The sequence below is a fragment of the Gilliamella sp. B2969 genome (assembly GCF_026536195.1).
GTDB lineage: Bacteria > Pseudomonadota > Gammaproteobacteria > Enterobacterales > Orbaceae > Gilliamella.
In genome coordinates, this window is the sequence record NZ_JAFNOP010000006.1 from 115,343 (window position 1) to 173,013 (window position 57,671).

Genomic DNA, 57,671 nt, shown 5'->3' on the forward strand with positions numbered 1-57,671 from the left:
CACCATAAGCACCAAAGCGCATGACTTTACCAATGCCTTCGTTCAAATTACAGTATGCTCGGTTACCATGAGTAACATTCTCAACAACAACCATTGGCATATTAGCAGAGGTAATTCCGCCCATTGGACCAACGGCATTGACTGAATGACAAGGAATAAATTCTACTTTACCTGACTGTAATAACTGTAAAGCTTCATTTTCGTCTTTCGCCCAACCTTCAAATAAACAGGCACCAATACAAGCACCTTGCATTGGTCCTGTCATATCAGTCCAAACAATAGGTGGGCCAGCATGCAATAATTTTTGTCCTTGTGCTAACGTTGGTACCGCTTCTTTTGCTGCAACTACGCCAATCCAATGAGGCCTAGCCGCTTTAATTCGTTCAATAATAGCTTGATTTGCTTCATTTATTGATGTATTCATATTGTCAAAACCTCTTAATTTAATTTCTTCAAAATAGCCGCTAATTTTTGATTACCACCCGCTACTGGTGCCCATTGATAATGCACAACAGGCACATTCGATGCTTGAAGATCGTCAGCAAAGCCTCTAAGACCTGCATTAATCACACTAATATGATCAAGTAATGGGTACTGTTTTAACGAACGTATTTGCTTTAATGGTGAAATGAGTTTTTTTGCCAATAAAATTGCTTCCGGTAAATTGTCCATTACCACAATATTGGCAGCTTTTAAGGCATCAATCTGCTTGCTACGGCATTGTGGATCTTGCTCAGAACCGGTTACAGTAACAATGGCAATTAAAGGATTATCAGCAGCACGTTTAGCACACGCTTTTTGATAACCAGTAATAATGGATTCGGCAGGGTTAGTATTAGCGCCATAGCCAATAACCAAATCCAATAATAGAACACCAACACTTGTGTTATCACCTAACTGACAAATTTCTTGTTCACGAATTGAAGGATCAATCATTGGATGTGGGCGACCTACAGTATAAAAATCATCACCAAGATCAATTATCTTATGACCATTTTGCGCTAACATGATGCCTTTATCATGATTTTTGCTAACCGCTAAGCCAAGCTCGTGAGCAAGTAACATCGCCGCTTCTGAAGCTAATGTGCCGCCAGTATATAAACCTAAAATAGAACGATGTTCCGCATGACTTAATTGAGTTGCACTTGCTTCTACTTTAGCTAATAAACATGATAATCGCGCCGCTTCATCCAATGTTCTGGCAAAATAAATGTTTTCATCTTGTGGTTTATCTATGTTAGAACCTAAAAATATTGCAACAATTGGCTTGTTAATCAACTTCATGGCAGAAATCACTTTTTTACGCACACTTTCTGCTGGTGGCTTAGAAATAAACGTGATCACCTGTGTTGCCTGATCCGCAGCTAGCATATCTAACGCAGTTAACGCACTAATGCCACCGACTTCTTGAGATAAATCCCGCCCACCCAAACCAATAGCTTGAGTAATCCCTTGATTTAATAAGGCAATTTGTGAAATAACTTCTTGAATACCTGTTCCAGATGCACCAATTACACCAATATTTCCCTTTGGAATGACATTGGCAAAAGCTAAAGGTGCACCAGCAATAATGGCAGTACCGCAGTCGGGTCCCATTACAATCAAATCTTTTTCTGACGCTTTGGTTTTCAAGCGAATTTCATCATCAAGTGAGACATTATCCGAAAATATCATCACATTTTTATTATCATCCAAAGCTTGTTCAGCCAACCCAGCAGCATACTCACCGGCTATAGAAATAAGCACCAAATTAGCATCAGGCAATTTTTGATTAGCGCTAGCAAAACGTCTTGCTTTGAGTAATTTACGCCCGCCTTGCTGTTGCTGCGCAATATTTTTTAACGCATCTTCCAATTGTTCACTAATCAACGCCACCACATTACAAGAATTATCATGGGTTTTAATGGCCACACAAATATCATTGGGTGTTGCTTCATTAAACATATCATCCCAAAAACCGGTTGCAGTAAGCAGCGATTTATTGGCTGGGGTACCCATCATGACGGAAACTTCATCAACTTCGTCAAGATTACTGAGTTTTTTTGAAATTAGCATTAAACTAACTGAATCTTGAAAGCTGCCTTTTTTTATAAAAGATTGAATCATGAGATTTGGCCTTTCAGTTATGAAAAAATTAAGTTCTGTTTAGATATAGACAATACTCACTTATTACTTATTGAGATACTTTCATAGACGGGAATGATTGATTTTACAGGTGGCATCCTGTTACCCGTTTTTGATAATTCTGATTGATAACAATAAATAGTATGACACTATCACATCTAATTTACAGATTGTATTTATATATTACGTAAAAAATAGTGAATAAATAGGTTGGATGTCACAAATTGACGATTAATCATAAAAAATAAAACATATTAAAATCAGTAACATAAATGATTATTAAAAAATTTTTTATAATACCAATTCATTAATTTAATTAAATTTTAAAAAAATAAAAAAGCTAGTTTGATCACATTATTATTTGCTATTAATAGTATGGTAGATGACAAATTCACTTTTAATGTGTTTCATTATATATAAAGACACTTAATGACAGTAACAAGTTGAACAACAGGTAAATACACATGAATATCTTATATGATGATGTTGCTAACGCAGTAGACTGGATATCTAGCTTTGGCGGATTAAAACAAGGTGGTACAACGCGCCTACTCTATAGCGCCGAATGGCTCGCTGCCCAAAATGCACTGAAACAAAGAATGACCGAAATTGGCATGCATAGCTATTTTGACGACATTGGAAATTTATATGGACGATTTGAAGGCAGTAAATACAAAAATGAAGTTATCATGTCAGGTTCGCATGTTGATACTGTTGTAAACGGTGGAAAACTTGATGGACAGTTAGGCATTATAGCGGCTTTACTTGCAATGCAATACCTGAAAGAAAACTATGGTCAACCACTACGCACATTAGAGTTAATCTCGATGGCAGAAGAAGAAGGTAGCCGTTTTCCTTACGTTTTTTGGGGCAGTAAAAATGTATTTGCTATTGCTAATCATCACGATGTCGAAACAATACAAGACAGCGAAGGCATAAAATTTGTTGATGCCATGCAAACATGTGGATTTAAATTCAATACTCAACCTGCACGCGACAATATTAAAGCGTTTTTAGAAATTCATATTGAACAAGGTGGCGTTCTAGAAAAAGAACAAAAAAGTATTGGTGTTGTAACCAGTATTGTAGGTCAACGACGTTATAACATTCGATTAGTTGGTGAAGCCAATCACGCCGGTACAACGCCTATGGGATATCGTAAAGATGCGGTGTATGCATTTAGTCGAATCTGTAATGAATCAATCAACAAAGCAATCAAAGTTGGTGATCCACTTGTGCTTACTTTTGGTCACGTAGAACCCAAACCAAATGTCGTCAATGTTGTACCTGGTGAAGTATTATTCAGTATGGATTGTCGTCATACGAATAAAGCCCAATTAGTTCAATTCACCGAAGAAATCGAAGCTGATATGCTGCGTATCGCCAACGAACTTGGTCTTGAAATCGACATAAATCGCTGGATGGATGAAGATCCGATCCCGATGGATAACAAGCTAATCAAAATGTTAGAAGCGATATGTAAAGAAGAAAAACTCAGTTATCGGGTAATGCACAGTGGTGCGGGTCATGATTCACAAATATTTGCGCCACGTGTGCCTACAGCAATGTTATTTGTGCCAAGCATTAAAGGTATTAGTCACAATCCTGCTGAAGATACAGACACAAAAGATTTAGTAGAAGGCATTAAAGCACTCACACACGCCCTATATAAATTAGCTTATCAAGAATAATAAGGAATTAACATGACCATAATAGAAAAAACGGGTGGAATTAAATACTGGCATAAAATCGTTGTATTATTATGCCTAGGTTGGACAGTTATGTGGATTTATCGCCCAGTATTAACCGCGATTTTTCCAGAAGTTCAACAAACTATAGGACCACAATCCAATACTGCTCTTGGACTCATTGCCAGTTGTTACTTCTTTGCCTACACCGCAATGCAAATACCCGCAGGTATGTTAGTTGATAAGTTTGGTAAAAAAGCGGTAGTTATCCCCGGCTTTTTACTCTTCACTATTGCTGCGTTAATGATCGGTAATGCTCATTCAATCACAATGATCTATATTGGTAGTTTGCTTGCTGGTTTAGGCTGTGGTTCTTATTATGGTTCGGCATGGTCACTTTCAGCTGAAAATATTCCGTCAGAGCACCGTGGCTTTGCATCAGCAATTATCAATACCGGCTCGGCTTTAGGTATGGGGATTAGTTTGTTAGCAACAAGCTTTTTAGTCAAATCATTAGGCATGCCATGGCAATACATGTTATACATAATTGCTGCATTGCTACTTTGTTTAGTTGCAGGTTTTGCAATTATTATTAAAGAACAACCGAAAATTAAACAAGCAAAACAACATGAAAATACCGCTAACACACGCTCTGCTGATCAAGTAGAATCACAAACACATAGCTTTTTTAGTAGTCAGATGGTTGCATCATATATCATGTATTTTGCCACATGCTATGGTTATTATATGATTGTCAGTTGGTTACCTAACTTTCTTGAAACAGAACGTGGTTTTACTGGTGGTAGCATTGGCTCTGCGTCTTCTTTAGTTGCATTTGCAGCTATTCCTGGGGCATTAATCATCAGTAAAATTTCTGATAAATACAGAAATAAACGCCTATTATTTATCATTGCACTTGAACTAATCGCCGCAGCAACATTACTAACTACAGTGCAATCAGCAACGATTACTTTCTTACTCGCTGGATTAGTTTTTTACGGTTTATTTGGTAAATTAACTGTAGAACCAATTCTGATTTCACATGTTGCCGAAACTGCCCCTAAAACCAATTATGGCACTTCGTTTGGCGTATTTAACTTTTTTGGTATGAGCTCGTCTGTTATCGCGCCACCATTAACTGGTTATTTAGCAGATTTTACCGGCACCAAAATTACCGGATTCTATGTGGCAATTGCTATTTTAATTGTTGCAACCGTGCTGTTCTTCCTTCTTAACATGCATAAAAGCGCAAATAACAATTAATAATCTGTGCCGATCATTATATTTATGATCGGCAACACACATTTTTCTAAACTAAGCTGTTTTTAATGGCGCGCTATTGTATTACCTAAAAAATAGTCAGCCGAAGTAAAAAATCAATATGTTCCAAGGAGATAATTATGGGATATATCAACAACAACACAGGTTACCCAAAAGACTTATTAGCATCAAGAGCAATTATTAAACGACAAAATTACGCGCTCATTCCGCCTGATGGATTGGTAAAAAATATCATTCCTGGTTTTGATAATTGTGACATCACCATTTTATCAACCCCTAAATTGGGCGCGTCATTTGTTGATTATTTAGTCACCATGCATAAAGATGGCAAAAACCTACAAGGATTTGGTGGTAAAGATCTTGAAGTTTTTGTCTATGTTATTCAAGGCGAAATAACCGCTAAAGCTGATCAACAACCGTTTCATTTACAAACAGGCGGCTATCTTTACTGTCCTTGCGGAGTAAAACTTTATTTACAAAATATGACCAGCTCATCTCGCCTATTCTTGTACAAAAGACGTTATACCCCGCTTGATGGATACCAAGCTCGGGTTGTTTCGAACCATGTTATCAATCTGGAAAATATTCATTATGAGAATATGGATAATGTATTTGTGCAAGACTTATTACCAAAAGAACTTGGCTTTGATATGAACTTTCATATTTTAACTTTCCAACCAGGCGCAAGTCATGGCTATATTGAAACTCATGTTCAGGAACATGGCGCGTATTTACTCAGTGGTGAAGGTATGTACTTGCTTGACAATGAGTGGATACCGGTCAAAAAAGATGACTATATTTTTATGGGCGCTTATGCATTGCAAGCTTGTTATGCCGTGGGTAAAGAGCCATTAAGTTATATTTATTCAAAAGATTGCCATCGTGATGTCGAAATTTAAAGCAGCGTACTATTTTGTTTCTGAAGCCAAATCGGTGAGCTGAGTTAAGCAACTACAGTTACCAAAACAATATCGATAGACGAATAAAGCGAATCTATGAATGACTAAGTAGGTAAATACATCATTAAAAACCAGGTCACTTTCTTATTCGGACAGTGACAAAAAAAGCGGTATTACCGCATTTAATTAGCTAAATATTAACAAGAAAACACAGTGAATGGCGAGTAAATGTGTTAATACTTTAAAACAATAAGCAATTTTAATAAATGATCAAGGATATCATATGGAACTGATTGTTATTGCATTAGGCGGCAATGCAATTTCTAAACGAAATGAACCACTATCAATAGAGAATCAATATCGAAACATTGATGCTACAACCCAGCTTATCGCAAAACTAGCGGGAAAATATAATTTAGTGATTGTGCATGGCAACGGCCCACAAGTAGGTTTATTAGCACTACAAAATGCGGCTTATACACAGGTTGCTGCCTACCCACTCGATATTCTGGTTTCCCAAACGCAAGGTATGCTCGGGTATATGATAGGTCGCAGTTTACAGCAACACGAACATGTTAAACATGTTGTCACCGTGCTGACCCAAGTTGAAGTTGATCCCAACGACCCTGCTTTTAAAGATCCTACCAAGTATATAGGACCAGTATATCAACCAGCGCAACAGAAACAGTTACAAACACAATATGGATGGCAATTTAAACAAGATGGACAGTATTTACGTCGAGTAGTGCCGTCCCCCAAACCGCAAAAAATCCTCGAAATCGATGCTATCAAACAATTACTTAACCAAGACACTATTGTCATTTGTAATGGCGGTGGCGGTATACCTGTCATTAAAAATCAACTTGGTTATCAAGGTATAGAAGCGGTTATCGACAAAGATCACAGTGCAGCGCAATTAGCCATACAACTTAAAGCTGATCATCTGATGATTTTAACTGATGCTGATGCGGTTTACGAAAATTGGGGCACACCACAACAAACCGCGCTACGCCATGTCAATGCTGAACGGTTAAAACCACTGGCAATTGAAGATGGCGCTATTGGTCCTAAAGTCAAATCTGTCATTGAATTTGTCGAACAAACCAGCAATACAGCCTATATCGGTACGCTAACGGATATAGAGTCCTTATTAGCGGGTACCAAAGGTACAATCATTACAAAATAAGATAACCAAACAGGTAAAACATATATTTAAGGGAGTTTACTATGCGAGTTGACAGAAAAACATTACACGATCTAATCGCGAATAAAATGCATAAAGCCGGTTTAAGTCAGGAACATGCAAGCATTGCTGCCGATGCGTTAGCTTTTGCTGATGCCCGAGGCATTCATTCACATGGTGCAGTAAGAGTAGAATATTATGCAGAACGTATTGCGAAAGGTGGCATGACCGTTAATCCTAACATCACTTATAAAGAAACAGGTCCAGCGAGCGCCATTCTCGATTTTGATAATGGCTGTGGTTTGGTTGCTGCCAAAGTTGGCATGGATAAAGCCATTGAAATGGCGAAGAAGAATGGTGTCGCGGTCGTCGGTATACGCCGTATGTCACACAGTGGATCACTGTGTTACTTTACCGAAATGGCAGCTGCACAAAATTTAGTTGCCATTTCAATGTGTCAATCAGATCCAATGGCTGTACCCTATGGTGGAGCCGAAGAATTTTTTGGTACCAATCCAATTGCATTTGCAGCCCCAACGGCCGATGAGCGAGTTGTATCATTTGATATGGCAACTACGGTGCAAGCTTGGGGTAAAGTACTTTATGCACGATCCAAAGGCGCTCCTATTCCGCCAACATGGGCCGTTGATGAGCACGGTGAACCAACCACCGATCCTCATAAAGTCAATGCTTTATTACCGATTGCTGACGCAAAAGGTTATGGTTTGATGATGATGGTTGATATCTTATCGGGGATATTACTAGGCTTGCCTTTTGGTAAAAATGTCTCGTCAATGTATGCAGACCTATCCAAAGGACGCGATCTTGGGCATTTACATATTGTCATTAACCCAGAATATTTTATCGGCCTTGAAATATTCAAACAAACTATGTCTTCGATGCTCGATCAATTAAAAAATGTCAAACCCGCTAAAGGCAATAGCCAAGTATTCTTTCCTGGTGAACGAGGTAAAAAACGTGAAGCAGACTACCTAAAAAATGGTATCGAAATTGTCGATGATATTTATAACTATTTAATTAGTGATGACATCCACTACAACCGGTATGATCATAAAAATAAATTTGCCGAGTAAACACGATTTTTTGACATAGGTAAGTAAAATCCTGTTCGCATACAAACATCATTGCTTATTTATGGTTGATACCGGCTTTACAGGTGTCAACCAAAACAAATATTAAAAGCTTAGTTCTATCGCTTTATAAACAAATTAAAGCCAACTATCAGCAGTAATGATTAACAGAAAACCTACTGGTATTAATTTACTAATCAATAGCAATATATCACGAATAAAATATAGATTGGCAAAATATCACAATTTCAAGACCAAACATGAATTCTGCCTATACGGCAGTGAACCGCTTGAGTTAATTAACTCGATTAAAGAAAAATTTCTAAACTACCTATACGGCAGTGAACCCGATTAGATCAATTGATTTATTCACAATACGTTTCTAAACTGCCTATACGGCAGTGAACGCCCCCCTTCCCACTGGTAACGCTCCCCGCTTTTTCTAAACTGCCTATACGGCAGTGAACGGCAATTCAACACCAGCAGCATCCGCGGGCAGTTTCTAAACTGCCTATACGGCAGTGAACGGTATCCGAAATTAGCAAAAGCATACCCGTCATTTCTAAACTGCCTATACGGCAGTGAACTAGAAGCTAAACCACTATAACTGTTGTTGGCAGAAAGGTAAATGATGTTTTGCTACTAAAAAACCCTTTTTTTTATGTGATTTGTAATGTATTGATTTTATTATTTTTTATATTTGGTAAAAAAAAAGGGTCCGTAAAAGGGGTTAGTCGTATACGCGTTAGCATTCAATTGTGAGTTTATAAACAGCTTTGTCGAAGTTTTTAGGCAAAAGATCCAGCTTGATTCAGTCATGAGAATTGCTATTTAGCAATGCTGACAGGTTTAATTAGCTTGTAATCTACGATATAAAAAATGACTGATGGTATATAAAATAAGTTATACACGCCGAGCATTGGTATTTAGCATTATCCAAGAAACAATTGTGCAATTGTCATCAGTTGATTATATAAAAAATAACAGGTATCAATCCCTTTGGAGGGATGATTTCAACGTTTATTATCCTGATAATATCATTAAATAATAATTAATTTGAAATAAAATATCCGTTTTTACAGATAGTTACCTTAAACTGATCAACATCCTAGTTTCATCGATTTGGTTGCTGACTTAAAAATGCAACCCACTAAATTGTTCAATTTTTGTCTTAATGTTCTTTTTAATCAGCAATTAACACAAAATAGATAACAATTATAATAATCAATAAAGTTGAGAGACAAACTCATCGCTATTTGTATCTATTTTTACCGTATTGAAACTTGCATATTTCTATTTTCTAGTTTAATTTACATACACAAATTGACAATAATTAGAGAGTAAACATGACGATATCATTCAAAGAACAACAACAACGAATAAGCTTTGTGAAACATTTTTTTGCTGATAAGTTAGCCGAAAATTTATCCCTGATTGAAGTGCAAGCACCATTATTAAGTCAAGTTGGTGATGGAATTCAAGATAATTTATCTGGTACCGAAAAAGCAGTTCAGGTTAAAGTTAAAACGATTGCTAATGCACAATTTGAAGTCGTTCACTCTTTAGCTAAATGGAAGCGTAAAGTATTAACTGATCACCATTTTGCTGAGGGTGAAGGTTTATATACTAATATGAAAGCGTTACGACCGGATGAAGATCAGCTTTCACCAATTCATTCCGTATTTGTCGATCAATGGGATTGGGAAAAAGTAATAAGTCCAAAAGATCGTACTCTTACTTACCTAAAGCAAACTGTTGAAAAGATCTATTCAGCGATTAAAGCAACAGAAAAAGCCGTATCAGAAAAATATCACCTTTCACGCTTTTTGCCGGAATCCATTACATTTATGGATAGTGAACAACTGTTAAAACGTTACCCTAACTTATCGCCAAAAGAGCGTGAAAATGCAATTACTAAAGAACTGGGGGCTGTATTTTTAATTGGTATAGGCGGCTATTTATCTAATAACGAAAAACACGATGCCCGTGCACCCGATTATGATGATTGGAGTAGTGATAATGAAATGGGTTCTAAAGGCTTGAATGGTGATATTTTAGTTTGGAATCCAGCATTAAATAGTGCATTTGAAATTTCATCAATGGGCATTCGTGTTGATCCTGAAGCATTGAAACGTCAACTTAAGATCACTCATGATGAATCTCGATTACAATTAGCTTGGCATCAAGCATTAGTCAATGGTGAGTTATTACAAACTATTGGTGGTGGTATTGGACAATCTCGATTAGTCATGTTGTTGTTACAACTAAAACATATTGGGCAAGTACAAGCAAGTGTTTGGGATGAAAAAACCAAACAAAGTTACTCGAATTTGCTATAACCTTATTACATCATACTTTGCCATCATTGGTGAAGTATGATAATTATTAACAGCTTTTTTCTAATCCCATCTGCCAAAAACCAGCTTCAAGCTGGGTTGCCGTTTTAAAAATGGTTTTTAACTGTTCAAAACGTTCTGACTTGATGTTAGATAAATTATCATTAATCCAATTGATTTCATTTTGCACTGCTTTTTGAAATTCATCACCACAATACATGTCGATCCAACTTGTATAAGGATTATTTTCTGCATTATACCAAGACTGGGCTGTTATCCAATTTGCAATCATGCCATAACCAATCAAGCATGGCGCTAAAACAATATGTAAGTCAAGAATATCACCTTTTAAGCCTACATCTAAAACATAATCGGTGTAAGCTATGTTAGCTTTGGCTCCAACTAAACGGGTTAATTCTGATTCAGTGATATGCCATTGTTTACAATAACCAATATGTAAATCCAGTTCTACTTCAACAATAGCTTTAAGGCTATGTAATGCTTGCTTGATTTCTAAAAGATTACGGCTTTTATAAACGGCAAGTCCCCAAACCCGCGAAAAGTTAACCAAAAATAGATAATCTTGCTTTAAATAGTGTTGAAAACAAGACTTATCTAAGGTTCCTTTACCAAGTTGTTCGATAAACTCATGCTGGATATAACTATTCCAATCTGTCTGGCATGAATCAATAAGGGAATAAAATGAAAACATAAAATACTATCACTTAAATAATCAATTTATAAAGGCATAAAACTGATTTTACCTAATAAACACGTGTTTTACGCCTTTTGTCGACATTAAGCAAATCAGATTCAATGGGTATAATTTGAGCCCAAAGCATATTGGATTAATGAGCAGCGTCGAAAAATAAATTAAACAACTTAATTAACAAAAACTCGCTTTGGATATTGAATGTTTAATTCTAATCGACGCTTTATTATCAACATTACTAGTTAGTGGTTGATTCTGATGTTTGGTTAGGACTTGTTTGGTTTTCCGTTTTTTGTTGTTCGCTAGAATCAACTGGCGCTGTCGTAGTTGGAGCTACTGTTTCTGCTTTTGGTTGCTCAGGTTGAGACTTTGTATCAACTGCTTTTTTATCTGTGCTTTTTGCAGCTTTGCTAGCAGAATCATAACGTACATAGACAATATTTTGTTGTCCACGATCACAAGACCCCACAATTTGCCCTTCAATTTGTTGTTGAGATTCATTTGATGAAACGAGTTTCAATTGAAATTGAGAGGCTTCAACACCATTATTTTTAATTTTTTCTGCGATATTAGCGCTGATCTCATCACAGTTGGATGCACTAGCTATCATTGGTAGACTAACGAATAAAACAAAGGCTAACTTTTTCATATTATTTCCTTTTTTATAAATGATATTTTATCGAATGCATTATAAAACTATTGGTTAATCTGTCTATAGTGTTTTTGATAAAGATAAAAAAATATTTTTATTAAAATAAAAGGAACGTTAGCCCGCCTAAAACGCAGTAAACTCACGCAATTTTAATGGTGTTTATCTTCTAATGATTTTAATTTATTGATGATCCATGATCGAATATTAGCTAGTTCTGTTTCGCTCAAGCTATTAACAAAATCTCGTTTTTCATGTAACGTTTTTCGATCATCTTCAGTTAAAACCACCCCATCTAAATTTAACAATACTTCTTTTCGATAAACTGAATAAATGAAGTCTTTTATTAACTCATCTGAAAGATTAATTTTTGTCATAATATTTCCTTCCTTTATCACGATTTTTACCCAGCAAAACGATCATCTTGCCAGATTTGTGGTACGACTTTGCTAATACAACGTTTCTAATTAAACCACTAACATTTATCAAAAATTTTTTGAAGTTGAAATCCAGATAAAAAATCGAATTAATCGCTTTTACTATAATAGTATATAAACGACATGACAATGAACAAATTTTGCACAGTGATAAAACCATTAAAAGGGGATAACTAGCAAATTATTCACTGTACTATTTGATAAGTATTTAACAAACCTGTTGATAACTCCGTATTGTATTGATTTATTTAATCTTATTACTAAGGTTAAATATTAACCTGCTGCTGTATTAATTTCAAACTTTATTAAAATATGCATTCAACATAATCAACGACAGCACAATTAAGAGAAAAAAGGAGAGAAAACTACAGGAATTGAGATCGATTTCACTGTAGTTTAATCAATAATGCGATTTATAAAGCGGTGAAAAAAGCCATTAAGCCAAAAATGACACCCGGTGAATTGGCAATAGCAATTGGCCAATCTTTCTTTTCACGCAATAAACCATAGCAAACCCATAACGAACAGTTTATTGCTGCAGCCAATGGTTGAGTGGGATTAGATTTGTAACCATGAAGATTATCAATGATTTGTGGAATATAAGAAACATACATACCAAGTGAAGCGATAGTAGCAATTACGCCCAAATAATGAAATGCTTTAGGTGAAAGATTCAAGACCTACCTCCCTACTGAGTCGAAAAATAAGGGATTCAACTCTAGCATAGATCCCTTAAAAATTGTACTCATAAACTTGATCCCGAATGTTAATTATTGATAAAGGATTTAACAAGATTTTGCATTCATGACGCCCAGCATCACAAGTTAATACCTTCTAATAAAAAGAGTAATGTGTGCTGTCGAGGTTGATTGTTTAATGTAGGCCAAATAACATATTAAAATTATCAATTTATAAAACAAGCGAAAGACTAAACTCAAAAATACTTTATTTAATCATGCAGATAAAAAATATACCGCAATGGGTAAAGGGAGGATTCAGAACCTAAAAATGATAACAGGCGCAACTCATCTAACCCAGATAAATCTGGCATAACCATTAATCGCATTTTTTAAATGGAATTTTAAAAACTATAACCGCCTACACGTCGTTAAACGTCAGCATACATATGAGCTGCTAAAAAAACAGTTTCTAAACCACCTACACGGCGTTAAACTAGAAACCGATACACTATAACGCTTGTTAGGCAAAAGATAAATGTTTTGTTTTAGGCTTAAAAACCCTTTTTTTACATTAAAATTTAACCTATTGATTATAAACAAGTTTAAATTATAGTAAAAAAAGGGTTTTGTTATGATGTTTATTGAACGTGTAAAGTTACCCTATTTTTATGAGCAAGCCCTTGCTTTAGGTAATAACAAAAAGCCTTTGATTATCATCAAAGACTTTTCAGTTAATTACAAATAAAAAAACATCTAAATTTGCAAAATATAAACTTGATTATTAAGAATATTTTTACGATCAAACTGCTGTTTAATTGCTTGCATTAATTGGCGATTATCTTCTGGTATGGCCTGCTTAAAATAGTTAACTTTAGCAGTACCAATTCCATGTTCAGCAGAAGGAAGCCCGCCTAATTGATGACATTTTAGATACAAAGCACAATGGACTTGTTCTAGTAAGCGTTGCCATTGCGCTTGCTCTCTACCATCGCGTAATAGACATAAATGGATATTGCCATCACCAGCATGTCCAAAAGCTAACATTCTTACACTGGTTTTCGCTTCTAATTGTTTGGTGTAATGAATAAAATCAGCAATTTTATTAATGGGTACAACAATATCAATAGGATCTTGCTCTGTCACCGCTTCAACAGCGCGAACTAGCGACCCGCGCACTGCCCAAATTTGACTAGCTTGTTCTACTGTTTCTGCAATAAAATGTTCACAATCAGTCAAATTAGCCAATAGTTGCTGACGCTGTTGTAATATAGTTTGATGATCAGCACCATCTAACATAACAATAAGATAGGCTTGTGCATTGGGTAATGGAAATTGAAAACCTGAATATCTTTCACCCCACTGCGCAACCTGACGTTCTACAAACTCCAGTGCTGTGGGTGTTAACGTTTGTAATATAGTTGTGATATTTGCTATAGCTAAATCAATACTTTTAAAACCAATAATTAAGGTTTCGAAAGCTTTTGGTTTAGCAATTAACTTTAAAGTGCATTGCGTAATAATACCCAGTGTCCCTTCACTGCCAATAAAGAGATGTTTTAACGAAAGCCCAGTATTATCTTTAACATTTTTACTGCCAAAATTTAAAACGCTGCCATCAGCCATAACCACTTCTATTGCTTGCACATAATCACGGGTCACGCCATATTTAACCGCACGCATGCCACCAGCATTAGTACTTATATTACCGCCAATAGTGGCATTTTTTGCACCAGGATCGGGCGGATAAAACAGGTCTTGCTTTTCAACCCATTGTTGTAAATCCTGTAATAAAATGCCTGGCTGGACAGTAATTGTGAATGTCTCTTTATCCAGTTCAACAATATTGTTCATTAAAGATAAATCAATAATAATGCCACCATTAGGAATGGTTGAACCCACCAAATTCGTACCCGCACCACGCGTTGTAATATTGATCCCTTTTGAATAGGCATATTGAACTATTTGTGAAACTTCCGCTGTTGTTACTGGATAAACCAGTAGTTCGGCTTGTCCATATTTCAATTGCAGTCCATCACTTAAGTGAGATTTTGGAATATTGTTTTGATAAATGATTCGGTTAGGATCTTTAATAATAGTTGTAATTGTATTCATGTTAATACCGATTATTTATAGCTGCGATCAAAGTGATTAGCTAATTTATCCCCTAAAAATTGAATTAACATCACAATAAAAATCAGAATGATAATACATAAAATCAGGATTTCTGTGACATAACGTTGATAGCCGTAACGAATGGCTAAATCACCTATTCCACCACCGCCAACCACACCGGCCATTGAGCTAAAGCTAATGAGCGAAATTGTCGTTACCGTTGCATGGCGAATTAATTGTGCCATCGCTTCAGGAAATAGTATTCCAATAATTATGCGAATATGTGATGCTCCGCTCGCTACTGCCGCCTCAATCACACCTTTATCTATTTGGCTAAACGCATTTTCAGCTAACCTTGCATAAAAAGCGATAGCCGCTAACGACAAAGGAAAGATAACCGCTTTTGGTCCAACAGTCGTGCCAACAAATAAAGCACCTAAAGGTAACACCGTCACCATTAAAATCAAAAAAGGAATTGAACGAGTCGCATTAATGATAAAGTTAGCAATACTATTCATTACTCTGTTTTTGAAAAAAAACGGATTAGACATCAAAAACAGCAACAGCCCGATTATTGTGCCAAATAAAATACCAGCAAGCAGTGACCAACTGACCATAATAAAAGTCTCGTAGGCGGCTTGCCATAACATTTGTGCTATTTCAGCAAGGGTGAGTTTTATCATTAATTTATTTCCTCAATAATCACACCTTGATTGTGTAACTTTGCAATAAGATTTAATATATCATCGGGATCACCAATTAACTCTATCACTAAATTGCCTAGCGCTTGCTCGTTAAAATACTCGATAAAGCCATGCAAAATATTGAAAGCGACGCCTGTTTCAAGCGCTGATTGATATAAAATAGGTTGCGTAGTATTTTCATTAATATAGCGTAGTCTAACCAGTTTGCCTTTAGCATTTTGTCTAATTCGATCGGGAAGATGGGTATTTTCATCAATATTAAGAAAGTTTTGGGTAAAGCGTTGTTTTGGACAAGCAAATAAATTAAATGTGTTATTCATCTCAACAATTTCACCTTGCGACATTACCGCAACCCGATGACAAATCTTTTTTACCACATCAATTTCATGGGTAATAAGAACTATAGTTAAACCAAATTTTTCATTGAGTTGTTTGAGTAAATCCAAAATAGCGCTGGTTGTGGTTGGATCTAATGCACTGGTCGCTTCATCACATAGCAATATTTTCGCTTCATTCGCTAAGGCCCTTGCAATACCGACTCGCTGCTTTTGCCCACCACTAAGCTCGGCAGGATAAGCATAAGCTTTATCGCTCAACCCTACCAATGTCAGAAGCTCTTTCACTCGGTTTTTTACTGCATCACCCTTTTTGCCAGCAGCCTTAAGAACAAAGGCAATATTTTCATAAACGGTTTTTGAACAAGCAAGGTTAAAATTTTGGAAAATCATACCTACCTGAAAACGAAAGGCCTGTAAATGGCGGCCTTTCAAAGTGCTAATATCAACACCATCGATAATAACTTGCCCTGACGACGGTATGGCGAGTCGATTAAGCGTTCTTACCAATGTACTCTTACCTGCACCGCTTGAGCCAATAATGCCAAAAATTTCGCCTTGATTGACATCAAATGAAACATTTTTGACAGCTTCAACTATTTGGCCTTTTGCCTCAAAGCGCACCGATACATTTTTTACTTGGATTAAAGGTGTTTGTTGCATAATTAAAATAATTGATAGTCAGGTTTTTGGAAAGTATAAAAAATACCATTTTTATCTTCGATCACTTGCGCAAATTCAGGTGACTTAAGTACATCAATAATGTCTTTACCTAAAGTATCTTTAGATGAACTTCGAATGGCAATAACATTTTTTAGATCTTTATCTAATACTTCGGTATAAAGTGCTTTAGACAAATCTAAACCGGCACCAATAGCATAGTTACCATTGACAACCGACAATACCGCACTATCTAACGATCTAGGTGTTTGCGGTGCTTCAATTGGAACAATATTTAAACCATAAGGATTTTCAATAATGTTATTAGGAGTAAGATTATTTTTATCCACAGTTGGATCAAGTTTAATAAGACCTGCGGCTTGCAAGATTCTTAATGCTCGTGCTTCATTAGTGACATCATTGGCAATAGTGACTTGATCACCTTTTTTTAATTGAGAAAAATCAGTAATTTTATTAGAAAAAATACCCGCACCAGCGGTAGGCACAAAGCCAATTGCGATAATATCTAAATTGCGTGCCTGTTTAAAATTATTCAAATAAGTGAGATGTTGAAATAAATTAGCATCAATTTCTTTATTCGCTAACGCCAAATTAGGTTGTACATAATCACTAAACTCCCGAATTTCAACACTATAACCTTTCTTTTCTAGCCCTGGTGCAATCGCTTGTTTAAACATATCACCATAAGGTCCGGCAGCAACACCGACAACAATATGATTCTCTTTTTTAGTATCATCACAACCGGTCAGCAAAGTGAATGTTGATAAAATAGCAAAACTTAATGCAATTAATTTTTTAAACATAATAATTTTTCCTTAAATTTGGATAATCTTTGTAAAGCTGCAATCAGCGTTTGTTCTTGTTTAGCAAAATGAAAACGAATATATCGATACTCAGGATGTTTGAAAAATGCCGACCCCGGTACAGCCGCTACGCCTACTTCTTTAATTAACCATTCACAAAATTCAAAATCAGTTTTAAATGGGTTAAAGGCCGAAATATCAACCAAGACATAATAGGCGCCTTGAGGTTCATAATAAGATAGACCTATTTTATCTAACCCTTGCAAAAACAATTGACGTTTTTCAGTATAGATTTGAGTTAATTGTTGATAATAATCCTCACCCAATGATAAGCCAGCACAAGCGGCTTTTTGTAATGGTGCAGCGGCGCCAACAGTTAAAAAGTCATGGATCATTTTACAGCCATCAATGATAGTTTTATCTGCAATAATATAACCAAGGCGCCAACCTGTAATCGAATACGTTTTTGATAATGAACTACAACTAATAGTACGCTCTTTCATACCGGGAAAATTGGCTAAATAAAGGTGCTTGTGCGGGGCATAAACCATATGTTCATACACTTCATCAGTAATAACATAAGCATCAAACTCGATGGCTAATTGACTGATATAGTCAAGTTCTGCTTTGGTAAAAACTTTACCGCATGGATTACTCGGATTACATAAGATTAAGGCTTTCGCACCTTGTTCAAACGCTTGCCTAAGCTGCTTTTTATCAAACTCAAATGTTGGTGGAATGAGTGGTACATATATTGGCGTTGCATCAGATAAAATCGCATCAGCACCATAATTTTCATAAAAAGGCGAAAAGATGATAACTTTGTCTTTAGGATTACAAATTGTCATAACTGCACACATCATTGCTTCTGTACTTCCACAGGTTACAAGGACGTTTTCATCGGGGTTTATATCAATGTTCATCAATTTTTGCTGCTTTTTAGCCAGTAACTGTCTAAATTCTTTTGAACCCCAAGTAATTTCATATTGGTGAGGACCTTGCTCAGCAGCCTGTTTAAGAGCTTGTATCAATTCTTTTGGTGGATCAAAATCAGGAAATCCTTGTGATAAATTGATAGCTTGATATTCATTTGCAATTCGGGTCATCCGGCGGATAACTGAATCAGAAAAGTGGTCGAGTCGATCGGCTAATTTACGCATTTATGTTAGTGATGAAAAAAATTAAGGTTTGCAAGTATAATACAAAATAGTATTTTTCTCGTTAAATAATATATTTATATATATTTATAATTTTTTTTTATAACAAGGTTAATTTTTAATGATTGCCAATCAGTTTACTTGAAAGCTGTGAATTTGAGCTATTGGATAAGAATAGTGATTCAATAACTCAATTTGAACGAATTGAATGGACATAAAAACGGCTAAAATTGAAAATTTGAACCACCTGACGGTAAAAAGATTAGTTTCTTGTCCAAATATCTTTATGCGCAAAACCAAGTAAATTATTGGTCATTTTAATGTACTGTAATTCCAGTGACCAAATCGGCGCTTTCATTAATTTAGCGAATGGAAAAGCTTGATAATACAGTGAATAAGCATGCATAGCTTGTTGATCACTTAGCTGTTTTGCTATTGCAACAAACTGTATACCTTGAATTTGAACAACAGTTTTAGGCGCGATACTAATTGTACCTGCTACCTGTGGCTGATTGAGCATTGCATTAGCATGCTGAGTTTTTAGCTCAGTGAGAAAATATAAATTCATCAAATCTTGATCAAATACATAAAAGGTATTACATGCCCAAGGTTGATTATTCGATAAAATCACACATAGCGAAAGCACATGTTGTTTTTTGATAAATTCAATGATTTTATGATTAGGTTGCCTACAAAATTTGTTGCTCGTCATGTCATTCAATTATTTTACTGTTAAGTTGCATATCCTCACCCCAGCGAGGTAAACAAGGCATATCAATATCAAACAAGTCTAAGGCTCTTGCAACGCTATGAGTTATCATATCATCAATGGTATCAATATGTTGATAAAAAGCAGGAACCGGTGGAAATATTATGCCGCCCATTTGAGTGACGGCTTGCATATTGTTAATGTGACCTAAATGCAGTGGTGTTTCTCTTACCATTAAAACTAAACGGCGACGCTCTTTAAGTACCACATCAGCGGCTCGAGTAAGTAAATTATCAGATAAACTAGTCGCAATAGCAGATAGAGAGCGCATTGAACAGGGAGCAACTAACATACCAAGAGTTTTATAAGATCCACTGGCTATCGCAGCACCAATATTATTAATGGAATAAACCTTATCTGCTAATGCTTGAATCTGTTTTATACTCATATTGGGGACTTCGTAGCGACAAGTTATTTGTGCAGCTTTAGAAATAACAAGATGCGTTTCGATATCTAACGGTTTTAACAGTTCTAACGCTTTAATACCATAAGCAATTCCTGTTGCGCCACTAATACCAATTATTATTCGTCGGTTTGCCATTTCTATCCTTATCGTTTAGTAAAATTACACTTAAATAGTGAAATACTATTTTAGCATTAGCAACGTAAAATCATCGTTTAAGTGTTGAGTCATATATATAAACATAATTTTACCGACTATACCTACCAATTAAAAGCGAATCAAGTATCAACCAGCAATACATCTTTAAACTACTTTTATTTAGATAATAATTTTAGAGATGAATAACATGAAAAAATAGATAGATGAGATAGCTACCAACTGCGCGTTGGTAGCAAAATTGGGTAGTTATTCTTTGGCCATAGGTTGAGTAACAACTTGGGTCTGTTGCGCACCCTGAATTGCGTTGATTTGCTCTTCATATTTGCTTACAGCATCTTTACCCGATAATAAACTATACGTTAAAGTAAACTCTGTACTTTGACCAGGGGCCAATTGACGAACGCGTTTTTGTTCTCGCTCTATGGTCACTGGATAGGCAAAACTGGTACCAGGCTCAAGACCCGTCACATAACCTTGCTTAAGGGTGTCGGTATTTTTCCATAACGAAAGTACCGGTAACTGTTTGGTATTAAAAGCGATACCTGCTGCTTTATCGCCTGCTTTATTGGTGACCATCACTTGTGTGTGATTATTTGCATCCGCAAATGGATAAACGTTAAAGACCATTTCATCAAAATCTTTAGTTGGACCTAAATAAGTTTGCCACGTCGCTAATCCTTCTTTCGCATAATCGTTAAAAGGTGAAATTTCTTTAACTGGCGCAACAAATCTAGCGCCTTCTTCAAGAATTGGCGTACCAAAATTGCTATGATAGATGATTTGATAATCGCGGGTATAATCACTCTTATTGGTTACAACATCGTGTATGGTAAAGTCATTACTTCCTGGCACATAGCTAAGTGATGCCCACGTTTCTAAATGACTTTTTTTGAATGTGTTTTCTTTTATTAAACCTTTAATGTTAATAGTATAGGGTGCTTTATCTTCGATTGTGACAATTAATTTTGATACAGGCGTATTTTGTGCTCGCCCATGAAGCGTATACATCATGCCATCGGCTTGAACGGCATGTCCAGTCCATTCAAAACCACAACGAACCATCATTTCGTTAAAGCCATCTAACCAACCGATGCCGCCGCGACTTTCTAAATTGATATATTTGGGGTTAACAACTTCATTAACAGGCGAATCCCAGCCTAAACGAACCCCCTCCCCTTCTACCGATAAAATACCTAAGCCACGAGTAGGAATTAATTTAATAGTCAAAACATCACTTGTTATTGTTAGTAATTCAGTTCCTTCTTGTTTACCGCCTTTAAGCACCGTGTTTTGAATAGTAAATTTTTCATTTTTTACACCCAAATCTTTGCTTGAAATCGACCAGTTACCTTCTGCAATATCTTTTTCGTTATCGATTAAGACAAACTCTTTTGCACTGGCATTACAGCTAAGCAGACCAAGTAATAGAGCAGATGAAACAATTTTGATTTTCATAGTGATTCCTTATAATGAATAAAACGAAACTGAATCGGTTCAGTTAATATGACACAAAATTGAAGGAATCAATAAAACAATATCGTAAAAATGAGAAGTCATTCACACTTTTTTCAAATCAAATAACGTTAGACAAATTAAGTGATGCCCATAAAGTAACACTGTCTAAAATTAACTTTTTGGTCTAACTTGACCTGCTTTCCAATGTTTACGACAAACTGAGTGGAACTCACTATCACCAAGATGAATTGAATTACCAAATTTAACAATTTTACCATCTTGTCCTTCTAGCAAATTCATTGTTGCTTTTTTACCACACCAACAAACTGTTTTTAATTCGCGAAAATTATCGGCAATTTCAAGTAAGGTTTTTGAACCTTCGAATAAATGGCCCATATAATCGGTTTTTAAGCCAAAAAACATCATAGGAACACCATATTCATCACACACATCCGATAGTTTCCATATAGTACTTTTAGATAAAAACTGGCTTTCATCAATCAATATACAGGCATAATTATTTTTTTTGATAAGTGCAATGATCTCATCAACACTATTATCGTCAAGCAATAATGCTTTTTTACGCAACCCTAATCGCGATACAATTTCTACCGCGGAATCACGTGTATCAACGGACGACTTAAGCAATAAAGTCTGCATATTGTTACTTAAATAATTATGATCTATTTGTAATAGTTCGGTTGATTTTCCCGCATTCATTACGGCATAAATGTAATATATTTTCGACAAAATAAGACTCTCAAGAAGTAAAGTGAAATAGATAAAAAAGAGATTGTTAAGATAATAAAAAAGGTAAGTGCTATACCTACCTTTTTAAGCATAAATTAAATATTAATTATTTTGCTTTACCTTGGTTTGCTACCGCTGCTTGTTTTGCAGCAATTTCATCAGCATTACCTAAATAATAGTGTTTAATCACTTTCATGTTGTCATCAAATTCATACACTAAAGGCACACCTGTTGGGATGTTTAGTTCAATGATGTCATCATCACTGATGTTATCAAGGTGTTTGACTAATGCTCGTAAAGAGTTACCGTGTGCAGCAATAATCACACGCTCACCTTTAGCAACACGTGGCGCAATAGTTGATTCCCAATAAGGAAGCACACGTTTAATCGTTAATGCAAGGCTTTCTGTTAATGGTAATTCTGATTCAGGTAATTTGCTGTAACGTGAATCATGTCCAGGAAAACGTTCATCTGATTTTTCAAGTGCTGGAGGTGTAATTGCAAAACCACGACGCCACAATTTGACTTGTTCATCACCATATTTAGCCGCTGTTTCTGCTTTATTTAAACCTTGTAATGCACCATAGTGACGTTCATTAAGCTTCCAGTTTTTTTCAACCGGTAACCATGCTTGATCAACTGCATCTAAAACATGCCATAAAGTATGGATTGCACGTTTTAAAACAGAAGTATAAGCAAAATCAAAAGTAAACCCTTCTTTCTTTAAAAGTTGTCCAGCTTCAGCTGCTTCTTTTTTACCTTTTTCAGATAAATCAACATCTGTCCAACCACAAAAACGGTTTTCTTGATTCCAAACACTTTCTCCGTGTCGAATAAGCACTAATTTTTTTACTGCCATGAGTATAACTCCTTTGTTTCGTAGAATAAAACGGTTAAATTTGTATTCATAATAATGCACGGAAAACACCGTGCATTATGCGTTTTATATATCAATAAAGCTTACATAAAACTTCAATTATTTTGATAAGTATTTCAATGGATCAACAGATTGTGCTTTATAACGGATTTCAAAATGCAGTCTTACCGATGAAGTCCCTGTTGCGCCCATTGTGGCAATTTGTTCGCCTGCCCTCACTGCTTGTTGCTCTTTTACTAAAATTGATTGGTTATGTGCATAGGCAGTTAAATAATCATCATTGTGTTTAATGATGATTAAATTACCATAACCGGGTAAAGCATTACCTGAGTAAACAACACGACCGTCAGCAGCAGCTACAACTTTGTCACCCAATGAACCTGCAATATCAATACCTTTGCTTGCATTTGAGAATTTTTCAATAATCTTACCTTTTGCCGGCCATTGCCACGCAATATTTGCCACATTTGATACCGGCGAGGATGTTACAGGTATATTAGCTGAACTATTCGCACTGATGCTAGGGCTAGATGTATTATTGAGTGGCTCAGTCACCGTTTCAGTTTTTTGAGTAGTTTTAGGGGGTTGATTATTACCAGATGTGGTAGTAGTCGTAGTAGTGGTTGTTGTCATTACCGGTTTAGTTTTGGCTTGTGCTGCTGCGGTAGTCTTATCATCATCCATGTAAACCATAGAAGGAGAAGAAGTATGATTAGATGTTGTCTTTTGTGTTTGCGTTACAACTGTTGTGCCGCCACTTACATCGAGTACTTGTCCAACATTGACACCATAAGGCTCTTTAATATTATTTTTAGCCGCTAAAGATCGAAAATCATTTCCCGTTACCCATGCAATATAAAATAGTGTATCACCGCGTTTAACTGTATAGGTATCGCCTTTGTAACCACCTTTAGGAATTTCGTCATAATTACGGTTATAAACGGTTCGTTCATTAGTCGTTAACACATTATTATGAACACTGGTTGTCGTTGTAGTAACAGGTCTTGATGAAGGCGTCGAATAAGTTGTTGGTGAACTCACCGGCGTTGACATTCTGCCACCGGTTGAAATATTAGCTGGTGGTTTTTTATAACCCTGTGTCACACCATTACTCGATGATGAATCAGAAATATCTTCAATTTCAGCAGGATTTGACTGTGTACAGGCCACAATCAATAAACTTAAACAACTTAATGTAAGAATCTTTTTCAAAGCAACACCCTTCATTCATATATTTTTATGTGCATATTTTATCGCTTTTATTGTAAAAAGCTATTATATAGATTATTTTTTATGCTGGTCGAATATAATAACCAAAGCAGTTTATATTGTTAGATTTAATTTCTGCTTTATTGCTATTAATTTAGCACAAAAATACCATTTGTTGATCAACAATATCGTTGATTGCTCTACAGATGATTAATATCTTACCAACATTGAATTAATCGATTATTCGATCCCAAATAGGATTTATTTTGAAAGTGGTGAGTATATACAATAAAATGCTAGTTCGTATAGTATATTTATCGTATTTTTCAACCAAAATTGAATGTGACTTAACATAATGACTTTATATATTGTTGCAACCCCTATCGGTAATCTAGATGATATTACGCTCAGAGCAATTGAAACACTTAAAAGTGTTGATCTTATCGCGGCCGAAGACACCCGCCATAGCGGTTTACTTTTACAGCATTTAGCCATAAAAGCTAAACTGTTTTCTTTACACGATCATAATGAACAGCAAAAAGCCCAAATTTTGATTGAAAAACTTAAATCAGGAATATCCATCGCATTAATATCCGATGCAGGTACGCCATTAATTAATGATCCGGGCTATCATTTAGTCAAAGCTTGTCGTGAAAATAATATCAACGTCGTGCCTATTCCTGGCGCTTGCGCAGCAATTGCCGCGCTCTCGGTTGCTGGTCTTCCTTCTGATAAATTTAGTTATGAAGGATTTTTACCGGCTAAAACGAAAGCACGACAAGACAGTTTGGTTAAGCTAGTTAATCAATCACGCACAATGATTTTTTACGAATCGACGCATCGTTTGTTAGATACATTACACGATATGCAAACGGTTTTTGGTCATGAAAGAATGATTGTACTTGCCAAAGAACTGACTAAAACTTGGGAAACCATAGTCAGTTACCCTGTTGCAGAGTTAATTAATTGGTTGAATGAAGATACTAATCGTCAAAAAGGTGAATTTGTTTTGATTGTTGAAGGTCACACTAAAAGCGATGAGGATATCGATGAAAACGTGATTAATACCTTAAAATTATTGCAAAAAGAGTTACCGCTCAAAAAAGCGGCTGCCATAACAGCTGAAATTTATGGGCTTAAAAAAAATCAACTTTATCAACTCGGTTTAACTGTCGAGAATTAACCATAAACAAATAGCGATATATGTCTTACTTGTTGCAATCAACTAAAGCGCGGTTATTGAATAAACCTGCGAATAATTTTGCTAACTTTGCATTCAACATGAAGAACATTGGCACAATCGGCACGATTTAGTATATAATTAGCCTCTATTTTCAAGCTATTTTAGAATAAAAGGTAATTAAAAGTATGGGATTTAAATGTGGTATTGTCGGACTACCAAATGTTGGCAAGTCAACTCTTTTTAACGCATTAACTAAAGCAGGTATTGAAGCAGCTAACTTTCCATTTTGTACAATTGAACCCAATACTGGTGTTGTACCTATGCCCGATCCACGTTTAGATGAATTGGCTAAAATTGTAAAACCACAGCGCACGTTACCCACAACAATGGAGTTTGTTGACATTGCCGGTTTAGTGAAAGGCGCATCAAAAGGTGAAGGTTTGGGTAATCAATTTTTGGCTAATATTCGTGAAACTGAAGCTATTGGTCATGTGGTTCGTTGTTTTGAAAACGACAATATTATCCATGTTGCTGGCAAGATTGATCCCGCAGAAGATATCGAAATTATCAATACTGAACTAGCACTTTCCGATCTTGAAGCCTGTGAACGTGCGATAACTCGTGTACAAAAACGAGCTAAAGGTGGAGATAAAGAGGCCAAATTTGAGTTAGAAATCCTTGAAAAATGTTTACCACATTTAGAGCAAGGAAAAAAATTATTACTTTTAGACTTAAGTAAAGAAGAACTCGAAGCGATTAAATACCTAAGTTTTTTAACGTTAAAACCAACCATGTACATTGCCAATGTAAATGAAGATGGTTTTGAAAATAACCCATATTTAGAAAAAGTGAAAGCTATAGCTGCTCAAGAAAAATCAGTAGTGGTACCGGTCTGTGCTGCTATTGAAGCAGAATTAGCCGAACTTGACGATGCCGATCGTGATGAATTTATGCAAGACCTTGGTTTAACTGAACCTGGGCTTAATCGAGTCATTCGCGCAGGCTACAGCTTACTTAATTTACAAACCTATTTTACAGCGGGCGTTAAAGAAGTTCGCGCATGGACGATTTCGGTCGGGGATACCGCCCCACAAGCAGCCGGTAAAATTCATACCGACTTTGAAAAAGGCTTTATTCGTGCACAAACTATCGCTTTTGATGATTTCATTAAATATGGTGGTGAACAAGGCGCAAAAGAAGCCGGTAAAATGCGCTCTGAAGGTAAAGATTATGTCGTACAAGACGGTGACATTATGAATTTCTTATTTAATGTCTAATCCTGCTTATATCGTCGCCATTAGGCGACGATTTGTTAAACGAATTTAACCATAACTTGATAACAAATCATGTTTTCATTAAAAGGTATTTACTAGTTAACTCTTCTTGTTAGTGAATAACAAAATGGATTTTTAAAATTAAACAAGGCTCATTTTTATGCTACTCACTTTTGAACAAGCCAAACAAAAAATTCTGCAAGCCGTATCGTCCATAAAATTACCCAATTGTGAGCAAGTGAGTTTGCTTGACTCCCTCGATCGGATAACGGCAAAACCAGTAATATCGCCGATGAATGTGCCAAGTTTTGATAATTCAGCCATGGATGGTTATGCGGTAAGATTATCGGATATTGAACACGCCAAAAATCTACCAGTAGCAGGCGTTATTTATGCAGGCGATGATGTTGACAATCTTCATTGGCCGAAAGGCACATGTTTACGAATTATGACAGGTGCGGCCTTACCTAATGAGGCCGATGCCGTTGTCATGCAAGAGCAAACCGAAAAATCGGATTTAGGGATTAGATTTTTAAATGAAGTAAAAAGCGGTGATAACATTCGTCGATGCGGGGAAGACATAAAGAAAGATGCCATTATCGTTGAGTGTGGCACTAAATTAACCATACCAACCCTATCAACCCTTGCAACCCTAGGAATTAATCAACTTACCGTATTTAAAAAATTAAACGTCGCTATTTTTTCTACTGGTAACGAATTAACCTCTATTGGTGAGCCTTTATCTAATAACGCTAGTATTTATGATAGTAACCGTTTCACCTTAAGATTATTATTACAAAAACTAAACTGCGAAATTATCGACTTTGGTATTATTCCTGACGATCCCATGCAAATCAAACAGGCGTTATCTAATGCCGCTAAACAAGCTAATTTAATCATCACAAGTGGTGGAGTCTCGGTTGGTGATGCCGATTATACCAAAATGGCTTTAGAACAATTGGGCGAAATTGATTTTTGGAAAATTGCCATCAAACCCGGAAAACCGTTTGCACTGGGTAAAATTGGCGATGCATTATTTTGTGGATTACCGGGTAATCCGGTTTCAACATTAGTGACTTTTTATCAATTAGTTCAACCAATAATTTTAACCTTAAGTGGACAACAACGCTCATCGATCAATACATCTTTTACCGTCAAAACTGCCTGTGATTTGAAAAAAAGTATCGGCCGCATGGATTTTCAACGCGGCAAACTTTACCTTGATGATCAAGGTGAGCTAGCCGTTACCACAACTGGTCAACAAGGATCGCACATAACACAATCGTTCAATCGCGCTAACTGCTTTATTTTGCTTGAACAAGAACGAGGCAATGTTAAAAAAGGCGAACGTGTTACCGTTGAGCTATTTAATGCACTACTAAAATAGTGCAACTAAAATTGCACCAGCGGCAATCATTAAAACGCCAATACTGGCAAGAAAGGAAATTTTTTCACCAAATAAAATGACGGCAAAGATAACAGCAAAAACAACACTTAGCTTATCTATGGGGGCAACTTGAGATACTTTGCCCTCTTTAATTGCCATAAAATAAAACAACCAAGATAGAGCGCCAGCAATACCACTAAGTGCAATGATAAATAACGCTTTTTTGTCATTCAAAAAAGTGCTTATCAAATTTAGTTTACCTTGTACTACCACAACGCCCACTAAGAAGATAGCCATTACAATTGCTCGAATAGCCGTTGCCGTGTTGGCATCAAGATGTTGTAAACCAATTTTACCTAAAATAGCGACAAAAGCAGCCGAAATTGCCGATAATAATGCATAAATGAGCCAAGCACTCATGTTAATACCTATCTATTTGAAACAAATACTGCTGATTATTACCGTTAGTTTCACACTGTTGTGATTTATTCATCACACCACGGCAATCTTCTAAAACGCCATGTGCTTTTGACCAATGGTATTTTTTGCCTTCATCATTTTTGCCACCACAACCAACTAAAGTCAAACTCATGACTAAGCATGACAACGCAATAAGATTAGATTTCATATGTTTCCTCAATATTCTAGGCCAATGGCTTTTTTAATTTATTTATGTTATTGGTGATTAATATTATTTTAATTCATAATTCTCGGGATTAATAGCTAAACTACCGCCTATTTTCAATAAATAAAACTGACGCGAGTGCTTAAGTGAGCTTAATAGTTCAGGAGGTTCATCTAATGGATCATCGGCTAATTCAAATGTTCCCCAATGAATAGCTATGGCAGATTGACAATTAAGTTCATCATATAACTGCACTGCTTGCGCGGGATCGATATGCTGTGATTGCATAAACCACCTTGGCGCATAAGCACCGATTGGAATTAAGGCTAAATCAATTTTGCTAAAACGTTCATTAATTTTTTTTAAACTGGGTGAATATCCGGTATCGCCCATAAAATAAACTGTCTTAGTTAAGCCATCACAATTAGACTGCATCATCCAACCACACCATAATATTTTATTGGTATCAAATAGTCCTCGCTTACTCCAATGCTGAGCCGGCGTGGCAGTAAACGTAATATCATTTATGTTAATTGAATCCCACCAATCCAATTCTATAACATTTTGTGCGCCCCATTTGATTAATTTATTTTTCAATCCTAGCGGAACAAGCAGTGTAACATTAGCAAACCGCATAATAAGCTGTTTAATGCTAGTAAAGTCAAGATGATCATAATGATTATGCGAAATAACAATAAAATCAAGCTGAGAAAGCTTATCAATACTTATTGCTGCTGGGGTTAAACGTTTAGGCCCCATCGATTGTGAAGGTGATGCTCGCTGTGAAAAAATAGGATCGGTCAATATTATTTTGTTATTTAAACGGATTAATGTTGTTGAATGCCCTATCCACCAAACGCGGTCACCGCTCAACGTTAAATCTATATTTTCACACCACGTTTGTCTAAATGCATCGTACCCCATTTTGGGTGGTAAAACTTTTCGTTGTCGATGCCAACGCCAAATATCCCGCAATTTTATTTTAAATGGTTGTTCATTTTGAAAACCTTTAGCGGTTCGATGGCATTGATTAGAAATGGCATCAGGTGAATTGTTCATAATAAAATCTATACTTGTGTTATTAAAAACGAGATGTCCGTTCAATCACAACCGCTACATTAGTTGCATTAGCAATTGCGCTTGGTTTGGAGACTTTAATTTTTATCCATTTCACGGCAAATTGTTGGATGATTAATTGTGCAACACGCTCAGCAACACTTTCAATTAATTCAAATGCGGTTGAAGTGATAAAATCTGTTACAGCTTGACTCACTTTAAAGTAATCCAAACAAAGTGCAACATCATCATGTTCGCCAGCAGGTTGATTATCCCATGCCATTTCTAGATCAAGTATTAGTTTTTGTTTGATGGTTTTTTCCCACTCATATACGCCAATTGTTGCTAATGTGGTTAATCCTTCAATTAATACCCTATCTTTGCTCTGTACACTCATTATCTCAAATTCCGAAAGCTTAATTGCGTGAAAATAGAGATTACCGAATATTGAGAATTTACGCTATAATTTATTGCAAATAATATTAAATAACGATCATTATGACCCGAATTTTTCAACCCTATACGCTTTCGCAAAATAGCCTAATAGAATTAAATAATGACGCTTTCAATCATCTTATTCGTGTATTAAGAATGAAAGTCGGTGAAGAGATTACCCTTTTTGATGGTTCAAACCATATCTTGCCCGCGACCATACACGAGATTAATAAAAAATCTGTAAAGGTAACAACAAAGGATTTGATTTTAGATGATCGTGAATCACCATTAAATATCCATTTAGGACAAGTCATATCTCGTGGCGAAAAAATGGAGTTTACTATCCAAAAATCAGTCGAGCTAGGTGTTGCAAGTATTACACCTTTACTTTCTGAACGTTGTGGAGTCAAACTCGATGAGGAACGGCTGGAAAAAAAAGTACAACAATGGCAAAAAATCGTGATTTCTGCTTGTGAACAATGTGGACGTAATATCATTCCTAAAATAAATCCAGTTGTAAAATTAGAAAATTGGTGTGCAAATTTAACTGACGGACTAAAACTTAATCTTCACCCTAAAGCTAAGCAAGGTATTAATCAATTAGCGTGCGAACATAACACCCTCAATTTACTTATTGGCCCGGAAGGTGGGCTTTCAGATGACGAAATAAATTTGACTCATCAATATCATTTTACTGACCTATTACTAGGACCACGAGTTTTACGCACCGAAACAGCGGCGCTAACAGCCATAACTGCATTACAAGTTCGTTTTGGTGATTTGGGATAATCAATAAAAAAGCGTGATAATGAATGTTTATTTGCATCTCATTGAGTAACGAGTATGATAGTTGCCAGCATAATTAAATGCTATTTTATAACGCCATTTATCAACAATGTTTCAAACATACCTTATAAACGGTATAAAATCGCACAACGTAATATCGTGTTAGTAAAACCAATAAAAATCAGTAAGGAGTTACCATGATTAAGCTTGGTATTGTAATGGATCCAATTAGCCAAATAAAAATAAAAAAAGACACCAGTTTTGCCATGTTACATGAAGCACAAAAACGAGGCTACCAACTTTTTTATATGGAAATGAACGACCTGTTCTTACTAAACGGTGAAGCTTATGCAACCACTCGTACTTTAACCGTTCATAATGATAACTCTCACTGGTTTGATATGGGAGATGAACAAACGCTGCCATTAAGTGAACTCGACGTAATATTAATGCGAAAAGACCCACCATTTGATACTGAATTTATCTACGCAACTTATATTCTAGAACGGGCTGAAGCAAAAGGTGTACTGGTGGTGAATAAACCACAAAGTTTGCGAGATTGTAATGAGAAGTTATTCACTGCATGGTTTGCTGAATTTACGCCAGAAACACTCGTTACCCGTCAAACCAATCAACTAAAATCGTTTTATCAAAAATACGGCGATATTATTTTAAAACCCCTTGATGGTATGGGCGGCGCCTCGATTTTCAGAATAAAAGCGGGCGATCCTAATGTCTCGGTAATTATTGAAACACTTACAGAACATAATAGCCGTTACTGTATGGCTCAAACCTACATACCGGCTATTAAAGATGGTGATAAACGTGTTTTAGTTGTTGACGGTGAACCCGTTCCTTATTGTTTAGCCAGAATCCCTCAAAAAGGCGAAACCAGAGGTAATCTTGCTGCCGGTGGTCATGGGGAAGTTAGAGCATTAAGTGAAAGTGATTGGCAGATTGCTAAAAGCATAGCACCCGTATTAAAACAAAAAGGTTTACTGTTTGTTGGTTTAGATATTATTGGTGATAAACTAACTGAAATCAATGTAACAAGTCCAACCTGTGTACGTGAGATTGAATCTGAAAACCCCAAACTTTCTATTACCGGTATGTTAATGGATGCGATTGAACGTCGATTAAATAAGTAGAGAAAAAAATGATTAGAGAATTTCAAAGTAAAGATTTAGACACAGTGATGAATATATGGCTTGAAGGTAACCAACAAGCACATAGCTTTATTGATCCGCAATTTTTTAAACAAAATTATGACATTGTCAAAATGTTAATTCCGATGTCAACGGTGTATGTACAAGATCTTAACGGTGTTAAAGGTTTCATTGGCGTAACCGAAAATTACATCTCGGGTCTCTTTGTTGTACCTGAATATCGTGGGCAAGGCATTGGTAAAGCGCTAGTTGAAAAAGCTAAGCAGCGCCATAGTGAGTTACTAGTACATGTTTATAAGAAAAATAGTTCTGCAATTAACTTTTTTTTATCGCAACAATTTGAAATTATAAACGAATCAATCAATGAAGAGAGTAACGAACCTGAATTATTGATGCGTTGTAATATCCAACATCATGTAAAAATTGGCAAATGTGCATTATAAACTATAGAAATGTGAGCATATGAATTTAAAAAATCATTTTATCGTGGCAATGCCAACTATCACTGAGCCAACATTTAGTCGATCTGTTGTATATATTTGCGAACATAATCGTGATGGGGCAATGGGGATTGTTATCAATAAACCAATACAAGATCTTAATGTCGCCGCAGTCTTAGCTCGCCTTGAAATTACCGCAAGTAAAAACTGTGCTGAACTTGAGCATCCTGTTTTTGCTGGTGGGCCAATAGCTGAAGAACAGGGATTTATTTTGCATACGCCGCAACAAGGGTTTGCATCCAGCATAAAAATTTCGGATGATATAATGATTACCACATCGCTTGATCTACTAAAATCAATCGGTTCGCCTGAGCAACCTAAAGATATGTTTTTAGCATTAGGTTATTCTGGGTGGCAGTCACTGCAATTAGAAGCTGAAGTAGCACGTAATGATTGGTTAGTGACAGATGTTGATCCAAAAATTATTTTTGAATCCGCAATTGAAGATCGTTGGCAAAAAGCAGCGCAATCACTCGGTATTAACATAAATACGATTTCGCACCAAATGGGAAATGCATAATAAATGGCAACAATAATTGCATTTGATTTTGGAACTGCGAGCATTGGCGCTGCGATTGGGCAAGATATTACCAAAACAGCGAATCCATTATGCGCTTTTAAAGCGCGTGATGGTATTCCGAATTGGCAAGCAATTGAAAAAATGTTAAATGAATGGAAACCTGACTATTTGGTTGTAGGCTTACCACTTAACATGGATGGGACTGAACAACCGTTAACTGCTCGAGCACGTAAATTCGCTAATCGTTTGCATGGTATGTTTGGTTATCAAGTCCATCTACAAGATGAACGGCTATCTACCGTTGAGGCAAAATCTCATATTTTTGCTTCTCGTGGTTATAAAGCGCTGGAAAAGGGGCATGTTGATGCAACATCAGCAATTATCATTCTAGAAAGTTGGTTTGAAGCCAATTAATTATGTTAATTAATTGGTTATTTCATATAATTATAGATCGCCATTCCATTGCTTCCTTGCTAAAATATCAGCAATTTTTCTATTGTAAGGATTACTCCTCGTGTCAAATAACAACTCTCTAAGTTATAAAGATGCTGGCGTTGATATTGATGCCGGTAACGAACTCGTTAATCGAATCAAATCAGTAGTAAAAGCGACTAAGCGCCCAGAAGTCATGGGGGGTTTAGGCGGATTTGGTGCACTATGTGCAATTCCGCAAAAATACAAAGAGCCTATTTTAGTATCTGGAACAGATGGCGTTGGTACTAAACTCCGTCTGGCTATGGATTTAAATCGACATGATGCAATTGGCATTGATTTAGTTGCGATGTGCGTTAATGATCTTATTGTGCAAGGTGCAGAACCGCTATTTTTCCTTGATTATTATGCCACAGGTAAACTTAACGTTGATGTAGCAACTACAGTCGTCACAGGGATTGCTGAAGGCTGTAAGCAAGCGGGGTGTGCATTAGTTGGCGGTGAAACAGCTGAAATGCCAGGCATGTATCATGGTAATGATTATGACTTAGCAGGATTTTGTGTGGGTGTTGTTGAAAAAACGGAAATGATTGATGGCAGCAAAGTACAAGATGGTGATGCGTTGATTGCTTTAGCATCGAGTGGGCCACACTCCAATGGCTATTCGCTAGTACGGAAGATTATCGAAGTGAGTGGGGTAAATCCAGCAAAAACACAATTAGAAGACAAAACGCTGGCCGATCACTTACTTGCACCAACAAAAATCTATGTAAAATCGATTCTAAACTTAATTACGCAAATTGATGTGCATGCCATAGCACATATCACTGGTGGTGGATTTTGGGAAAACATTCCGCGCGTTTTGCCCGACAATACTCAAGCGATAATTAATGAAAACAGTTGGCAATGGCCTGCAATCTTTAATTGGCTACAGCAGGCAGGTAATGTGGATCGTCACGAAATGTACCGAACATTTAACTGTGGAGTTGGATTGATTATTGCGCTACCTAAATCACTTGCAGCTAAAGCCATTACCATACTCAATAATCAAGGTGAAAAGGCTTGGTTACTCGGTGAAATTAAACACTCAACGTCAAACGAACGTGTAATAATAAAATAGCCAAGTGGTTAACACTATTATTATCCAACCATACAGGTTGGATAATAATATGCAATAGGTAAAACGTAGTAGAGAACCACCCTCATTATTAGAAGGTTTTATCGTTAAGTTGATAAATCACCAACAGGTATTTTTTATTGCCTATTGAGGTGATTAATTATGCCCTTTTTTAAATTTTCAACTATATTAATATCGATTTCAGTCACTCAAAAATTCAAAGAGTTAAACAAAAAATTTAACATAAAAATAACGAAAAGCTATCTTACTTTCTGGTACAATAATATTAATTATTATAACTAAGTAATGTCATAATACTCTAGAATACAAGGTTTTTTAATGATCATATCAGATGCTAATAGTGCGGTATCTTCCGTTGCTTATCGTGCAAACGAAGTCATTGCTATTTATCCAATAACACCAAGTTCATCAATGGCAGAACAAGCTAGTACATGGGCTGAATTCAATAAACCTAACGTGTTTGGGGATATCCCTAAAGTGGTTGAAATGCAATCTGAAGCAGGCGCGATTTCAACTGTGCATGGTGCGTTAATGACAGGTGCATTAGCTACCTCATTTACCTCATCGCAAGGTTTGCTACTGATGATTCCATCCCTGTATAAAATCGCTGGGGAACTGACACCATTTGTTTTACACGTTGCTGCACGTACCGTTGCGACTCATGCTCTATCAATTTTTGGTGATCACTCCGATGTGATGTCAATCAGGCAAACTGGTTTTGCGATGCTCTGCTCAAGCTCGGTACAAGAAGCACAAGATTTAGCGTTAATCGCGCAAATGGCAACCTTTAATAGTCGTGTGCCTTTTGTCCACTTTTTTGATGGGTTTAGAACCTCACACGAAGTCAATAAAATCTATCCACTGACTGACGAAGATATCCATCAACTTTTACCTCATGAAGCCATTAAAGCTTACCGTTCTCGAGCTTTAACACCCGATAAGCCGGTTATACGAGGTACATCAGCTAACCCAGATACCTTTTTCCAATGCCGTGAAGCAGTCAATCCTTATTACAATAACACTTATCAGCATGTTGTCGATGCGATGGACGCTTTTGAACAACAAACAGGTCGAAAGTATCAGCCATTCGAATATTATGGTGCTAATGATGCCGAGCGAGTAATAGTTATCATGGGTTCGGGCGCAAGTACTAGTAAAGAAGTCGTTGATTATTTGAATAAAAATGATGAAAAAGTGGGTGTGGTAATTGTTAGGTTATATCGCCCTTTTTCCGCCAAACATTTTCTGGAAGTTATTCCGACTAGTGTTAAAAAAGTGGCGGTATTAGATAGAACTAAAGAACCCGGTGCTCAAGCTGAGCCACTTTATTTAGATATAATGACAGCTTTTGCAGAAAGCTTTAGTCAAGGCGAACGAAGCAATATACCCAAAATAATCGGTGGACGTTATGGTTTATCATCAAAAGAGTTTGATCCTTGCTGTGTTCTGGCTATTTTTACAGAACTGCAATTAGAAAATCCTCGCCCTCGTTTTACTGTGGGTATTTATGATGATATTACCGGTTTATCGTTACCCTTACCTGAAAAGTCTATTCCTCAAAAATCTGCACTTGAAGCACTATTTTATGGGCTTGGCAGTGATGGCACAGTGTCGGCAACAAAAAATAATATCAAAATTATTGGGGATAGTTCGCCCTTTTATGTTCAGGGATTTTTTGTTTATGACTCTAAAAAAGCAGGTGGCTTAACGACTTCTCATTTACGTGTTAATTTAGAACCGATAGACTCGCCTTATTTAATTACGAGTGCACACTTTATCGGTTGTCATCAAGATCAATTTATTGATAAATATCAGATTGTTGAAAAACTTAAAGATGATGGCATTTTTTTACTCAATACCCCTTATAGTAAAGATGAAATTTGGCATCGCTTACCGAAAGAAGTTCAAATACAATTAATTAAAAAAAGAGCGCACTTTTATATCATCAATGCAGCTAAAATAGCACGTGAATGTAATTTAGGTGCAAGAATTAATACCGTAATGCAGGCGGCTTTTTTTCATCTTTCAGAAATATTTAAAAATGACTTCAGTATTGCTCAATTAAAAGAAGTCATTGCCAAAAGTTACAGTAGTAAAGGGCAAGAATTAGTTGAAAATAACTGGAAAGCGCTTGATTTAGCTATCGCGTCACTCGAACAAATCCCATTAAGTTGTGTCGATGAAAGTAGCACATCACGCCCAGCTATTGTGCCATATAACGCACCTGATTTTGTTAAAATGGTTACAGCAACAATGCTAGCAGGACTTGGTGATAGCTTGCCTGTATCGGCTTTTCCCCCTGATGGCACTTGGCCAACCGGAACAACAAAATGGGAAAAACGTAATATTGCTGAAGAGATACCTATTTGGCAACCCGAGCTTTGCACGCAATGTAACCACTGTGCGGTTGCTTGCCCACATGCAGCCATTCGAGCCAAGGTTGTAGCGCCAGATGATATGATTAATGCACCTGAGTCGCTTAGTTCGCTCGAAGTGAAAGCACGTGACATGAAAGGTCAACGCTATGTATTGCAAGTTGCGCCTGAAGATTGTACAGGTTGTAATTTATGTGTTGAAGTTTGTCCTGCCCGAGATCGAAATAACTTCGATATTAAAGCAATTAATATGCGTCCGCGTATTGAAAACCTCGATACCCAGCGAATTAATTATGACTATTTCTCGGCGTTACCCGATCGTGATATCAAATCACTTGAACGTATTGATATTCGTACATCACAATTGTTAACACCGCTATTTGAATACTCGGGAGCATGTGCAGGCTGTGGTGAAACACCTTATATTAAATTGTTAACCCAGCTCTATGGTGATCATTTAGCCATTGCCAATGCAACCGGCTGCTCATCGATTTATGGTGGAAATTTACCTTCTACGCCTTATACTACCGATCGTAGTGGTCGTGGACCCGCTTGGGCTAACTCATTATTTGAAGATAATGCTGAATTTGCTTTGGGTTACCGTATTACTTATGATCAACATAAAAAACGCGTTTTACGATTATTAGAGCATGTTGCCGGTGAAATCTCACCCGAAATTACCCTAGCCTTACAATCAGCAGATGTTTCGATTGCAGATAAACGCGCACAAATTGCTATATTACGTGAACAATTAGCACACTTGGATTCGATCGAAGCTAAAGAATTAATGCAAGATGCAGACTATTTAATTGATAAGTCAGTATGGGCTATTGGTGGCGATGGTTGGGCTTATGACATTGGCTTTGGTGGGCTTGATCATGTGATGAGTTTAACTGATAACGTCAATATTTTAGTATTAGATACACAATGCTACTCAAATACAGGTGGTCAGCAATCGAAGGCAACACCAATGGGTGCAGTATCTAAATTTGCCGATCTAGGGAAACACAAAGCACGTAAAGATTTAGGCATAAGTGTAATGATGTATGGTCATGTATATGTTGCGCAAATAGCATTAGGTTCTCAGCTCAATCAGACACTTAAAGCGCTGCAAGAGGCCGAAGCCTATGATGGACCTTCACTTGTTATCGCGTATAGTCCTTGTGAAGAACATGGCTATGATCTGGCTAAATCACATGAACAGATGAAAGATTTAGTCAAATCTGGATTCTGGCCTCTTTATCGGTATGATCCACGCCGCGTAGCAGAAGGAAAACCAGGTTTAGTATTAGACTCTAAATCACCAAATAGTGAATCATTGTCAGATATCCTACTGAAAGAACAACGATTCCGACGATTAGAGACATTAGAGCCGGCTGTTGCGAATACTTTACATGAACGATCAACAAAAATGGTTAACTCGAAGTATAAGTTTTTGCAGATGTTATCAACCTACTCAGATATTGAAACGCCTGCTGATAGTTAACTAACCTTATCAAGGTTAACCAAATTAACTGCGCTTATTTATCATTGTTAAATAAGCGCAGTATTTAAAAAAAAGATTTAATTGTGCAAAAAAGCACCAATAGAGTGCATTTCAACATTTCCCCTACTCACACTTACCAATACAATAAATACAAATGTTCTTGACTTAGATAACAAAATTAAGCATTACATAATCGGCAATTGAAACTGGTATAAATATTGCATCAAACTATTACAGACAGAAGATCAACTAATGGTGAGGTGAATAATGGATGCAAATTTAAATATCAGCCGTCGAAGTTTATTAACATTCTCTGGTGCGGCAATTGCTGGTTTATCAATAAATCAATTACTGTCCAAAGCCCATGCTCAAGAAGTGCAAAAATCGATCGCTTTTTCATTGCCCATGCTTGATACAGTTGTAACACCTGATGCAAATAATCCAGTAAGGCTTAACTTTAATGAGAATGCTTTAGGTATGTCACCTTCAGCCAAACAAGCAGCAATTGATGCAGTTCCTAAAGCTAACCGTTATGCTAAAGCGGAGATGCCGATTTTAAGTCAGTCATTAGCAGAACATCATAATGTCAGTGAAAAACAGATACTCTTGACTGCCGGTTCATCAGAAGGTATTAGAAGCACCATCGCTGCTTTTGTAAAACCCAATACTCAGCTAGTTATACCTGAACTTACCTACAGTGATGGAGAACAATTTGCTAAAATTTTTAATTTAAAAATAACCAAAGTACCTTGTTTAAATGACTGGAAAATTGATATCAACGGGTTAAGAAAAGCCGTTGAAGCTCATCAAGGATTCTCAATAGTTTATTTAGTTAACCCTAATAATCCAACTTCTACTGTGTTTGGTTTACCTGAAATTGAATCATGGGTAGCCAGTAAACCTAACAATACTATTTTTATTTTTGATGAAGCATATGCCGAATTTGTCAATGATCCAACCTTTAAGTCTGCCGATAAATTTATTACACAAGGTTACGAAAATATTGTATTACTTAAAACATTTTCAAAAATACACGCAATGGCGGGATTACGTGTTGGTTATGTTGTTAGTACCGAAGTTCACATACAAAATATTTCACAATATGTCGCAGGTGAAAAACTTAATTATTGTGGTGTTTGTGCTGCTTTGGCTTCGATGAAAGATAAACAATATCTGACTTATTCCAAAAAAGCTGTTGATGTATCGAGGGAAATTATGGAAAAAACATTATCAGACCTTGGGCTACATTATCTTAAATCAGAAACAAACTTCATATTTCACCAAACGCCAATTGATTTGAATAAATATCGTGAATTGATGAAACAAAAATTTATATTAATTGGTAGAGATTTTGCACCAGCTTCAAACTGGTGTCGAATATCACTTGGAACACCAGGTGAAATGCTTTATGTGGCTAATGTAATGTATGAATTGAAAGAACAGGGGAAAATTTAATTTAGCAATGCTCAAAAATAATAAAGCTCTCGAAATCAGTTAACTTAGAGAGCTTTTTAATTTATTAATTTGTATTCAATTGAGTTGACTAACCATCTGTTAAGCGACGCGTCATCCAATAATGTTTTTTCCAATAATCTTCATTTAAACTGGAATAAATTACGCCTTTAGAAGTTGATGCATGTAAAAATTTACCATCAGCATAATAAATACCAACATGTAGACCACTTTGGCTACGACCAGTTTTAAAGAATACTAAATCACCTGCTTTAGGTTGAGAGACTTTATAACCTAATTGAGCTTGAGCTGATGCACTTCGCGGTAATGTCTTAGACAGTTTATTTTTGAAAAAATTAACAACTAAACCAGAACAATCGCTACCCGATAATGTCGTTCCACCGAACCGGTACGGGGTTTTTTGCCATTTTTTATAGTGAGATTCAATCTTTGCTAACATTTGCGGGTCAGGTTTAGTGGTTTTCGTTGATACCTGCCCTTGACTTGTACTACATCCAAATAACATAAAAAGAGAAAAAAGCAAAGTCGTTATTAAAAATCGCTTCTTCACACTAAAAAAGTTGTTCGGCAACATGCTTGATCGTCGATTGTCTTTTTTTGTCATTTCTTTTTGTTCCTTTATTTAAAGTCGACCATTGCGAATAGCGTCTTGCTATTTTTAACTCTTTTGGCAACACACCTTTTTCCCACTCTTGTTGTTCTAATTTTGACAACTTGATCGGATTAGTGTTCGCATGGCTGCGATGATTTAAACTTTCTTTCAGACTAAGCAGCCGTAAAGAAAGAAAACAAATAATAACATCATCAACACTTAGTTTACTATAACCAGAAAGCTGATACCGCATTCTAGAACCATAATGTTTGGCAGTTTGCATTATACTGCCTACTGCTGCTCCAATTAAAGCAGCTGAGCCAAGCGTAATTCCGCCTGTAGCTAAATCTATGCTTGCCCCAATAGTTGCACCTGACACAAAACCTTTCGTCAAATGCACACCCATTCGTTTTAATGCATCAATATTAAATAGATCTGCATTATAGCGCCCTTTTATTAAAGGTAAAGTCTCAAAACTCTCTAAATCAGAATTAAATTGATAAAGTTTCAACAATTCATTTATTGCCAATTGTTCGCGCTTTCTAACTTGATCTTGCATTTGAGCAATTGCCTGTTGATCATCAATTTTTGCCATCTTGTAAAAGGCAGTCACATCAACCAGTGCTTCCGCAATAATCAAGTTAGCACTTTGATGACGAGATTGTCGCATTTGTGCAATTTGATCTAACCATTGATCTAAGATCTTTTTGGCAGGTTCGAGCAATAAAGCAAGACTTTTATATAATCGTTCCTCGCCATCTAGGGGCGGAACTATAGCGTCAAACCGTATGATAGCATGTATCCCCACGCGTGAGAGTAATCTTTTCCATTCCTTTTCATTTTCTTTTTCGCTTGCAGTAAAATTTAATACGGCAAGCATTGGTTTATCACTACTCGCAAGTATTGCAAGCTCATCATGATATTTATCTAAAATCGGCTCACGCACGTCTATAACATAGATTGCCGCATCACTTTTGAGCAATTGTCGGATGACTTTTGCTTCTTGATCAAAACTATTTTCGGCTTCTGGACTTTGTAAAAAAATCGTTAATTTATCGATCCCATCTAGTTTACCGCTATCGATAGTTAATTGATGAATATAATCGTACAACGCTAAGCTGTCTTCCAATCCAGGCGTATCATAATAAATGATAGATTGATGATGTGCTAAAGGTAATGTAATGGACTGGACATTTCTTGTGGTCCCAGGTTTATCTGAAACTTCACCAAATTGGCTATTGTGTATTAAAGTTCGCAATAAAGACGTTTTACCGACATTGGCATGCCCGACTACAGCTAATTTTAATGTTGTTAACATGTCAAAACTCCTCACTTAACCAAGTGGGTGTTGCTAATTGTAGCGATAAAGCTTGCCAGTTTTTCATTTGCTTACCGTTATTGATAAACCAAAGGCGATTTTGCTGTGATTTATTCATAAGCTGATTAATTAAATTTAACATACCTCTATCTGGTGCTCTATCGGTATCAATAGCGATCAATAACTTTTTAGCTGGCGTTAATTGCAAATAATCTAGAATGTTACGTCGCTGTTCTCGCGTATTTAAAAAGCCTAAAAACGTAACCGAATTTGGTGGAGTCCAGCTTTCCGTGATATCAATTGCAACTAAAAAAGCGCCCTTTGCATTTTCAACATAGTGATAAGGTGAATAATTTATGGAACGCTCCCCATTCTTATCTTCATCTTCTATATTCACTGAAATAGGTTGTAACTCGTTAGTTAAAACCTGAAAATGTGGATGTTTGGTGTCCAATTTCACTTTTCGACTGCAAATCAACCAATTTATAGCACAAACTATCATGCATAAAAATCGAATAGCTACACCATAAACAATAAATACACCCAATAACCAAACAGCCCAAGCAAAACGGGCATCGCCAGAATTTAATGCGTGCTCACTCGCTCGAATAACATCATCATTAGGGATGGTAAAACCAATTAAAGCAGGTATCGAACCTAAATAATGCGTTAAATCAATAATAGTACCAGAGCTTAATAAAGTTGTTTTCCATTCAAAGCGATAATGTTCAGTTGAAAACAGTACAACTAATACCACCAGTGCACTCGTTAATATAAAAGTCCAAAAAAGATTGAGTATAAAACCAATTAGCCAGCGAATTTGACTACCAAATAGTTCAACAAAAGCGGGAATAAGTTGTTGGACAGTCTTTTTTTGTGAAAATTTTTTAGTTAACCATAACCAACAGTAAACCAATATACTGCCACCCCAATTTGAAAAAAAGAAAAAAGACATTAACCAAACGACTAAAGTGACTAAATGTACCCCTAATAGACTAAACAAAGCCCAATATAAATTAATCGGATCTTGGCTTAAGGCACTTAACGCTAATGAGGCGCCAAGCATAATAGAAAGAAAAATTAATATAATGAAAGAGAGATTTGCTGCCCGTAATAACGTCTGTTGGGCTGAAAATAATCCATTTTTTTTAGACAGCATTAAGGCACGCATCACAATGCGATTAATAGATGAAGTTTGAGCGGCTCTTACTTGTCGATTAATGTCTTGATCCGCAAAACGCCCAGATTCTTGTTCAATTAAATGAATAGTTTGAGCAATCCATAATGATTTTAACTCTTCACGCATTGTGTATAATTTTCGCCATCACTTTAATGAATAACAAAAACAAACGCGACATATGCCGCGTTAACAAACAGATATAACAACTTATTGAGTAATTTCACCAATTTTACTTAATAAAGTTTGAATACGTTGTTGCCATATTTGTTGATCTTGTTTAAGTTTTTCGTTTTCGTCTCGCAATGCTTTCATTTCGTCAGAACTATCATTAATTAATTGTTCTAGCTCTTGATTACCTTGTTTTAACGTTGCAATTTCTTGTTGCAAAGTAGTGATTGTATTAACAGTGTGTTGAATTCTATTTTCTAATTGGTTCAAAATTTCTAATGACATATTTTTCCTCAAGCTCAAAATATTTGGTGTATAATGCAAACCATTATAGCGAATTCATTCTAAAATCAACACTATTTTAAACTTTAAGTTGGAGAAAATTATGCGTAAACCACTAGTCATGGGGAATTGGAAACTCAATGGTAGCATTGATATGGCTAAAAACTTAGTAGAAGGACTTCGAAATGAGCTATCTACTGATATTGAATGCAGTATCGCTGTAGCACCACCTGTTGTCTATCTTGATTTTGTTAAACATCAGTTAGGCGGTTCAAATATCATTTTAGGTGCACAAGACGTAGACGTGAATCTTTCAGGGGCATTTACGGGCGAAGTATCAGCTAACATGTTAAAAGAAATTGGTGTAACACATGTTATTATTGGGCACTCTGAACGACGCACTTATCATAAAGAATCAGATGAATATATTGCTAAAAAATTCGGCGTGTTAAAAGATGCAGGACTTGTGCCGGTACTTTGTATTGGTGAAACAGAATCTGAAAACGAAGCAGGACAAACACAAGCGGTTTGTGCTCGTCAAATTGACGCGGTTATCAAAGCATTAGGAGTACAAGCATTCAATGGTGCAGTTATTGCCTACGAACCGGTTTGGGCAATTGGTACAGGTAAATCAGCTACCCCTGCGCAAGCCCAAGCTGTACATAAATTTATTCGTGAACATATCGCTAAGCAAGATGTTAATGTTGCTGAGCAAGTTATCATCCAATACGGTGGTTCAGTAAATGATAAAAATGCAGCAGAGCTATTTACTCAGCCAGATATTGATGGTGCATTAGTCGGTGGTGCATCACTAAAAGCCGATGCTTTTGCAGCGATTGTTAAAGCAGCAGAACAAGCTAAAAAATAATTTAATGACGCCTGTAAGGGCGTCTTTTTTTATAGAATTTTATTTAAACTATTTTTTTCCAGTTGGGGCATAGCGAGAAGGCCAAATAGTTTCAACCGGAACCTGCAAATATTCAGAAATAATTCTTTCGTATTTAGGACAATGACGATATAGCGCATTTCTTAAAGTATCAGCTTGTAATCCGCTTGCTCTTGATAAAGCTCTTAAATTTCCACCTCTAATTTTAATTTCGCCCACGACTCTTGATGGTGACCAGTCTTGATCTTGTTCTCTCATTATGAGATCCTCTATTGGTTAATTTTTTTGCTATTGTAATGATTATCGGTATTACAACGCTGAATAGATATGAATTTACCGGCAGAGAATAACATATAAAAAAACGAAACAAAACTACAAAAACAAAAAAAACACATGAAATGGAATAGAAAATGAACAAAAAGAACTTTAAAACACTTAATGAGCAAGAAAAAACGTCGATTTTAATAAACACAGGGGTGATAAATTTCAAAAATCGATTAACATTAGTCTTAGAAGGACTATCGGGTAATGCTTTTGCTAAAAAAGTAGGTATGTCTGAAGCTGTAATTCGAGATTATCTATCTGGTAAAACTTATCCTTCACTTAATCGCTTGGCCATCATTGCACATAAGTGTGAAGTTCCAATAGAATGGTTAGCAACAGGAAAAGGCGAATGTAGATTGTTAAGTGAATCACAAAATCGAGGATCAATACATATACCTTTCCACAATCTAAATAAAACGAGTAATTCTTTAGCCGACATTCAATCTATTCCCTTCGAAACGAGCTTACTTAAACATCAAGATTGTCATAATGATGATTTAACTGCGGTATGGGCTAAAGGCGATAGTATGGAACCTACAATCGCAAACCACGACATTCTTATCATTAATAAAGCATATTGCAAACCTATTGATGGTTATTTGTATGCAGTACAGTATGATGATCAAATCAGTATAAAACGAATTCAAAATCAAGGTTCTAATTTAGCCTTATTATGTGACAATTCCAAATATCCAACTATTATGGTTAATAAAAATTCACCACTCGATTTTGAAATTATTGGTCATGTTGTTTATCTTCTGAAAAAACTAAATTAACTATCATAAATAAAGTCACTTGTTCATGCATGAATAAGTGACTAAAAAAAAGACAAATTCGTTTTTTTCCGTGCAAATATCGAGCAAAAATCGCGTTTAAAAATGTTCAAAATATTGCGTAGGCCCAATTATTGCAAAAAGCTTTGCAGAATTAACCAAATTGATACAGGTATAGCTTTATGCTTTTTTATCCAAATATGATAGAATTGTCCTAAATTTTTAGTCTAATTATTTTGTTATTATGCCAAATTTAAATACATCCAAAAAAGTTGTTGTCGGCATGTCTGGCGGCGTTGACTCTTCTGTTTCAGCATATTTATTACAGCAACAAGGTTATCAAGTTGTTGGATTATTTATGAAGAACTGGGAAGAAGACGACACCGAAGAATATTGTTCTGCATCCGTTGATTTAGCTGATGCTCAGGCCGTATGTGATAAATTGAATATTAAATTGCACACAATCAATTTTGCGGCTGAATATTGGGACAATGTATTTGAACATTTTTTATCCGAATATAAAGCAGGTCGAACACCTAATCCGGATATTTTATGTAATAAAGAAATCAAATTTAAAGCATTTTTGGAATATGCAGCCGAAGATCTTGGTGCAGATTTTATTGCAACAGGGCATTATGTACGCAAACGTGAGCACAACGGCAAGGTCGAATTATTACGGGGCATCGACAACAACAAAGACCAAAGTTATTTTCTTTACACACTAAGCGAAGCACAAATTCGTCAAAGCCTTTTCCCTGTTGGTGAGCTTGAAAAACCTAAAGTTCGTGAAATAGCGAAACAATTAGGTTTAGCCACTGCTGCCAAAAAAGACTCAACAGGAATCTGTTTTATTGGCGAACGTAAATTTACTGAATTTCTTGCGCGCTATTTACCGGCTAAATCCGGTCCTATCAGAACCGTGGATGGCAAAGTCATTGGTCAACATCAAGGTTTGATGTATCACACATTAGGACAACGTAAAGGACTTGGCATTGGTGGTTTAAAACAAGCCGATGATACGCCTTGGTATGTTGTTGATAAAGATCTTATCAATAATGAATTAATTGTAGCGCAAGGACACGATCATCCTGCCCTCTTTTCAAATGGATTAATTGCCAGTCAATTGCATTGGGTAGATAGGCAAGTCGTCACTGAGCCATTTAATTGCACGGTAAAAACTCGCTACCGTCAAGAAGATATTATTTGCCGTGTAAATCCTTTATCTGAGGATAAAATTGAAGTGATCTTTGCTCATCCTGTTGCCGCCGTAACGCCAGGACAATCCGCTGTTTTTTATCAAGGTGAAGTTTGCCTTGGGGGTGGTATTATAGAAGAGAGAATTATGGGCAATAAGGAGTTTTAAAATGAATAATAAATATCATCATATTGCTATAGCCCTTGCCGGTGTTGCACAAAGTGCGATATTAATTCCTCAACTGGCCAATACAGGGGTATGCAGTAACGCGCTTTATGAACGATCAATTAAAAGCGTGTTTGAAACTTCGCCCAGAACAACAGCAGATGTTTATGATGGACTTGAAAACATAAAAACGGGATTACAAACACTTATCCAATTGCTCTCTTCAGGGCAAAAAGAGCAGATCGAAATTATTCGTTATCTTTTTGGCACATTAAATATTACCAGCAAATTAATAAAAAATAATAATGCTTTAGATAAGATCGATCAGCGACTTAAACGCATTGCTAGTCTTTACCCCGATACAAATATTGATACCATTAATAACAATATTGAAGATTTATCATACTCATTAGCGGGGATCTACTCCGATATTATTAGTCCTTTAGCGACCAAAATAAAAGTTATAGGCAAACCAGAATTTTTACAAAACTCACTAGTGCAAGCTAAAGTAAGAACATCGCTACTGGGTTGTGTTCGTTCTGCAATGTTATGGTATCAAGTTGGAGGTGGTCGATTACAGTTTTTATTTTGTCGAAAACGAATCAATAATGCGGCACAACAATTATTACAAGATATCAATACAACAATTTAATTTATATTTTTATATGATACTTAAATAGAGTCACGGAGTTGAACCGATGGAATTATCTGCACTTACAGCCCTTTCACCTATTGATGGTCGTTATGGTGATAAAACAATAGAATTACGTACCATTTTTAGCGAATTTGGTTTATTAAAATACCGCGTTGAAGTTGAAGTTCGTTGGTTACAAAAATTAGCTTCACAAGAAAATATTCCTGAAATTCCAGCACTAAGTCAGTCAGCCACTCATCATTTAAACCAAATTGTTGAACAATTTAATCAAGACGACGCATTACGCATTAAAGCGATCGAAAAAACAACCAATCACGATGTAAAAGCCGTTGAATATTTTCTAAAAGAGAAAGTCAGTACGAATGAAGAACTCCATGCTATTAATGAGTTTATTCACTTTGCTTGCACTTCTGAAGATATTAATAATTTATCTTATGCTTTGATGCTAAAAACAGCAAAAGAGACTGTTTTACTACCTTATTGGCAACAAGTAATTGATAAAATTACGTTGCAAGCAAAAGAGTATTGCAACTTACCTTTACTAGCTAGAACCCATGGACAACCCGCTACACCCACAACTATTGGCAAAGAGTTTGCCAATGTTGCCTATCGATTAAAACGCCAATTTAATCAGCTTCAATCCGTTGAAATATTAGGAAAAATAAATGGGGCTACCGGTAACTATAATGCGCATATGGTAGCTTACCCGCATGTTGATTGGCACAATTTAAGCGAAGCGTTTGTTAGTTCATTAGGCCTAAAATGGAATCCTTACACAACTCAAATTGAACCACACGACTATATCGCTGAATTTTTTGATTGTGTTGCGCGTTTTAATACTATCCTGATCGATTTCGATCGCGATGTTTGGGGCTATATTGCTTTAAATCACTTCAAACAAAAAACGGTAACAGGCGAAATCGGATCGTCAACCATGCCACATAAAGTCAATCCAATTGATTTTGAAAATTCAGAAGGTAATTTAGGTCTTGCCAATGCCATTATGAATCATCTAGGCAGTAAATTGCCGGTTTCTCGTTGGCAACGCGATCTAACCGATTCGACTGTATTACGAAACTTAGGCGTTGGGATTGGCTACGCGATTATTGCTTACCAATCAACCTTAAAAGGCCTAAATAAGTTAGAAGTAAACCAAGCATACTTGCTTGACGAACTTGACCGTAATTGGGAAGTATTAGCTGAACCAATCCAAACAGTGATGCGCCGTTATGGTATAGAAAAACCATACGAAAAATTGAAAGAATTAACACGTGGCAAACGAGTTGATGCAGAGGGCATGAAACAGTTTATTGAATCCTTAGATTTACCTGAAGAGGAAAAAACTCGATTAAAACAGCTAACACCAGCTAATTATATTGGTTATGCGGTGAATTTTGTAGATAAGCTCTAATCATTGAAAAACGGTCTGAATAGTAACAGTATTTTGCTATTCAGACTAAACTATGAGCTCATTTAAACTAAAAAAACAACTACACTTAGCTATACAATAGGAAAATCAATTGAAGATTCGCATTGCAACTCGAAGAAGCCCTTTAGCATTATGGCAAGCTAATTTTGTTAAACAAAATCTACTCTTGGCACATAAGAATTTAACTGTCGAGCTTATACCGATGATGACTCAAGGTGATATCATACTTGATAGTCCACTTGCCAAAATTGGCGGTAAAGGTCTTTTTGTTAAACAGCTTGAACAAGCTATATTAACTAACCAAGCTGATATTGCGGTTCATTCAATAAAAGATATTCCTGCACAATTTCCTGAAGGTTTAACCCTTGCGACAATTTGTCAACGAGACGATGTGCGCGATGCCTTTATTTCTAATCACTATTCCAATTTAGATGAACTACCTAATGGTGCAATTGTCGGTACATCAAGCTTACGCCGCCAATGCCAGCTACGAGCTAACTACCCCCATTTACAGATCAAAGATCTACGTGGAAATGTTGGAACCCGATTAGCAAAACTTGATAATCAGGAGTATGATGCAATCATCTTAGCTTCAGTAGGATTAAAGCGATTAGATTTACAAGATAGAATCAAGCAATATATCGATATCAGCTCAATTTTACCCGCCGTTGGTCAAGGTGCCATTGGTATTGAAACTCGAGCAAATGATAAACCATTATTAGACATTCTATCTGTACTTGATGATAAAAATAGCCGGATTTGCATTCAAGCTGAAAGAGCGATGAATAAAGCTTTACAAGGGGGATGCCAAGTCCCTATCGCCTGCTATAGTCAATTAAATAATGATATATTATCCTTACAAGGTCTAGTTGGAAGTATTGATGGTTCGAAAATTATCAAAGCAACAGTAGAAGGTAGCATTAACGATCCTGAAAAATTAGGGCAAACACTAGCTGAACATTTACTAGAACAAGGTGCCAAATCTATATTACAGGAATTAAATGACGGATGATTTTTGTCACTAGACCCTCACCTGAGGGTGAACAACTAACCCAATTATTAAACCAAGCAAATCTACCTGCGAAGCATTTGCCATTTTTTAAAATTTTACCGGGTCGTGATCTGTTAAATTTACAAGAACAACTCACTAAACTCCGTCCTCATGATATGGTTATTGTAGTTTCACCACAAGTAAGCTATGCAATAAAGACTTATCTTTGCCGTTTAAACCTCCCCACTAACGTCCGTTATTTTGCAATTGGTAAAAAGTCAGCTGACCTTTTTAATCAAATGACAACAGTAAACGTTAATTACCCAGCCCAAGAAAACAGCGAAGGACTTTTAATCAGACTGCAGTCCGAAGTAATAGAAAATCATACTGTATTACTATTATGCGGTAATGTCGGCAGGCAACTATTAGCACAAGAACTCATTGGTCGAAACGCGAAAGTAATCCCAATTGAATGTTATTGCCGAGAACCAATAATCTATCCAACCGATATCTTATCTCACAACATTGCCGAACAAACTATCATTATTACCAGTTTGGAACACTTAAACCAACTTGAACTGTACAGCAATTTAGAGCATAAACAGCTGACCCATCTAATTGTAACAAGTCATAGAATTTTCACTGTTGCCAAGCAGCATCTATGGCAAAACGTATTATTAGTAAATGGCGCAAATAATCAAAATATACTCAATGCTGCCATGCAAAACTTTCCCAATTCAAACAAAAATGGTTCTAGTCACATAAGTTATCAACATGATGAAAAATAATAGGAAAAATGAGATAAAAACACCTATAAACTCTTTTGGCAGTACCACTTCTATTAACAAGTTGTGCCAATCGTTTTAAGCCGATTGTAAAAATGGCCTTGAGTAACAATAAAACCTATGCACACAGATAGAAACAATTAAATGTAATTATAAAAATCTTACTTCTGACCGAAATGGTAGTGGTGGTGCCCTTAACACGCCAGAAATTGATGATGAAGATGTGGGTAAAAAAAGGGGCGGCGGCTCAACTTGTGGCGCTGCTGTATTAAGAGCTAACTGGATCCCCAGTATGACGATGAAGATTTATTGAGTCGTCTTGCCATATCTAAGATGGGGACCTGCGCGTCAAACTTACCTGCCATGAATTTGGATTATGATGAAATAAATATCATTCAACAATATGATAAAAGTGACTCGACCGAAATTTCATTGCCTCAACCACCGCCATCAGCCCGCGATGATTTTGGTAAAGTCGCAAATATCACGGTACATTTTTTACCTTGTAACCAGATATTTATCACATATGTCACAACAGAATAAGGACGTAATCCGGTTCTTTGAAAACGGTTTGCCGAAAGCTGTGTACGCCGCACCCAAGTATTAAATCGACAGCGGATTACCGTAAAATAAGACTAAAATGGATGCAATTAAGGCTCAGCAGTTGAAGATACCACAATAAATTTTGCCACGTTATATCAAATAACAAGAGGCAAGGATCAAATTACCGATTAACACTGAAAAGAATTCATCGGTAATAAAATAAAAAATATATCAAGCTAACTAATTAGAAGTTTATGAAAATATAATTACTCACTAATCAATTGTTTTTGATATTATAAAAGCGATAAAACTTACCAATTGATTAGCTACATTTTTTAAATTATAAAATTTTAATGATTAAGAGAATACGATGGCATTAACATTTAATGACGGGGTTAAAGCATGTATACCAACATTACTTGGCTATGTTGGTATTGGCATTGCAGCTGGAGCTGTGGGTAAAGCAGCAAATTTATCAATTTTAGAAGTCACCTTATTGGCAGTAATGGTTTATGCGGGCGCTGCACAATTTATTATTACCGGTTTAATGATTGTTGCAACACCAATTTCAGCTATTATTTTTACAGTTTTTTTAGTTAATTCTCGCCATTTTTTAATGAGCATGGCAACTGCACCAACATTTAAAAAGTATTCTTTATTGAATAATATTGCAATAGGCAGCTTATTAACCGATGAAAGTTTTGCGGTCGCGATGAATGCAATTGCGAATAAAAATCCAATCAATTGTGCATGGATGCATGGCCTGAATTTAACCGCTTACTTAGCTTGGATTTTATCTTGTTTGATTGGAGCATTAATTGGCAAATGGTTACCCGATCCTGCCCAGTTTGGCTTAGATTATGCTTTAGTTGCTATGTTTATTGGTCTTTTATATTTACAACTTATAAGTGATAAAAATAAACGCATGAAAAATCGACTATTGGCAATGTTGACTGTAACTATCGTATTAATTTTTTTATTACGATTTTTATCCGCTGAATTGGCAATACTGGCCAGTACGTTTGCAGGATGTTTTATCGGCGTTGCCATGGAGCGTAAAGCATGAGTATTTATAGTTTACTGATTATATTAGGATCAGGGTTAGTGACTTGGTTACCTAGAATTATTCCATTCATATTAGTACGAAAATTACAATTACCTGACATTGTGACTCGTTTTTTATCCTATGTTCCTATATGTATATTAACTGCCTTATTTGTAGAAAATCTGTTTATTGTAAAACCTGGCGCGTTTCCTGAGTTTAATCTTGAATATTGCTTAGCGGCGATTCCAACGATTATTGTGGCACTATTGACTAAAAATCTAATGTTAATTGTGGTAACAGGCATGTGTGCGATGTCAGCAATACGGTTCTTTTTAACCTAATAAATTGAAAAAAGCAGGACAGCTGTCCTGCTTATTATGTTCTCTCTTTATTTTCAAGCTTATTGATAGCATTTATAATCTTATTAGCTTCAGCTGTTTGTCCTACTTGATTAAGATAATTCGCCATTGCTTTTTGGTACGCCATATTATTTAGAATTGCTTTAGGTTGTGATTTCCACCATTTTATTAATGCTAATGGATCGCTATCAGCTGACAATTGCTTAATGCGACCAATATAAGCGGCTTGTTTAAATTGATCTAATTGAGATTCACTATAAGCCTTAACTTTGTACATAGCAGGCATTAAATCAATCACAGCTTGATAATCACCCATATCATAAAAGAGTTGATCGGCAAGTCTTAATACTTCTGGATGACGTGGTTTTTCATTCAATAGCTGCTCTATTGTTGTTCGCGCTGAAGCATATTCACGGTTTTTAATTTGTAAACGTATCTGTACCAGTTTGAAAGCAAATATCTCGTTAGGTTGACAGTTTTGTGCAGCTTGTTCCAAAGATTGATTGGCTGAAACCAATTCATCATTATCGATTTGCGCTTGTGCAGCAAGCAAATAAGATAATGCCGAATTGTTCGATACTTTAGCTGATTTCATAAAAAACTTACTGGCTTGTTGATAATCGCCTTCAAGTAGTGAAATTTGTGCCATCTCAAGCCGTTTAACAACTTTTTTAGGTGATTTTGAACGTAACCATTCCCCTAAAATTGTTTTGGAATTAAAAATTTTCTTTAAAAACCAATAAACAATATATAAACAAAATAAAGCTAATAACTCAAGTATGACAAATGAATTAAATGACATACTGACTTTATAATTTGCAACTTCAAAAACAGCTGAACCTTGATGACCTTGTAATAGCGGTCCTAACAAAAAACCCGCCACCAACACTAAAAAAATAATCAATATTTTTAGCATTATTATTCTCCTATTTAGCCATCATTGAACGCACACGCGATTGCATTAATTTTTCTAATTCCGTCGCGCTTGCCAACTTATCTGGAACAGATTGATTACTGATTGATTGACTTTGTAAATTCTCAAGATCATCTAAGAAAGCCTTAACATCAGGCGCATTACCATCAAAATAAGCATTAACCCACAATGCAGCATCACTTAAAGCGCGTTGGTAAACAAGATCTTGATGTCTTGGTACAGCCTGAGCTGCAATCAATAAACGAAAACGAATATTTTCGCGTAAATAAAGTGATTGTTCTAAATTTAGTGGTGTTTTCAATATTTGACATCTCACAATCTGTTTTTCATCTTTTTGAGCTTTAGATAAACAAGTAGCAAAATTTTTCTCATTTTCGTCAATTTTTTCAATGGTGATGAATTTATCCAAAAATGACTGAGCATTAGTCAATAAATTATTCGACCAATCGAAAACAGACGACGTTATTTCGTGATGACTATTTTTCTCTGTTGGCTCTTCGGTTAGCTCTTTTGAATTAGTCGGCGTATTAACTGATTGTGCTGATGATATGTCATCATTATATTGTGTCATCCCTAAATCTATTTCTTTGTAATTTCCAACCAAAGGTAATTCCGTTAGGGATTCAGAAAGTCCGATTAAATTCATCACAATACCATCATAGTCAACAAAACTGACTTTTGACAGTGAAGTAATATCTTGATTAATCGCTTGCCTTGCCGGTATCAAACTAGGATCATCAGCTTGCGCTAAACTTTCATCGGCACTTTTAAGCAATAATCGAGCGGTAGTATAATCTTGATCATTCCAAATTTTTCTACCCGCTAGATGCACCAGATAATTTGCTTGTGAAATCAACCACACACTGTTATCTGTTGTTGACATGGCCGAAAGACGCTCGTTTAAATTATGCAAATTTTGTTCAGTTAATTTTGAGGCGTCATTGATTTGATTGGTTAACTGTTGTTGATTTTTTTGTTGTTCATTGAGTTGGCGATCAACGCGCTGTTCCAGCGATGAAAATTGTTGATTTTGCTTGTTTACCGCATCGGTGATGCTATTTTGCAAATCATGAACAATACTATCTTTGGTACTTTGTTTCAAATTGGCAAGTTCAACTTGTAGGCTTGCAATTGTCTTTTTTTGATTTTCGACTTGCAAGTGTCCATGATAAAAAACAAAGCCGCCTAAACCGATTGTTAAAGCAATCGCTAAGATGGCTAACTTTGAAGTGGGCACTTTATTTGAATTATTTTTAGTAGCTGATAAATTGGATTTTTTTTCTACTTCAGGACTAGATTGGGCATTTATTGGCATTTTTTTATTTTCAGTCATAGTCTTATTCGCTTTATATTCAGTTTTTATGATAGGTGAAGGGCTAAATGAGGTCGTATTTATTGTTGAAAGCGTTGCATTGGCACCATAATATTTTAATGGCATAATTTACTCCACTTAGCTCTGGTTTAAATGACAATATTATGACATAGAGTCATCACAGTTTTAACTAAAATTTAATTAGTAACAAATCAAATCATTTTAAATAGTTATTTTTAAATTGATTTTGTTGATTAACTTACTCTCTTTATTTTGGTATTTGTCATATTACTAGTTATCCTTTTTTGATCAATATTATGTTTTTCATCATTGAGCAGTAATTTTATCTTTAGCCTTTCGCTGCTTGATATAACGTGGTTAAACGAAGAAAAATACTGTTATAGGGGTATATGGGCTATATTATTCACCCTAGATTCAATGATAGTTAAAAATTTTATTGCTAAATAAAGATAAACCAGACATGAATATGACACAAAATTTTTGCAATTATTATTTTTGTGTACTATTTTATTGATACCTTCATCAAAACTATATTGTTATATTTTTTATATCTATACCTTAAAAAATTACTGCTAAAATTAGCGTTTGATCAAATTTATCTTTTTGATTAACAAAATTCAATTTAATTATTTTTATAGTCGTTTTGATGTATTGTCAGTATATTGTTAACTTATTAAATTGCAAAAACTTTAACAACCTATCATTGCATCCAGTATAAACATATGTAATTTGATGTTTGCTATACCACAATCTAGCAAATTATTTTGTTATAATATTTGCATTTCGTTTTAGTTATCTTATTTTAGTTATCTAATCAACCTTTTCATACTAAGTGATAAAATTTTATGTATACAGGAACCTTGTTTATTATTTCAGCACCAAGTGGTGCGGGTAAATCAAGTCTAATTCAAGCTTATTTAGCGCAAAAAGATCATCATCCAGCTAGAGTTTCTATTTCTCATACAACTCGCACACCAAGGCCTGGTGAACAACATGGTGAACATTATTATTTTGTTGATCATCAACAGTTTGAATCGTTGATCAATCAACAAGCTTTTGTTGAGTATGCGCATGTATTTGAAAACTATTACGGCACCTCAAAAGATGAGATCGAAAAAAGTTTAATTGATGGAGTAAATGTTTTTTTAGATATTGATTGGCAAGGTGCAAGGCAAGTACGAGCGCAAATGCCCGAGTCAAAAAGCATTTTTATTTTGCCACCATCAATTGAAGAGCTAAAAAATCGACTCAAGAAGCGTGGACAAGATGATGATCAGGTAATTGATAAAAGAATGCAAAAAGCTCAAGCCGAAATTTCACATTATGATGAATATGATTATATTATTATTAATGATGATTTTGATTGTTCGTTAAATTCATTAAATTCAATTATCACAGCTACACGTTTAGAACAGCAGAAACAAGCAATGATTAATCAAAACCTACTTAGAAGTTTACTAGCAAAATAGTAACTCATAGGTTAGCGCTATATAATTTTGCTAGCTTTGACATAAAAGCCTTAATGTAAATTAGTAAATTCATTTTTTACAACAATATCGCCGAATTTGATCGGCGATATGATTTACCTTAATTTTAATGACCTAATGCTTTATCAGCTTGATCATTTTGAATCAACTCTATTTTGTAACCATCGGGATCTTCAATAAATGCAATAATTGTGTTGCCCCCTTTTACTGGACCGGCTTCACGCGTTACTTTGCCACCTGCTTGTTTGACATTACTACACATTTGCGCAACATCATCAACGCCAATAGCAATATGCCCAAAAGCATTACCATGATCATAACTTTGTGTTCCCCAATTATAGGTCAGTTCAATAACTGAACCGGCTGATTCATCATGATAACCAACAAAAGCAAGTGAATATTTATATTCTGTATTTTCACTCGTTCTTAATAATCGCATGCCCATTATACGAGTATAAAAATCAATTGATCGTTGTAAATCACCAACACGAATCATAGTATGTAATATACGCATCGCTTTATTGTTCCTTTTGTAGTAATAATGATTTCAATAATTTTATATATTCACAACGAGCCAATCAAATTTTTTATGCCTGAATTTGCATATTGATAATATTTGATATGGATTGAAGAGAAAGCCTTGAAGATTTTATTGGTGCACGACTTACTGAAGATAGTTAAATGAATAATTTTGCGAAAATAGACTTCGCTTAGAACGCTAACAAGCAAAGTCTATTTTATTTAGAAAAAAGGGAAAATTACTTCTTAATTTCGCTATTATAACGAGGTGATGCGCTAATTTGTTTACCATTACTGACTAAACGTACTTTTTGCCCTGCAAAAAAATCATTAGCAGATCCTTTTTGTACAATAACGATATTGCCGCCGTTTTCTCGT

58 protein-coding genes and 1 CRISPR repeat array (2 of these 59 running past the window's edge) are annotated in these 57,671 nt (G+C 35.8%); of the genes, 28 read left to right on the forward strand and 30 right to left on the reverse strand.

From position 1 onward, the window contains the following. Together J3U66_RS06940 and fdrA are read right to left on the reverse strand one after the other, a co-directional pair. Window positions 1-424, reverse strand: partial view of a DUF1116 domain-containing protein gene (locus J3U66_RS06940; RefSeq protein WP_267332998.1) — the start only. Its footprint begins 833 nt before the window's first position; only the first 424 of its 1,257 coding nucleotides appear in the window; it begins with the start codon at window positions 422-424; its stop codon lies beyond the left edge, outside the window. 14 nt (window positions 425-438) lie between these two features. Next, complete coding sequence (gene fdrA, locus J3U66_RS06945) at window positions 439-2,106, reverse strand: acyl-CoA synthetase FdrA (protein WP_267332999.1); 1,668 nt, start codon at window positions 2,104-2,106, stop codon at window positions 439-441. Between the two features lie 482 nt (window positions 2,107-2,588). Between fdrA and allC the strand changes: the two genes are divergently transcribed. The 6 genes from allC (at window position 2,589) to asnA (ending at window position 10,605) form a co-directional block, all read left to right on the forward strand. Further along, entirely contained in the window at window positions 2,589-3,815 is a 1,227-nt protein-coding gene (gene allC / locus J3U66_RS06950) for an allantoate deiminase (protein ID WP_267348517.1), read from the forward strand. A gap of 12 nt (window positions 3,816-3,827) precedes the next feature. Next, complete coding sequence (locus J3U66_RS06955; RefSeq protein ID WP_267348519.1) at window positions 3,828-5,075, forward strand: MFS transporter; 1,248 nt, start codon at window positions 3,828-3,830, stop codon at window positions 5,073-5,075. A gap of 137 nt (window positions 5,076-5,212) precedes the next feature. Further along, window positions 5,213-5,992, forward strand: a complete 780-nt coding sequence (allE, locus tag J3U66_RS06960; RefSeq protein WP_267333002.1) for a (S)-ureidoglycine aminohydrolase — start codon at window positions 5,213-5,215, stop codon at window positions 5,990-5,992. Window positions 5,993-6,275: 283 nt separating this feature from the next. Continuing rightward, a complete protein-coding gene (locus tag J3U66_RS06965) occupies window positions 6,276-7,178 on the forward strand; it encodes a carbamate kinase (protein ID WP_267343887.1) in 903 nt (300 codons plus the stop codon). A 41-nt stretch (window positions 7,179-7,219) separates the two neighbouring features. Then, on the forward strand, window positions 7,220-8,269 hold the full coding sequence (gene allD / locus J3U66_RS06970) for an ureidoglycolate dehydrogenase (RefSeq protein ID WP_267343886.1): 1,050 nt from the start codon (window positions 7,220-7,222) through the stop codon (window positions 8,267-8,269). Window positions 8,270-8,585: 316 nt separating this feature from the next. Next, window positions 8,586-8,853: a CRISPR direct-repeat array (repeat unit 28 nt; unit sequence TTTCTAAACTGCCTATACGGCAGTGAAC). A gap of 759 nt (window positions 8,854-9,612) precedes the next feature. Continuing rightward, window positions 9,613-10,605 carry an aspartate--ammonia ligase gene (asnA, locus tag J3U66_RS06975; RefSeq protein WP_267343885.1) on the forward strand — a complete coding sequence of 331 codons (993 nt, stop codon included), beginning with the start codon at window positions 9,613-9,615 and terminating at the stop codon, window positions 10,603-10,605. Between the two features lie 46 nt (window positions 10,606-10,651). On the opposite strand, the gene tenA is transcribed toward asnA, so the two are convergent. The 15 genes from tenA to nlpD all read right to left on the reverse strand — a co-directional run bounded on the left by tenA (window position 10,652) and on the right by nlpD (window position 24,497). Continuing rightward, entirely contained in the window at window positions 10,652-11,314 is a 663-nt protein-coding gene (gene tenA, locus J3U66_RS06980) for a thiaminase II (protein WP_267348521.1), read from the reverse strand. A gap of 238 nt (window positions 11,315-11,552) precedes the next feature. Continuing rightward, the gene (locus tag J3U66_RS06985; protein ID WP_267333006.1) at window positions 11,553-11,963 is read right to left on the reverse strand and encodes a DUF1161 domain-containing protein; all 411 of its coding nucleotides are present in this window, start codon (window positions 11,961-11,963) and stop codon (window positions 11,553-11,555) included. 152 nt (window positions 11,964-12,115) lie between these two features. Continuing rightward, window positions 12,116-12,340 carry a hypothetical protein gene (locus tag J3U66_RS06990; RefSeq protein WP_267348523.1) on the reverse strand — a complete coding sequence of 75 codons (225 nt, stop codon included), beginning with the start codon at window positions 12,338-12,340 and terminating at the stop codon, window positions 12,116-12,118. Between the two features lie 473 nt (window positions 12,341-12,813). Further along, window positions 12,814-13,077, reverse strand: coding sequence for a SemiSWEET family transporter (locus J3U66_RS06995; protein WP_081297501.1), 264 nt, complete (start codon window positions 13,075-13,077; stop codon window positions 12,814-12,816). Between the two features lie 756 nt (window positions 13,078-13,833). Continuing rightward, window positions 13,834-15,192, reverse strand: coding sequence for an FAD-binding oxidoreductase (locus J3U66_RS07000; RefSeq protein WP_267343882.1), 1,359 nt, complete (start codon window positions 15,190-15,192; stop codon window positions 13,834-13,836). Between the two features lie 11 nt (window positions 15,193-15,203). Then, complete coding sequence (locus J3U66_RS07005; RefSeq protein ID WP_416379731.1) at window positions 15,204-15,875, reverse strand: methionine ABC transporter permease; 672 nt, start codon at window positions 15,873-15,875, stop codon at window positions 15,204-15,206. Next, a complete protein-coding gene (locus J3U66_RS07010) occupies window positions 15,875-16,894 on the reverse strand; it encodes a methionine ABC transporter ATP-binding protein (RefSeq protein ID WP_267348525.1) in 1,020 nt (339 codons plus the stop codon). Before J3U66_RS07010 ends, J3U66_RS07005 begins: the two co-directional genes overlap by 1 nt. A 2-nt stretch (window positions 16,895-16,896) precedes the next feature. After that, window positions 16,897-17,715 (reverse strand): MetQ/NlpA family ABC transporter substrate-binding protein, encoded by an 819-nt coding sequence (locus J3U66_RS07015; protein ID WP_065634051.1) that lies wholly within the window; start codon window positions 17,713-17,715, stop codon window positions 16,897-16,899. Beyond that, window positions 17,700-18,875 carry a pyridoxal phosphate-dependent aminotransferase gene (locus J3U66_RS07020; protein ID WP_267348526.1) on the reverse strand — a complete coding sequence of 392 codons (1,176 nt, stop codon included), beginning with the start codon at window positions 18,873-18,875 and terminating at the stop codon, window positions 17,700-17,702. Before J3U66_RS07020 ends, J3U66_RS07015 begins: the two co-directional genes overlap by 16 nt. Before the next feature lie 259 nt (window positions 18,876-19,134). Further along, entirely contained in the window at window positions 19,135-19,584 is a 450-nt protein-coding gene (locus J3U66_RS07025; RefSeq protein ID WP_267333010.1) for a pyridoxamine 5'-phosphate oxidase family protein, read from the reverse strand. Between the two features lies 1 nt (window position 19,585). Then, on the reverse strand, window positions 19,586-20,182 hold the full coding sequence (locus J3U66_RS07030; RefSeq protein WP_267333011.1) for a UbiX family flavin prenyltransferase: 597 nt from the start codon (window positions 20,180-20,182) through the stop codon (window positions 19,586-19,588). 267 nt (window positions 20,183-20,449) lie between these two features. Continuing rightward, a complete protein-coding gene (locus J3U66_RS07035) occupies window positions 20,450-21,658 on the reverse strand; it encodes an aldose 1-epimerase family protein (RefSeq protein ID WP_267333012.1) in 1,209 nt (402 codons plus the stop codon). A 171-nt stretch (window positions 21,659-21,829) separates the two neighbouring features. Beyond that, on the reverse strand, window positions 21,830-22,408 hold the full coding sequence (locus J3U66_RS07040; protein ID WP_065633379.1) for a thymidine kinase: 579 nt from the start codon (window positions 22,406-22,408) through the stop codon (window positions 21,830-21,832). A 106-nt stretch (window positions 22,409-22,514) separates the two neighbouring features. Then, window positions 22,515-23,267, reverse strand: coding sequence for a 2,3-diphosphoglycerate-dependent phosphoglycerate mutase (gene gpmA, locus J3U66_RS07045; RefSeq protein ID WP_267333013.1), 753 nt, complete (start codon window positions 23,265-23,267; stop codon window positions 22,515-22,517). Between the two features lie 117 nt (window positions 23,268-23,384). Then, entirely contained in the window at window positions 23,385-24,497 is a 1,113-nt protein-coding gene (nlpD, locus tag J3U66_RS07050; protein ID WP_267333014.1) for a murein hydrolase activator NlpD, read from the reverse strand. A 352-nt stretch (window positions 24,498-24,849) separates the two neighbouring features. Between nlpD and rsmI the strand changes: the two genes are divergently transcribed. The 3 genes from rsmI to moeA all read left to right on the forward strand — a co-directional run bounded on the left by rsmI (window position 24,850) and on the right by moeA (window position 28,338). Beyond that, window positions 24,850-25,677 (forward strand): 16S rRNA (cytidine(1402)-2'-O)-methyltransferase, encoded by an 828-nt coding sequence (gene rsmI, locus J3U66_RS07055; protein WP_267333015.1) that lies wholly within the window; start codon window positions 24,850-24,852, stop codon window positions 25,675-25,677. A gap of 185 nt (window positions 25,678-25,862) precedes the next feature. After that, complete coding sequence (gene ychF / locus J3U66_RS07060; RefSeq protein WP_267333016.1) at window positions 25,863-26,954, forward strand: redox-regulated ATPase YchF; 1,092 nt, start codon at window positions 25,863-25,865, stop codon at window positions 26,952-26,954. A 157-nt stretch (window positions 26,955-27,111) separates the two neighbouring features. Continuing rightward, a complete protein-coding gene (gene moeA, locus J3U66_RS07065) occupies window positions 27,112-28,338 on the forward strand; it encodes a molybdopterin molybdotransferase MoeA (RefSeq protein WP_267333017.1) in 1,227 nt (408 codons plus the stop codon). On the opposite strand, the gene J3U66_RS07070 is transcribed toward moeA, so the two are convergent. The 4 genes from J3U66_RS07070 to folB form a co-directional block, all read right to left on the reverse strand. Next, the gene (locus J3U66_RS07070; protein WP_065633385.1) at window positions 28,330-28,758 is read right to left on the reverse strand and encodes an EamA family transporter; all 429 of its coding nucleotides are present in this window, start codon (window positions 28,756-28,758) and stop codon (window positions 28,330-28,332) included. The genes moeA and J3U66_RS07070 overlap by 9 nt on opposite strands. Window position 28,759: 1 nt before the next feature. Further along, on the reverse strand, window positions 28,760-28,966 hold the full coding sequence (locus tag J3U66_RS07075; RefSeq protein ID WP_065633386.1) for a hypothetical protein: 207 nt from the start codon (window positions 28,964-28,966) through the stop codon (window positions 28,760-28,762). Window positions 28,967-29,029: 63 nt separating this feature from the next. Then, on the reverse strand, window positions 29,030-30,022 hold the full coding sequence (locus J3U66_RS07080) for an MBL fold metallo-hydrolase (protein ID WP_267348528.1): 993 nt from the start codon (window positions 30,020-30,022) through the stop codon (window positions 29,030-29,032). Between the two features lie 22 nt (window positions 30,023-30,044). Further along, window positions 30,045-30,416 carry a dihydroneopterin aldolase gene (folB, locus tag J3U66_RS07085; RefSeq protein WP_267333019.1) on the reverse strand — a complete coding sequence of 124 codons (372 nt, stop codon included), beginning with the start codon at window positions 30,414-30,416 and terminating at the stop codon, window positions 30,045-30,047. A gap of 95 nt (window positions 30,417-30,511) precedes the next feature. Between folB and rsmE the strand changes: the two genes are divergently transcribed. The 8 genes from rsmE (at window position 30,512) to J3U66_RS07125 (ending at window position 40,312) form a co-directional block, all read left to right on the forward strand. After that, window positions 30,512-31,243 (forward strand): 16S rRNA (uracil(1498)-N(3))-methyltransferase, encoded by a 732-nt coding sequence (gene rsmE, locus J3U66_RS07090; protein ID WP_416379646.1) that lies wholly within the window; start codon window positions 30,512-30,514, stop codon window positions 31,241-31,243. A 194-nt stretch (window positions 31,244-31,437) separates the two neighbouring features. After that, the gene (gene gshB, locus J3U66_RS07095; protein ID WP_267333021.1) at window positions 31,438-32,388 is read left to right on the forward strand and encodes a glutathione synthase; all 951 of its coding nucleotides are present in this window, start codon (window positions 31,438-31,440) and stop codon (window positions 32,386-32,388) included. Between the two features lie 8 nt (window positions 32,389-32,396). Continuing rightward, a complete protein-coding gene (locus J3U66_RS07100; RefSeq protein WP_267333022.1) occupies window positions 32,397-32,849 on the forward strand; it encodes a GNAT family N-acetyltransferase in 453 nt (150 codons plus the stop codon). Between the two features lie 19 nt (window positions 32,850-32,868). Next, window positions 32,869-33,426, forward strand: coding sequence for a YqgE/AlgH family protein (locus tag J3U66_RS07105; RefSeq protein WP_267333023.1), 558 nt, complete (start codon window positions 32,869-32,871; stop codon window positions 33,424-33,426). A gap of 3 nt (window positions 33,427-33,429) precedes the next feature. Next, entirely contained in the window at window positions 33,430-33,840 is a 411-nt protein-coding gene (gene ruvX / locus J3U66_RS07110; RefSeq protein ID WP_267333024.1) for a Holliday junction resolvase RuvX, read from the forward strand. A 100-nt stretch (window positions 33,841-33,940) separates the two neighbouring features. Further along, on the forward strand, window positions 33,941-34,978 hold the full coding sequence (gene purM / locus J3U66_RS07115) for a phosphoribosylformylglycinamidine cyclo-ligase (RefSeq protein ID WP_267333025.1): 1,038 nt from the start codon (window positions 33,941-33,943) through the stop codon (window positions 34,976-34,978). A 336-nt stretch (window positions 34,979-35,314) separates the two neighbouring features. Then, window positions 35,315-38,857, forward strand: a complete 3,543-nt coding sequence (gene nifJ, locus J3U66_RS07120; RefSeq protein ID WP_267348530.1) for a pyruvate:ferredoxin (flavodoxin) oxidoreductase — start codon at window positions 35,315-35,317, stop codon at window positions 38,855-38,857. A 267-nt stretch (window positions 38,858-39,124) separates the two neighbouring features. Further along, window positions 39,125-40,312 carry a pyridoxal phosphate-dependent aminotransferase gene (locus tag J3U66_RS07125; protein WP_267348532.1) on the forward strand — a complete coding sequence of 396 codons (1,188 nt, stop codon included), beginning with the start codon at window positions 39,125-39,127 and terminating at the stop codon, window positions 40,310-40,312. Window positions 40,313-40,400: 88 nt separating this feature from the next. Here J3U66_RS07125 and J3U66_RS07130 read toward each other — a convergent pair whose 3' ends face one another. The 4 genes from J3U66_RS07130 to zapB all read right to left on the reverse strand — a co-directional run bounded on the left by J3U66_RS07130 (window position 40,401) and on the right by zapB (window position 43,873). Continuing rightward, window positions 40,401-40,934 (reverse strand): C40 family peptidase, encoded by a 534-nt coding sequence (locus J3U66_RS07130; RefSeq protein WP_267333028.1) that lies wholly within the window; start codon window positions 40,932-40,934, stop codon window positions 40,401-40,403. After that, complete coding sequence (locus J3U66_RS07135) at window positions 40,882-42,240, reverse strand: DUF3482 domain-containing protein (protein WP_267333029.1); 1,359 nt, start codon at window positions 42,238-42,240, stop codon at window positions 40,882-40,884. Before J3U66_RS07135 ends, J3U66_RS07130 begins: the two co-directional genes overlap by 53 nt. 1 nt (window position 42,241) lies before the next feature. Then, window positions 42,242-43,546, reverse strand: coding sequence for a DUF2868 domain-containing protein (locus tag J3U66_RS07140; RefSeq protein ID WP_267348534.1), 1,305 nt, complete (start codon window positions 43,544-43,546; stop codon window positions 42,242-42,244). Window positions 43,547-43,627: 81 nt separating this feature from the next. Further along, window positions 43,628-43,873, reverse strand: a complete 246-nt coding sequence (gene zapB / locus J3U66_RS07145; protein ID WP_267333031.1) for a cell division protein ZapB — start codon at window positions 43,871-43,873, stop codon at window positions 43,628-43,630. 100 nt (window positions 43,874-43,973) lie between these two features. Here zapB and tpiA point away from each other — a divergent pair, with 100 nt between their 5' ends. Further along, the gene (gene tpiA, locus J3U66_RS07150) at window positions 43,974-44,738 is read left to right on the forward strand and encodes a triose-phosphate isomerase (protein WP_267348536.1); all 765 of its coding nucleotides are present in this window, start codon (window positions 43,974-43,976) and stop codon (window positions 44,736-44,738) included. A gap of 48 nt (window positions 44,739-44,786) precedes the next feature. Here the strand turns inward: tpiA and J3U66_RS07155 are convergent, their stop codons facing one another. Next, entirely contained in the window at window positions 44,787-45,014 is a 228-nt protein-coding gene (locus J3U66_RS07155; RefSeq protein WP_267333032.1) for a helix-turn-helix domain-containing protein, read from the reverse strand. A 152-nt stretch (window positions 45,015-45,166) separates the two neighbouring features. On the opposite strand from J3U66_RS07155, the gene J3U66_RS07160 reads away from it, so the two are divergent. The 9 genes from J3U66_RS07160 (at window position 45,167) to J3U66_RS07200 (ending at window position 53,002) form a co-directional block, all read left to right on the forward strand. Next, window positions 45,167-45,856 (forward strand): LexA family transcriptional regulator, encoded by a 690-nt coding sequence (locus J3U66_RS07160; RefSeq protein ID WP_267333033.1) that lies wholly within the window; start codon window positions 45,167-45,169, stop codon window positions 45,854-45,856. 241 nt (window positions 45,857-46,097) lie between these two features. Further along, window positions 46,098-47,216 carry a tRNA 2-thiouridine(34) synthase MnmA gene (gene mnmA / locus J3U66_RS07165; RefSeq protein ID WP_267333034.1) on the forward strand — a complete coding sequence of 373 codons (1,119 nt, stop codon included), beginning with the start codon at window positions 46,098-46,100 and terminating at the stop codon, window positions 47,214-47,216. 1 nt (window position 47,217) lies between these two features. Then, the gene (gene hflD / locus J3U66_RS07170; RefSeq protein ID WP_267348538.1) at window positions 47,218-47,865 is read left to right on the forward strand and encodes a high frequency lysogenization protein HflD; all 648 of its coding nucleotides are present in this window, start codon (window positions 47,218-47,220) and stop codon (window positions 47,863-47,865) included. 46 nt (window positions 47,866-47,911) lie between these two features. Beyond that, window positions 47,912-49,279 carry an adenylosuccinate lyase gene (gene purB / locus J3U66_RS07175; RefSeq protein ID WP_267333036.1) on the forward strand — a complete coding sequence of 456 codons (1,368 nt, stop codon included), beginning with the start codon at window positions 47,912-47,914 and terminating at the stop codon, window positions 49,277-49,279. Window positions 49,280-49,388: 109 nt separating this feature from the next. Then, the gene (gene hemC / locus J3U66_RS07180; RefSeq protein WP_267348540.1) at window positions 49,389-50,309 is read left to right on the forward strand and encodes a hydroxymethylbilane synthase; all 921 of its coding nucleotides are present in this window, start codon (window positions 49,389-49,391) and stop codon (window positions 50,307-50,309) included. Then, the gene (locus tag J3U66_RS07185) at window positions 50,306-51,076 is read left to right on the forward strand and encodes a uroporphyrinogen-III synthase (RefSeq protein WP_267333038.1); all 771 of its coding nucleotides are present in this window, start codon (window positions 50,306-50,308) and stop codon (window positions 51,074-51,076) included. Before hemC ends, J3U66_RS07185 begins: the two co-directional genes overlap by 4 nt. Before the next feature lie 306 nt (window positions 51,077-51,382). Beyond that, window positions 51,383-51,616 carry a hypothetical protein gene (locus tag J3U66_RS07190; RefSeq protein WP_267348542.1) on the forward strand — a complete coding sequence of 78 codons (234 nt, stop codon included), beginning with the start codon at window positions 51,383-51,385 and terminating at the stop codon, window positions 51,614-51,616. Window positions 51,617-51,986: 370 nt separating this feature from the next. Next, window positions 51,987-52,682, forward strand: coding sequence for an AzlC family ABC transporter permease (locus J3U66_RS07195; protein WP_267333041.1), 696 nt, complete (start codon window positions 51,987-51,989; stop codon window positions 52,680-52,682). After that, the gene (locus J3U66_RS07200) at window positions 52,679-53,002 is read left to right on the forward strand and encodes an AzlD domain-containing protein (RefSeq protein WP_267333042.1); all 324 of its coding nucleotides are present in this window, start codon (window positions 52,679-52,681) and stop codon (window positions 53,000-53,002) included. The genes J3U66_RS07195 and J3U66_RS07200 overlap by 4 nt, the downstream gene beginning before the upstream one ends. Window positions 53,003-53,036: 34 nt before the next feature. On the opposite strand, the gene J3U66_RS07205 is transcribed toward J3U66_RS07200, so the two are convergent. Further along, window positions 53,037-53,936, reverse strand: a complete 900-nt coding sequence (locus J3U66_RS07205) for a heme biosynthesis HemY N-terminal domain-containing protein (protein WP_267333043.1) — start codon at window positions 53,934-53,936, stop codon at window positions 53,037-53,039. A gap of 10 nt (window positions 53,937-53,946) precedes the next feature. After that, window positions 53,947-55,392 carry a uroporphyrinogen-III C-methyltransferase gene (locus tag J3U66_RS07210; RefSeq protein ID WP_267348544.1) on the reverse strand — a complete coding sequence of 482 codons (1,446 nt, stop codon included), beginning with the start codon at window positions 55,390-55,392 and terminating at the stop codon, window positions 53,947-53,949. A 740-nt stretch (window positions 55,393-56,132) separates the two neighbouring features. Between J3U66_RS07210 and gmk the strand changes: the two genes are divergently transcribed. Next, the gene (gene gmk, locus J3U66_RS07215; protein ID WP_267333045.1) at window positions 56,133-56,756 is read left to right on the forward strand and encodes a guanylate kinase; all 624 of its coding nucleotides are present in this window, start codon (window positions 56,133-56,135) and stop codon (window positions 56,754-56,756) included. 124 nt (window positions 56,757-56,880) lie between these two features. Here the strand turns inward: gmk and gloA are convergent, their stop codons facing one another. Beyond that, the gene (gloA, locus tag J3U66_RS07220; RefSeq protein ID WP_267343867.1) at window positions 56,881-57,288 is read right to left on the reverse strand and encodes a lactoylglutathione lyase; all 408 of its coding nucleotides are present in this window, start codon (window positions 57,286-57,288) and stop codon (window positions 56,881-56,883) included. Between the two features lie 244 nt (window positions 57,289-57,532). Beyond that, on the reverse strand, window positions 57,533-57,671 hold the end of the coding sequence (locus J3U66_RS07225; RefSeq protein ID WP_416379557.1) for a glycine zipper 2TM domain-containing protein. 362 nt of this gene lie beyond the right edge of the window; the window shows 139 of its 501 coding nt (coding positions 363-501); the start codon falls outside the window, past its right edge; the stop codon is at window positions 57,533-57,535.

What these genes read in the sequence shown, in the direction of transcription:
- J3U66_RS07205 (WP_267333043.1), bottom strand. Translation starts at nt 53,936, where the DNA reads ATGCTAAAAATATTGATTATTTTTTTAGTGTTGGTGGCGGGTTTTTTG.
- gshB (WP_267333021.1), top strand. Translation starts at nt 31,438, where the DNA reads ATGATTAAGCTTGGTATTGTAATGGATCCAATTAGCCAAATAAAAATA.
- J3U66_RS07075 (WP_065633386.1), bottom strand. Translation starts at nt 28,966, where the DNA reads ATGAAATCTAATCTTATTGCGTTGTCATGCTTAGTCATGAGTTTGACT.
- J3U66_RS07030 (WP_267333011.1), bottom strand. Translation starts at nt 20,182, where the DNA reads ATGGCAAACCGACGAATAATAATTGGTATTAGTGGCGCAACAGGAATT.
- J3U66_RS06965 (WP_267343887.1), top strand. Translation starts at nt 6,276, where the DNA reads ATGGAACTGATTGTTATTGCATTAGGCGGCAATGCAATTTCTAAACGA.
- J3U66_RS06985 (WP_267333006.1), bottom strand. Translation starts at nt 11,963, where the DNA reads ATGAAAAAGTTAGCCTTTGTTTTATTCGTTAGTCTACCAATGATAGCT.
- J3U66_RS06955 (WP_267348519.1), top strand. Translation starts at nt 3,828, where the DNA reads ATGACCATAATAGAAAAAACGGGTGGAATTAAATACTGGCATAAAATC.
- gmk (WP_267333045.1), top strand. Translation starts at nt 56,133, where the DNA reads ATGTATACAGGAACCTTGTTTATTATTTCAGCACCAAGTGGTGCGGGT.
- J3U66_RS07035 (WP_267333012.1), bottom strand. Translation starts at nt 21,658, where the DNA reads ATGAAAATCAAAATTGTTTCATCTGCTCTATTACTTGGTCTGCTTAGC.
- J3U66_RS07195 (WP_267333041.1), top strand. Translation starts at nt 51,987, where the DNA reads ATGGCATTAACATTTAATGACGGGGTTAAAGCATGTATACCAACATTA.
- J3U66_RS07005 (WP_416379731.1), bottom strand. Translation starts at nt 15,875, where the DNA reads ATGATAAAACTCACCCTTGCTGAAATAGCACAAATGTTATGGCAAGCC.
- tenA (WP_267348521.1), bottom strand. Translation starts at nt 11,314, where the DNA reads ATGTTTTCATTTTATTCCCTTATTGATTCATGCCAGACAGATTGGAAT.
- allE (WP_267333002.1), top strand. Translation starts at nt 5,213, where the DNA reads ATGGGATATATCAACAACAACACAGGTTACCCAAAAGACTTATTAGCA.
- folB (WP_267333019.1), bottom strand. Translation starts at nt 30,416, where the DNA reads ATGAGTGTACAGAGCAAAGATAGGGTATTAATTGAAGGATTAACCACA.
- J3U66_RS07185 (WP_267333038.1), top strand. Translation starts at nt 50,306, where the DNA reads ATGATTTTTGTCACTAGACCCTCACCTGAGGGTGAACAACTAACCCAA.
- zapB (WP_267333031.1), bottom strand. Translation starts at nt 43,873, where the DNA reads ATGTCATTAGAAATTTTGAACCAATTAGAAAATAGAATTCAACACACT.
- gloA (WP_267343867.1), bottom strand. Translation starts at nt 57,288, where the DNA reads ATGCGTATATTACATACTATGATTCGTGTTGGTGATTTACAACGATCA.
- J3U66_RS07105 (WP_267333023.1), top strand. Translation starts at nt 32,869, where the DNA reads ATGAATTTAAAAAATCATTTTATCGTGGCAATGCCAACTATCACTGAG.
- J3U66_RS07125 (WP_267348532.1), top strand. Translation starts at nt 39,125, where the DNA reads ATGGATGCAAATTTAAATATCAGCCGTCGAAGTTTATTAACATTCTCT.
- J3U66_RS07000 (WP_267343882.1), bottom strand. Translation starts at nt 15,192, where the DNA reads ATGAATACAATTACAACTATTATTAAAGATCCTAACCGAATCATTTAT.
- J3U66_RS07100 (WP_267333022.1), top strand. Translation starts at nt 32,397, where the DNA reads ATGATTAGAGAATTTCAAAGTAAAGATTTAGACACAGTGATGAATATA.
- ychF (WP_267333016.1), top strand. Translation starts at nt 25,863, where the DNA reads ATGGGATTTAAATGTGGTATTGTCGGACTACCAAATGTTGGCAAGTCA.
- J3U66_RS07130 (WP_267333028.1), bottom strand. Translation starts at nt 40,934, where the DNA reads ATGACAAAAAAAGACAATCGACGATCAAGCATGTTGCCGAACAACTTT.
- J3U66_RS07020 (WP_267348526.1), bottom strand. Translation starts at nt 18,875, where the DNA reads ATGCGTAAATTAGCCGATCGACTCGACCACTTTTCTGATTCAGTTATC.
- J3U66_RS07015 (WP_065634051.1), bottom strand. Translation starts at nt 17,715, where the DNA reads ATGTTTAAAAAATTAATTGCATTAAGTTTTGCTATTTTATCAACATTC.
- allC (WP_267348517.1), top strand. Translation starts at nt 2,589, where the DNA reads ATGAATATCTTATATGATGATGTTGCTAACGCAGTAGACTGGATATCT.
- gpmA (WP_267333013.1), bottom strand. Translation starts at nt 23,267, where the DNA reads ATGGCAGTAAAAAAATTAGTGCTTATTCGACACGGAGAAAGTGTTTGG.
- hflD (WP_267348538.1), top strand. Translation starts at nt 47,218, where the DNA reads ATGAATAATAAATATCATCATATTGCTATAGCCCTTGCCGGTGTTGCA.
- J3U66_RS07080 (WP_267348528.1), bottom strand. Translation starts at nt 30,022, where the DNA reads ATGAACAATTCACCTGATGCCATTTCTAATCAATGCCATCGAACCGCT.
- J3U66_RS07160 (WP_267333033.1), top strand. Translation starts at nt 45,167, where the DNA reads ATGAACAAAAAGAACTTTAAAACACTTAATGAGCAAGAAAAAACGTCG.
- mnmA (WP_267333034.1), top strand. Translation starts at nt 46,098, where the DNA reads ATGCCAAATTTAAATACATCCAAAAAAGTTGTTGTCGGCATGTCTGGC.
- J3U66_RS07010 (WP_267348525.1), bottom strand. Translation starts at nt 16,894, where the DNA reads ATGCAACAAACACCTTTAATCCAAGTAAAAAATGTATCGGTGCGCTTT.
- J3U66_RS07210 (WP_267348544.1), bottom strand. Translation starts at nt 55,392, where the DNA reads ATGCCATTAAAATATTATGGTGCCAATGCAACGCTTTCAACAATAAAT.
- tpiA (WP_267348536.1), top strand. Translation starts at nt 43,974, where the DNA reads ATGCGTAAACCACTAGTCATGGGGAATTGGAAACTCAATGGTAGCATT.
- ruvX (WP_267333024.1), top strand. Translation starts at nt 33,430, where the DNA reads ATGGCAACAATAATTGCATTTGATTTTGGAACTGCGAGCATTGGCGCT.
- allD (WP_267343886.1), top strand. Translation starts at nt 7,220, where the DNA reads ATGCGAGTTGACAGAAAAACATTACACGATCTAATCGCGAATAAAATG.
- nifJ (WP_267348530.1), top strand. Translation starts at nt 35,315, where the DNA reads ATGATCATATCAGATGCTAATAGTGCGGTATCTTCCGTTGCTTATCGT.
- J3U66_RS07200 (WP_267333042.1), top strand. Translation starts at nt 52,679, where the DNA reads ATGAGTATTTATAGTTTACTGATTATATTAGGATCAGGGTTAGTGACT.
- J3U66_RS06990 (WP_267348523.1), bottom strand. Translation starts at nt 12,340, where the DNA reads ATGACAAAAATTAATCTTTCAGATGAGTTAATAAAAGACTTCATTTAT.
- rsmI (WP_267333015.1), top strand. Translation starts at nt 24,850, where the DNA reads ATGACTTTATATATTGTTGCAACCCCTATCGGTAATCTAGATGATATT.
- moeA (WP_267333017.1), top strand. Translation starts at nt 27,112, where the DNA reads ATGCTACTCACTTTTGAACAAGCCAAACAAAAAATTCTGCAAGCCGTA.
- J3U66_RS07140 (WP_267348534.1), bottom strand. Translation starts at nt 43,546, where the DNA reads ATGCGTGAAGAGTTAAAATCATTATGGATTGCTCAAACTATTCATTTA.
- asnA (WP_267343885.1), top strand. Translation starts at nt 9,613, where the DNA reads ATGACGATATCATTCAAAGAACAACAACAACGAATAAGCTTTGTGAAA.
- J3U66_RS07155 (WP_267333032.1), bottom strand. Translation starts at nt 45,014, where the DNA reads ATGAGAGAACAAGATCAAGACTGGTCACCATCAAGAGTCGTGGGCGAA.
- J3U66_RS07070 (WP_065633385.1), bottom strand. Translation starts at nt 28,758, where the DNA reads ATGAGTGCTTGGCTCATTTATGCATTATTATCGGCAATTTCGGCTGCT.
- purB (WP_267333036.1), top strand. Translation starts at nt 47,912, where the DNA reads ATGGAATTATCTGCACTTACAGCCCTTTCACCTATTGATGGTCGTTAT.
- J3U66_RS07135 (WP_267333029.1), bottom strand. Translation starts at nt 42,240, where the DNA reads ATGTTAACAACATTAAAATTAGCTGTAGTCGGGCATGCCAATGTCGGT.
- fdrA (WP_267332999.1), bottom strand. Translation starts at nt 2,106, where the DNA reads ATGATTCAATCTTTTATAAAAAAAGGCAGCTTTCAAGATTCAGTTAGT.
- J3U66_RS07025 (WP_267333010.1), bottom strand. Translation starts at nt 19,584, where the DNA reads ATGACGAGCAACAAATTTTGTAGGCAACCTAATCATAAAATCATTGAA.